Source organism: Pseudomonas sp. S3_G06 (assembly GCF_054667565.1).
In genome coordinates, this window is the sequence record NZ_CP162738.1 from 3,711,774 (window position 1) to 3,768,603 (window position 56,830).

General features: G+C 61.3%; 54 protein-coding genes (2 of these 54 only partly in view). 16 read left to right on the forward strand and 38 right to left on the reverse strand.

Annotated features, from left to right (window positions below):
* The 10 genes from AB4N47_RS16630 to AB4N47_RS16675 all read right to left on the reverse strand — a co-directional run.
* A protein-coding gene (locus AB4N47_RS16630; RefSeq protein ID WP_341638666.1) for a sensor domain-containing protein crosses the window boundary here: on the reverse strand, window positions 1-356 show its start. Its footprint begins 994 nt before the window's first position; only the first 356 of its 1,350 coding nucleotides appear in the window; it begins with the start codon at window positions 354-356; its stop codon lies off the left edge, out of view.
* Window positions 357-430: 74 nt separating this feature from the next.
* On the reverse strand, window positions 431-1,069 hold the full coding sequence (locus AB4N47_RS16635) for a LysE family translocator (protein WP_071174649.1): 639 nt from the start codon (window positions 1,067-1,069) through the stop codon (window positions 431-433).
* A 61-nt stretch (window positions 1,070-1,130) separates the two neighbouring features.
* Complete coding sequence (gene fos, locus AB4N47_RS16640; protein ID WP_129998874.1) at window positions 1,131-1,547, reverse strand: fosfomycin resistance glutathione transferase; 417 nt, start codon at window positions 1,545-1,547, stop codon at window positions 1,131-1,133.
* Window positions 1,548-1,551: 4 nt separating this feature from the next.
* On the reverse strand, window positions 1,552-2,271 hold the full coding sequence (locus AB4N47_RS16645; RefSeq protein WP_341638665.1) for a PA3715 family protein: 720 nt from the start codon (window positions 2,269-2,271) through the stop codon (window positions 1,552-1,554).
* 36 nt (window positions 2,272-2,307) lie between these two features.
* On the reverse strand, window positions 2,308-3,042 hold the full coding sequence (locus tag AB4N47_RS16650) for a PA3715 family protein (protein WP_341638664.1): 735 nt from the start codon (window positions 3,040-3,042) through the stop codon (window positions 2,308-2,310).
* 193 nt (window positions 3,043-3,235) lie between these two features.
* A complete protein-coding gene (locus tag AB4N47_RS16655) occupies window positions 3,236-4,567 on the reverse strand; it encodes an MFS transporter (RefSeq protein ID WP_341638663.1) in 1,332 nt (443 codons plus the stop codon).
* 187 nt (window positions 4,568-4,754) lie between these two features.
* On the reverse strand, window positions 4,755-5,681 hold the full coding sequence (locus tag AB4N47_RS16660) for a hydroxymethylglutaryl-CoA lyase (RefSeq protein ID WP_341638662.1): 927 nt from the start codon (window positions 5,679-5,681) through the stop codon (window positions 4,755-4,757).
* The gene (locus AB4N47_RS16665) at window positions 5,678-6,871 is read right to left on the reverse strand and encodes a CaiB/BaiF CoA transferase family protein (RefSeq protein WP_341638661.1); all 1,194 of its coding nucleotides are present in this window, start codon (window positions 6,869-6,871) and stop codon (window positions 5,678-5,680) included. Before AB4N47_RS16665 ends, AB4N47_RS16660 begins: the two co-directional genes overlap by 4 nt.
* Before the next feature lie 252 nt (window positions 6,872-7,123).
* Window positions 7,124-8,029, reverse strand: a complete 906-nt coding sequence (locus AB4N47_RS16670; RefSeq protein WP_341638660.1) for a LysR family transcriptional regulator — start codon at window positions 8,027-8,029, stop codon at window positions 7,124-7,126.
* Between the two features lie 62 nt (window positions 8,030-8,091).
* The gene (locus AB4N47_RS16675) at window positions 8,092-9,396 is read right to left on the reverse strand and encodes an NHL repeat-containing protein (protein WP_341638659.1); all 1,305 of its coding nucleotides are present in this window, start codon (window positions 9,394-9,396) and stop codon (window positions 8,092-8,094) included.
* Window positions 9,397-9,614: 218 nt separating this feature from the next.
* Between AB4N47_RS16675 and AB4N47_RS16680 the strand changes: the two genes are divergently transcribed.
* The gene (locus AB4N47_RS16680) at window positions 9,615-10,292 is read left to right on the forward strand and encodes a hypothetical protein (RefSeq protein ID WP_341638658.1); all 678 of its coding nucleotides are present in this window, start codon (window positions 9,615-9,617) and stop codon (window positions 10,290-10,292) included.
* On the opposite strand, the gene yiaY is transcribed toward AB4N47_RS16680, so the two are convergent.
* Window positions 10,253-11,401, reverse strand: a complete 1,149-nt coding sequence (gene yiaY / locus AB4N47_RS16685; protein ID WP_341638657.1) for an L-threonine dehydrogenase — start codon at window positions 11,399-11,401, stop codon at window positions 10,253-10,255. The genes AB4N47_RS16680 and yiaY overlap by 40 nt on opposite strands.
* Window positions 11,402-11,555: 154 nt before the next feature.
* Here yiaY and AB4N47_RS16690 point away from each other — a divergent pair, with 154 nt between their 5' ends.
* Window positions 11,556-12,575, forward strand: a complete 1,020-nt coding sequence (locus AB4N47_RS16690; protein WP_460154285.1) for a DUF4917 family protein — start codon at window positions 11,556-11,558, stop codon at window positions 12,573-12,575.
* Between the two features lie 111 nt (window positions 12,576-12,686).
* On the opposite strand, the gene AB4N47_RS16695 is transcribed toward AB4N47_RS16690, so the two are convergent.
* The 6 genes from AB4N47_RS16695 to AB4N47_RS16720 all read right to left on the reverse strand — a co-directional run bounded on the left by AB4N47_RS16695 (window position 12,687) and on the right by AB4N47_RS16720 (window position 17,365).
* On the reverse strand, window positions 12,687-13,031 hold the full coding sequence (locus AB4N47_RS16695; RefSeq protein ID WP_071174640.1) for a YegP family protein: 345 nt from the start codon (window positions 13,029-13,031) through the stop codon (window positions 12,687-12,689).
* An 80-nt stretch (window positions 13,032-13,111) separates the two neighbouring features.
* Entirely contained in the window at window positions 13,112-13,693 is a 582-nt protein-coding gene (locus AB4N47_RS16700) for a DJ-1/PfpI family protein (RefSeq protein WP_341638655.1), read from the reverse strand.
* A gap of 163 nt (window positions 13,694-13,856) precedes the next feature.
* Window positions 13,857-15,083, reverse strand: coding sequence for a class I SAM-dependent methyltransferase (locus tag AB4N47_RS16705; RefSeq protein WP_341638654.1), 1,227 nt, complete (start codon window positions 15,081-15,083; stop codon window positions 13,857-13,859).
* A 256-nt stretch (window positions 15,084-15,339) separates the two neighbouring features.
* Entirely contained in the window at window positions 15,340-15,957 is a 618-nt protein-coding gene (locus AB4N47_RS16710) for a TPM domain-containing protein (RefSeq protein ID WP_024011959.1), read from the reverse strand.
* 33 nt (window positions 15,958-15,990) lie between these two features.
* Window positions 15,991-16,743 (reverse strand): TPM domain-containing protein, encoded by a 753-nt coding sequence (locus tag AB4N47_RS16715; protein ID WP_460154286.1) that lies wholly within the window; start codon window positions 16,741-16,743, stop codon window positions 15,991-15,993.
* Between the two features lie 13 nt (window positions 16,744-16,756).
* Complete coding sequence (locus AB4N47_RS16720) at window positions 16,757-17,365, reverse strand: LemA family protein (protein ID WP_024011957.1); 609 nt, start codon at window positions 17,363-17,365, stop codon at window positions 16,757-16,759.
* Window positions 17,366-17,623: 258 nt separating this feature from the next.
* Between AB4N47_RS16720 and bglX the strand changes: the two genes are divergently transcribed.
* Window positions 17,624-19,915: a beta-glucosidase BglX gene (bglX, locus tag AB4N47_RS16725; RefSeq protein WP_341638653.1), complete on the forward strand. Its 2,292-nt coding sequence runs from the start codon at window positions 17,624-17,626 to the stop codon at window positions 19,913-19,915.
* 185 nt (window positions 19,916-20,100) lie between these two features.
* Here bglX and AB4N47_RS16730 read toward each other — a convergent pair whose 3' ends face one another.
* The 5 genes from AB4N47_RS16730 to AB4N47_RS16750 all read right to left on the reverse strand — a co-directional run bounded on the left by AB4N47_RS16730 (window position 20,101) and on the right by AB4N47_RS16750 (window position 24,452).
* A complete protein-coding gene (locus AB4N47_RS16730; RefSeq protein ID WP_341638652.1) occupies window positions 20,101-21,258 on the reverse strand; it encodes a phospholipase D-like domain-containing protein in 1,158 nt (385 codons plus the stop codon).
* Window position 21,259: 1 nt separating this feature from the next.
* Window positions 21,260-21,850 (reverse strand): YceI family protein, encoded by a 591-nt coding sequence (locus AB4N47_RS16735; protein ID WP_223630011.1) that lies wholly within the window; start codon window positions 21,848-21,850, stop codon window positions 21,260-21,262.
* A 170-nt stretch (window positions 21,851-22,020) separates the two neighbouring features.
* Complete coding sequence (locus AB4N47_RS16740; protein ID WP_125917729.1) at window positions 22,021-22,317, reverse strand: amidase; 297 nt, start codon at window positions 22,315-22,317, stop codon at window positions 22,021-22,023.
* Window positions 22,314-23,393 (reverse strand): serine hydrolase domain-containing protein, encoded by a 1,080-nt coding sequence (locus tag AB4N47_RS16745; protein ID WP_341638651.1) that lies wholly within the window; start codon window positions 23,391-23,393, stop codon window positions 22,314-22,316. Before AB4N47_RS16745 ends, AB4N47_RS16740 begins: the two co-directional genes overlap by 4 nt.
* A gap of 180 nt (window positions 23,394-23,573) precedes the next feature.
* Entirely contained in the window at window positions 23,574-24,452 is an 879-nt protein-coding gene (locus tag AB4N47_RS16750) for an acyl-CoA dehydrogenase middle domain-containing protein (protein WP_341638650.1), read from the reverse strand.
* A gap of 153 nt (window positions 24,453-24,605) precedes the next feature.
* Here AB4N47_RS16750 and olsB point away from each other — a divergent pair, with 153 nt between their 5' ends.
* Window positions 24,606-25,361: an L-ornithine N(alpha)-acyltransferase gene (olsB, locus tag AB4N47_RS16755; RefSeq protein WP_016771324.1), complete on the forward strand. Its 756-nt coding sequence runs from the start codon at window positions 24,606-24,608 to the stop codon at window positions 25,359-25,361.
* On the forward strand, window positions 25,361-26,155 hold the full coding sequence (locus tag AB4N47_RS16760; RefSeq protein WP_212615471.1) for a lysophospholipid acyltransferase family protein: 795 nt from the start codon (window positions 25,361-25,363) through the stop codon (window positions 26,153-26,155). The genes olsB and AB4N47_RS16760 overlap by 1 nt, the downstream gene beginning before the upstream one ends.
* Window positions 26,156-26,262: 107 nt before the next feature.
* Here the strand turns inward: AB4N47_RS16760 and AB4N47_RS16765 are convergent, their stop codons facing one another.
* Complete coding sequence (locus AB4N47_RS16765) at window positions 26,263-26,847, reverse strand: acyl carrier protein phosphodiesterase (RefSeq protein WP_125925269.1); 585 nt, start codon at window positions 26,845-26,847, stop codon at window positions 26,263-26,265.
* A 168-nt stretch (window positions 26,848-27,015) separates the two neighbouring features.
* Here AB4N47_RS16765 and AB4N47_RS16770 point away from each other — a divergent pair, with 168 nt between their 5' ends.
* The 3 genes from AB4N47_RS16770 to AB4N47_RS16780 are packed head-to-tail and all read left to right on the forward strand — an operon-like array spanning window position 27,016 to window position 29,602.
* Window positions 27,016-27,318, forward strand: a complete 303-nt coding sequence (locus AB4N47_RS16770) for an ArsR/SmtB family transcription factor (protein ID WP_016771327.1) — start codon at window positions 27,016-27,018, stop codon at window positions 27,316-27,318.
* A 34-nt stretch (window positions 27,319-27,352) separates the two neighbouring features.
* On the forward strand, window positions 27,353-28,519 hold the full coding sequence (locus AB4N47_RS16775) for an MFS transporter (protein ID WP_016771328.1): 1,167 nt from the start codon (window positions 27,353-27,355) through the stop codon (window positions 28,517-28,519).
* A gap of 33 nt (window positions 28,520-28,552) precedes the next feature.
* Window positions 28,553-29,602 carry an alkene reductase gene (locus tag AB4N47_RS16780; protein WP_016771329.1) on the forward strand — a complete coding sequence of 350 codons (1,050 nt, stop codon included), beginning with the start codon at window positions 28,553-28,555 and terminating at the stop codon, window positions 29,600-29,602.
* 497 nt (window positions 29,603-30,099) lie between these two features.
* Here AB4N47_RS16780 and emhR read toward each other — a convergent pair whose 3' ends face one another.
* Window positions 30,100-30,732, reverse strand: a complete 633-nt coding sequence (gene emhR, locus AB4N47_RS16785; RefSeq protein WP_341638649.1) for an efflux system transcriptional repressor EmhR — start codon at window positions 30,730-30,732, stop codon at window positions 30,100-30,102.
* A 266-nt stretch (window positions 30,733-30,998) separates the two neighbouring features.
* Between emhR and emhA the strand changes: the two genes are divergently transcribed.
* From emhA to AB4N47_RS16810, 5 genes are all read left to right on the forward strand, one after another.
* On the forward strand, window positions 30,999-32,156 hold the full coding sequence (gene emhA / locus AB4N47_RS16790; protein WP_016771331.1) for an efflux RND transporter periplasmic adaptor subunit EmhA: 1,158 nt from the start codon (window positions 30,999-31,001) through the stop codon (window positions 32,154-32,156).
* Window positions 32,157-32,159: 3 nt separating this feature from the next.
* The gene (gene emhB / locus AB4N47_RS16795; RefSeq protein WP_039762672.1) at window positions 32,160-35,324 is read left to right on the forward strand and encodes an efflux RND transporter permease subunit EmhB; all 3,165 of its coding nucleotides are present in this window, start codon (window positions 32,160-32,162) and stop codon (window positions 35,322-35,324) included.
* Window positions 35,321-36,781, forward strand: coding sequence for an efflux RND transporter outer membrane subunit EmhC (gene emhC / locus AB4N47_RS16800; protein WP_460154287.1), 1,461 nt, complete (start codon window positions 35,321-35,323; stop codon window positions 36,779-36,781). Before emhB ends, emhC begins: the two co-directional genes overlap by 4 nt.
* A gap of 377 nt (window positions 36,782-37,158) precedes the next feature.
* Window positions 37,159-38,418: an OprD family porin gene (locus tag AB4N47_RS16805; RefSeq protein ID WP_341638648.1), complete on the forward strand. Its 1,260-nt coding sequence runs from the start codon at window positions 37,159-37,161 to the stop codon at window positions 38,416-38,418.
* A gap of 292 nt (window positions 38,419-38,710) precedes the next feature.
* Window positions 38,711-39,517 (forward strand): methyltransferase domain-containing protein, encoded by an 807-nt coding sequence (locus AB4N47_RS16810; protein WP_341638647.1) that lies wholly within the window; start codon window positions 38,711-38,713, stop codon window positions 39,515-39,517.
* Window positions 39,518-39,621: 104 nt separating this feature from the next.
* On the opposite strand, the gene pcaC is transcribed toward AB4N47_RS16810, so the two are convergent.
* From pcaC to pcaR, 11 genes are all read right to left on the reverse strand, one after another.
* Window positions 39,622-40,014 carry a 4-carboxymuconolactone decarboxylase gene (gene pcaC, locus AB4N47_RS16815; RefSeq protein ID WP_024011942.1) on the reverse strand — a complete coding sequence of 131 codons (393 nt, stop codon included), beginning with the start codon at window positions 40,012-40,014 and terminating at the stop codon, window positions 39,622-39,624.
* A gap of 10 nt (window positions 40,015-40,024) precedes the next feature.
* Complete coding sequence (gene pcaD / locus AB4N47_RS16820) at window positions 40,025-40,816, reverse strand: 3-oxoadipate enol-lactonase (RefSeq protein WP_341638646.1); 792 nt, start codon at window positions 40,814-40,816, stop codon at window positions 40,025-40,027.
* 11 nt (window positions 40,817-40,827) lie between these two features.
* On the reverse strand, window positions 40,828-42,192 hold the full coding sequence (locus AB4N47_RS16825) for a 3-carboxy-cis,cis-muconate cycloisomerase (protein ID WP_460154288.1): 1,365 nt from the start codon (window positions 42,190-42,192) through the stop codon (window positions 40,828-40,830).
* A 45-nt stretch (window positions 42,193-42,237) separates the two neighbouring features.
* The gene (locus tag AB4N47_RS16830) at window positions 42,238-43,533 is read right to left on the reverse strand and encodes an MFS family transporter (protein ID WP_341638644.1); all 1,296 of its coding nucleotides are present in this window, start codon (window positions 43,531-43,533) and stop codon (window positions 42,238-42,240) included.
* Window positions 43,534-43,794: 261 nt separating this feature from the next.
* Window positions 43,795-44,361 carry a protocatechuate 3,4-dioxygenase subunit alpha gene (gene pcaG, locus AB4N47_RS16835; RefSeq protein ID WP_122505769.1) on the reverse strand — a complete coding sequence of 189 codons (567 nt, stop codon included), beginning with the start codon at window positions 44,359-44,361 and terminating at the stop codon, window positions 43,795-43,797.
* Window position 44,362: 1 nt separating this feature from the next.
* The gene (gene pcaH, locus AB4N47_RS16840; RefSeq protein WP_076566301.1) at window positions 44,363-45,067 is read right to left on the reverse strand and encodes a protocatechuate 3,4-dioxygenase subunit beta; all 705 of its coding nucleotides are present in this window, start codon (window positions 45,065-45,067) and stop codon (window positions 44,363-44,365) included.
* Window positions 45,068-45,103: 36 nt separating this feature from the next.
* Window positions 45,104-46,309: a 3-oxoadipyl-CoA thiolase gene (pcaF, locus tag AB4N47_RS16845; RefSeq protein WP_205970531.1), complete on the reverse strand. Its 1,206-nt coding sequence runs from the start codon at window positions 46,307-46,309 to the stop codon at window positions 45,104-45,106.
* Window positions 46,306-47,085, reverse strand: a complete 780-nt coding sequence (locus AB4N47_RS16850; RefSeq protein WP_016771341.1) for a CoA-transferase subunit beta — start codon at window positions 47,083-47,085, stop codon at window positions 46,306-46,308. The genes pcaF and AB4N47_RS16850 overlap by 4 nt, the downstream gene beginning before the upstream one ends.
* Window positions 47,085-47,942, reverse strand: a complete 858-nt coding sequence (locus AB4N47_RS16855; protein WP_024011937.1) for a CoA transferase subunit A — start codon at window positions 47,940-47,942, stop codon at window positions 47,085-47,087. The genes AB4N47_RS16850 and AB4N47_RS16855 overlap by 1 nt, the downstream gene beginning before the upstream one ends.
* A 274-nt stretch (window positions 47,943-48,216) precedes the next feature.
* The gene (locus AB4N47_RS16860) at window positions 48,217-49,563 is read right to left on the reverse strand and encodes a 4-hydroxybenzoate transporter PcaK (protein WP_341638643.1); all 1,347 of its coding nucleotides are present in this window, start codon (window positions 49,561-49,563) and stop codon (window positions 48,217-48,219) included.
* Window positions 49,564-49,856: 293 nt separating this feature from the next.
* On the reverse strand, window positions 49,857-50,699 hold the full coding sequence (gene pcaR / locus AB4N47_RS16865) for a pca regulon transcriptional regulator PcaR (RefSeq protein ID WP_341638642.1): 843 nt from the start codon (window positions 50,697-50,699) through the stop codon (window positions 49,857-49,859).
* A 631-nt stretch (window positions 50,700-51,330) separates the two neighbouring features.
* Here pcaR and AB4N47_RS16870 point away from each other — a divergent pair.
* Both AB4N47_RS16870 and AB4N47_RS16875 read left to right on the forward strand, forming a co-directional pair.
* Window positions 51,331-51,531 (forward strand): hypothetical protein, encoded by a 201-nt coding sequence (locus AB4N47_RS16870; RefSeq protein ID WP_008080067.1) that lies wholly within the window; start codon window positions 51,331-51,333, stop codon window positions 51,529-51,531.
* A gap of 371 nt (window positions 51,532-51,902) precedes the next feature.
* Window positions 51,903-53,378, forward strand: a complete 1,476-nt coding sequence (locus AB4N47_RS16875; protein ID WP_016771345.1) for an inorganic phosphate transporter — start codon at window positions 51,903-51,905, stop codon at window positions 53,376-53,378.
* Between the two features lie 947 nt (window positions 53,379-54,325).
* Here the strand turns inward: AB4N47_RS16875 and ccoM are convergent.
* The 3 genes from ccoM to AB4N47_RS16890 form a co-directional block, all read right to left on the reverse strand.
* A complete protein-coding gene (gene ccoM, locus AB4N47_RS16880) occupies window positions 54,326-54,439 on the reverse strand; it encodes a cytochrome c oxidase subunit CcoM (protein ID WP_016771346.1) in 114 nt (37 codons plus the stop codon).
* A 154-nt stretch (window positions 54,440-54,593) separates the two neighbouring features.
* Window positions 54,594-54,755 carry a hypothetical protein gene (locus tag AB4N47_RS16885; RefSeq protein ID WP_016771347.1) on the reverse strand — a complete coding sequence of 54 codons (162 nt, stop codon included), beginning with the start codon at window positions 54,753-54,755 and terminating at the stop codon, window positions 54,594-54,596.
* A 94-nt stretch (window positions 54,756-54,849) separates the two neighbouring features.
* Window positions 54,850-55,191 carry a hypothetical protein gene (locus tag AB4N47_RS16890; RefSeq protein WP_024011931.1) on the reverse strand — a complete coding sequence of 114 codons (342 nt, stop codon included), beginning with the start codon at window positions 55,189-55,191 and terminating at the stop codon, window positions 54,850-54,852.
* A gap of 251 nt (window positions 55,192-55,442) precedes the next feature.
* Between AB4N47_RS16890 and rapA the strand changes: the two genes are divergently transcribed.
* A protein-coding gene (gene rapA / locus AB4N47_RS16895) for an RNA polymerase-associated protein RapA (protein WP_041478023.1) crosses the window boundary here: on the forward strand, window positions 55,443-56,830 show its 5' portion. 1,459 nt of this gene lie beyond the right edge of the window; only the first 1,388 of its 2,847 coding nucleotides appear in the window; its start codon is at window positions 55,443-55,445; the stop codon falls past the right edge of the window.

The following is a 56,830-nucleotide window of genomic DNA, read 5'->3' on the forward strand; positions in this document are numbered from 1 at the left end:
TGCTTGCGCTCGGTGATATCGCGGGCGACGGCGATGCGCAGTTGGTCGACCTCCGACCAGCGCGCCGACCAGGAAATATGCGCGACGCTGCCGTCCTTGCGCAGGTAGCGGTTCTCGAAATTGTGCTTCGGGTCGCCGCCCATGATTTCGCCTGCGGCCGCGAGGGTGCGCTGGCGATCGGCCGGGTGCACCAGCTCGATCATCGAGCGGCCGATCAGTTCGTCAGGCGTGTAGCCGAAAATCCGCTCGCAGGCAGCGCTGACAAAAACGAAACGGCCCTGTTTGTCGACCGCGCAAACGGCGTCCAGCAACAGGTCCATGTAGCTCGCCAGCGGCGCAGGGTTAGGGCTTTCCATGGTTCTACGGGATGTCCGCACAGTGCAGCGATTTCAATCGTCCGTGATCGTGGTTGCGCGTCCCTGCCATTTCATCAAGTCTTGTTCGGCAGCAGCCCCGGCAGCGCGTGCATCAACGCATTGATGGCGAAGCCAATAAACATCACGCCGCATAAACGGGTGATGAGCAGTTCATGACGCTGATACACCGTGCGCACCCGCTGCGCGCCGACCACGCCGATGAGGATAGCGTAAGCCAGCGCACCGCCGATAAAGCTCAGGGCGATCAGCGCCGGCAGCATCGACCAATTGAGCAGTTCGGCGCGGCTCGACAGCAGCGCCGTGAAGGTCGCCACCGCCACCGGGTAGGCCTTGGGATTGGTCAGGCCGAAGACGATACCGTGCCAGAACGGCTGCCGCGCCGCCCCTTGCGCCTCGTCGCCATTGCGGCGTTGGGCACGCACCGCACGCCAGCCGAGCCAGAACAGGTACAACGCGCTGAGCACGCCGAGCACATCGAACGCGGTGCTGCCGATTTCCCGCGCACCGACAATCGCCACCAGCGCGGTGCTGCACCAGATCACATCGCCGAGCAGATGCCCGCAGAGAAAACCCGCCCCGGCGCGCCGGCCATGGGCCGCGCCAATCCCGAACACCGCCAGCACGCCCGGCCCGGGGGTGATCCCGTAGATGAAACCCGAAGCCAGAACGGCCAACAGCAATGATGGAGTCATGAGAAACCTGCAAGCGCCAGAACACGTGGCGCAGAGTCTATATCAACAAGATTGAAGCGGATCAGGGTTCGTCGCGGAAACGCATGCCGGGGTACGGTTTCTGCCGACACGCAGCCAGCCGCGACTGCAAATCGCCGACATGGGCTTCCAGCTTGTGGCCGTCGGGGTCGAGAAAGTAGAACGACGCGCCCTCGCTACGGTTGTCTCGCCACTGCGGCACCTGAGCCGATTTCAACGTCTCAACCAGTGAAGTGAAGTCTGCCGCGCTCACGCTCAAAGCGTAATGGGTATAGTCCGCGCCCGGCTCCCCACTGCGCTGAGGATCTTCTGACAAGCACAACCACAGTCCGGGCAGTGACAAATAGGCGCCGTTATCCCACGTCGCTTCGACGTCCAATTGCAGCACATCGCGATAGAACGCCAGACTGCGCTGCAGATCGCGGACGGCCAGGGTCAGGTGGTTAAGACCGGTAAGCATCGAATCAGTAACCTCTGAGGTCTTCGGGAACGACATATTGCTGGCCGTCGTAGATCAGGGTGACCTGGGTGTTCTTCAGGTTGGTGGTTTTCGAAGCGCATTGTTTGCCCGAAGTGAAAGACTTCATCAACGAACCGCTGGAACTGACGATCAGATCCGCAAACCCGTTGTGGCTGGATGAGCCGATTTCGACAGTCCTGCGAATGCGTGTGTCTCGCGTATCGCACTCCCCGGTACCCTCACCGAAATCCTTGCGCACCACCAAGCCTTCCAGCACTGGGCGTAAGCGATTGCCTTCGCGAACATACAAAGCCAGGTCGGTTTTGGAGTACGGATTCGCTCTGGAACCGTGGCTCATGAACGTCGATCGCAGCCCGAACGCACGGACATCCGCCGTTAAGCGGTAACGCGCCGTATCGATGATCAGATCATCGAAGCTGATCGCATCGGAGTTGTAAGCGCCGGGTTTGGCATAACTGGCGACTGTGTTGCCCGTCGTGGCGTTGATTACTGACAGTGCCAGATCGAACACGCCGTCTTGAGCACCCGCGGAATCGGGAACGAAGGTGGCCTTCGCTGCAATTGATTGAGTGTTGAACGCAGGCCAGATTTTGCAGCGCGAGAGAGTATGGCCGTCGAATTTTTTTACTTCGCAAGCGGCATGGACCTGGGCCGTAAGCGCGAACAAGCCGAGGGCGATATAGATTCGGAGATGCAGATTCATGATTCTTCCTTGAACTATTCGTATCAGTAACACCAGTCACATGCCCTTGAAACCTTGCGGCAAAACGTAGGTTTTGCCGTCATAGCGCAACGTGGTCAGCACCGGCTTTTCGTGGGTAGTTTTCGATTCGCAGGTGTCGGGTGGCCCCTCACCGACCAGCCCCGTGGTGACCGAGCGGACAATGATATCGGCGTAACCATGGGAACTGGTTTTGCCCATCTCAAGCGTACGCACCGTCTCCGAGCGCTCTCCTGCGCAATTGCCATCCCATTCGCCACTGAAGCTGTAGACGACCAAGCGATCCAGCACCGAGCGCAGTTTGTCGCCCTCTTTCACGTAGAGCGACAGCAGGGTTTCATCCAGCGGATTGACGCGCGACGAGCCTTTGAAATGGGCGCGGACGCCGAATGCACGAAGGTCGGGCGTGAGTTTATAACGCGCCGTGTCGAGTTCCAGACTCTCCAGCGCGATGGCATCGGAGAGAAACGCCGACCGCTGATGATAGGTCGCCAGCGGCTTGGGGCTGCCAGCGGTAGTGACGGCCAGAGCCAGATCGTATGAACCCACCCTGCCGTCCTGGTCATAGACGGGATCGGGCACAAACGTCGATAGCGCGGTAATCGTCAGCTGCGGATAAGCCGGCCAGTTCTTGCACAAAGAAAAGTCCGCTTCCCCACTGAGCGCAGGCGGTGTGCAATCGGCCCACGCCTGCCCAGCCATCAACCACCCGCAAAGCGCTACTGCGCTGATCCAAATGGACTTCATTGTCACTTCCCGCTCCTTGAAGATATTTCCAGGCGCGCACTATCCCTTTCTGCATCGGAGGATTCAACAGATCTGGCCAGCGAATCTTCTCATGTGTCTGAAGTCGGAATTCGCGAGCAGGCTCGCTCCCACAGGAAAGCCGCATTACAACGTGGGAGCGAGCCTGCTCGCGAAGGCGTCATCGCCGACGCCGCCGATCTCAATACTTGTCCAGCGTACGCAACTTCTGCGGCAAGCCCCACAGCAGCAACGCTGCGGCGATCAGCGCGGCGACGCCGATGACGTACAGCGCCGGGGTGGTGCTGCCGGTGAGGTCCTTGATGCGTCCGACCATGACCGGGCTGACGATCCCGCCAAATTGCCCCAGGGTATTGATCACCGCGATTCCGCCTGCCGCGCCAGCACCGGCGCCCGCCAGCAGTTTCGGTGGCAGGGTCCAGAAGCTCGGAATCGAAGCGATGATGCCGGCGCCAAGCAGGCCGAGCGCGACGATCAGAAAGGTCGTGTGGCTGGCGAAGATTCCTGCGCTGAAAAAACCGATCGCGCCGACGATCACCAGCCCGGCGACAAACTTGCGCCGCTCACCAGTGGCGTCTGACAAGCGCCCGATCACCACCATGCTGATCGCCCCGCAGATGTACGGAATGGCGGTCAGCAGGCCGATCATCACCGGGCTTTCAGTGCCGGCGCTGCGGATCAATTGCGGTGCCCAGAAATTCAACCCGTAGGACGCGACCTGAATCAGGAAGTAGATCAAACCCAACGTCAGGAACCCGGGAATTTTCAGCGCCGCGAGCAATGAGCCGCCGCTCTTGTGTGGCTCGTGATGGGCGATGCGGCTGGAGAGCAATTTCTTCTCGTCAGCGGTCAGCCAGTGCGCATCCTCGATGCGGTCCTTGAGCTGGGTCAGCACCAAGAAACCGAGGGCGATGCACGGCACGCCTCCGAGCAGGAACAACCAGTGCCAGCCACGCATCTGCAACACGCCGTCGAGGTGTTGCAACACCAACCCCGAAAACGGCGCGCCGACCAGCCCGGCGAATGCCGAGGCAAGAAACAGCATCGAGGTGATGCGGCCACGGAAGTGCTGCGGAAACCACAGGGTCAGGTAATACAGCACGCCCGGAGCAAACCCGGCTTCCATCGCGCCGATGACGAAGCGCAGCGCATAGAACTGCCATTCGCTGTTGACGAAGACCATCGCCGCCGTCGCCACGCCCCACGACATCATGATCCGCGCTATCCAACGTCGTGCGCCGACCTTGTACAGCATCATGTTGCTCGGCACTTCGAACAGCACGTAACCGACCACGAACAGCCCGGCGCCCAAGCCGTACGCGGTGTCGCTCAGGCTCAGGTCGGTCTGCAGCTGGAATTTGGCGAAGCTGATGTTGATGCGGTCGAAAAACGCGAACAGGTAGCAGACCATGATCAGCGGCATCAACCGCCAGGCGACTTTGCTGACCAGGGCTTTTTCGGCGTCGTGATCGACGGACGGATTCACGCCCGCGTCCATTACGTTGAGGCTCATAGATTTTCTCCAGGCGGACTGCCGATGGGCGTCCGATTGTTTTTGTTGTCTGGTGACGACGCTCACTGTGGAGCGGTTTTGTGTGGGAGCTGGCTTGCCAGCGATGGCGTCAGTTCAGCCAACGCTTTCGTTGAATTTGCTGCCCTCATCGCGGGCAAGCCCGCTCCCACAGGGGTGCTGGTGTGTCTCAGGTCGGGGTCGGATGCAGATCGCAATTGCGCCCGGCCTTGGCCAGTTGGCCGGGGACATCGTGGCCCAACAGCGCCGGCAAGCCGCGCGAAAGCTTCAGCAGCAGCGGCAAGTCGATCCCGGTGGGAATGCCGACTTCATCGCACAGGTTCACCAGGTCTTCGGTGCAGATATTGCCCGACGCACCCGGCGCAAACGGACAGCCACCGAGGCCACCCAGCGCCGCATCGAAGCGCCGCGCGCCGGCCTCGTAAGCGGCCAGCACATTGCACAGGCCGAGGCCGCGGGTGTTGTGGAAATGCAGGGTCAGATCGGCCGGCGAAACCCGTTGCAAAACGCGCCGCACCAAGCGATCCACCTGACGCGGGTTGGCCATGCCGGTGGTGTCGGCGAGGCTGATGCCCTGAATGCCGAACTCTTGATAAGCGTCGACGATCTGCAGTACGCGATCCTCATCGATCCGGCCTTCGAACGGACAACCGAAGGTAGTGGCGATGCTGCCGTTGAGGCGCACACCTGAGCCGCTGACAAACGCAACGATGTCAGCGAACGCCGTCAGCGACTCTTCGCAACGCATGCGCATATTGGCCAGGTTGTGGGTCTGGCTGGCGGACATCACCAGATTCAACTCATCGGCATTCGCCGCCAGTGCCCGTTGCGCACCTTTCAGATTGGGGATCAACGCCACGTAAATCACCCCTGGCTGACGCTGGATGCCCGTGAACACCTGCTCGCCGTCACGCAGCGCCGGAATGGCTTTGGGCGAGACGAACGAGCCGGCTTCGATGCGGCTGAATCCGGCCTGCGACAATTGATTGATCAGGGCGATCTTGTCAGCGGTTTCCACCCATGTCGGCTCGATCTGCAAACCGTCGCGGGGCGAGACTTCCTGGACGATCAGGGTTTGCGAATAGTCAGTGATCATTGCACCACCCCCTGGCCTTTCAGACGTTCGATGTCGAGTTCAGTCAGGCCAAGATTGGCGAGAATAGCGTCGGTGTGCTGGCCCAGTTTCGGCCCCGACCAGTTCACCCCGCCGGGGGTCTCCGAGAGTTTGGGGACAATGCCGGGCATCTTCACCGTTGCGCCACCGGGCAACTCGGCATCGAGCAGCATGTCCCGCGCCTGATAGTGCGGATCGGCGACGATGTCAGCCACCGAGTAGATGCGCCCGGCCGGCACTTCAGCGGCTTCGAGGGCGGCCAGTACCTCGTCGATCGGCAGGCTACTGGTCCAGTGTGTGATGGCCGCATCGAGCAAACCGCTCTGCGCCGCGCGGCCGTCGTTGTGGGCGAACTCTTCTGCGCCGGCCAGGTCTGCGCGGCCGATGGTATGCATCAGGCGCTTGTAGATCGGGTCGCTGTTGCCGGCAATCACCACGTAGGCGCCGTCGGCGGTGAGGTAGGTATTGGAGGGCGCGATACCCGGCAGGGCACCGCCGCTGCGTTCGCGGACATGGCCGAGCATGTCGTACTCCGGCACCAGACTTTCCATGACGTTGAACACGCTTTCGGCCAGCGACACATCGACGACCTGCCCACCGCCCTGCCCGGTCTTGACCCGCAACAGCGACATCAGCGCGCCGATCACCGCGTGCAGCGAGGCCAGCGAATCGCCGAGGCTGACGCCGACCCGCGCCGGTGGCGAATCGGGATTGCCGGTGGTGTAGCGGATGCCGCCCATGGCCTCGCCAATCGCACCGAAACCGGGCCGGTCACGGTAAGGGCCGGTCTGGCCGTAGCCGGAGATACGCACCAGGGTCAGGTTCGGATTCAAGGCATGCAGCACGTCCCAGCCCAGACCGAGTTTTTCCAGCGCACCGGGACGCAGGTTTTCGATGATCACGTCGGCGTCGCCGGCCAGTTGCTTGACCAGTTCGATGCCTTCAGCGGATTTCAGATTGAGCGCCAGGGATTTCTTGTTGCGCGATTGCAGGTACCACCACAGCGATGTGCCTTCGTGCAGCTTGCGCCATTTGCGCAGCGGGTCGCCCTGCCCCATGGCTTCGATCTTGATTACCTCGGCGCCGAACTCGGCAAGCATGCGCGCGGCAAACGGCGCGGCGATCAGGGTGCCGATCTCGATCACTTTGATTGCACTCAAAGGGGCAGTCATCGCGGGTACCTCTTGTTCTTGGAATATGTCGCCAAGGCTAGAGGAACGATGATCGGAGAATCCAGCCGTCTCTCGGCAATGAGCGTTCGCGAAACGCGAATGCTCCGCTGTGATTGCGTGGTGAATTCAGGGCCGCCTTCGCGAGCAGGCTCGCTCCCACAAGGATCTGTAGTGGTTTCAGATTCTGTGTTCACACAAGTTCAATGTGGGAGCGAGCCTGCTCGCGAAGAGGCCATCAGCCGCAATGAAGATCTACCGCCCGCGCAAATGCTCAAACAACATCCGGCTCACCGGCGACAACCCTGCCTCATCGCGCACCACCACAATCAGCGCGCGATCGGACCAGTCGTCGGTCAACGGCACCGCGCGCAAGCCCAGTGCCTGACCAAACAACTCATAGGCTCGCTGCGGCAGAATGCCGATGCCCATGTTCGCCTGGACCATCCGGCACACCGCATCAAACCCCGGCACATGAATGCGGATGCGCAGGACTTTGCCGGCCTGCCGCGCCGCCGCATGGGTACGCATGTTGATCGAACTGGCCGCGTGCAAACCAACGTAGTCGCTGTCGAGGGTTTCATCGAAGGCCACCGATTCACGCGCAGCCAAGGGATGTTCCGACAGCATGACCACCACCAGTTTGTCCTGGCGGTACAACACGCTGTGCAGGCCTTTGGTGTCACTGTCCTCAGAGCAGATGCCGAGATCCGCAACGCCGTCGAGCACGCCCTGAATCACCCCGGCGCTGGGCCGTTCTTCAAGGTCGGTCTTGACCTGCGGATGCCGCGCGGAGAAGTCGCGCAAGTCTTCGGGCAGAAACTGAATGATCGCCGAAAGATTGGCCAGCATGCGCACGTAACCACGCACACCGTGGCTGTGCTCGCCCAGTTCCAGGCCCATCTTTTCCACATTGAAGAGCATCTGCCGGGCATGGTGCAGCAGGGTTTCACCGGCAGGCGTAAGGATCATGCCTTTGGCCTGACGCACGAACAAAGCGATGCCCAGCGCCTCCTCCAATTCCATCAGGCGCTTGCTCGCCGCCGACACCGCGATGGCCTCGCGCGCAGCCGCACGGGTCAACGTGCCTTCCTCGTGGACGGCGACGAACAGTTGCAGAGTGATCAGGTCGAGACGGCGGATCAGGCTTTTTTGCAGCATGGTGGGCTCGAAGGCAGGGTTCATCCGAGTCGGCAGGATAGCCCGGTTTTACCGCTGACTGCTCAGTTGCCCATGCTGGCGCGCTGTTTTGTGACAGGCGCGGTCAGCAAGCGAACCAGCTGCGCGCTGTCGTCCTTGCGACCTAACACCAGGATCGAAGAGCCTTGCAGGCAGGCATCGATGGCTGGCCATGAAATGTCCTTCGCGCCCTCGACATCAAACGAATCATCCACTGCGCCATCGACCAGAAAGCCTGCCGTCAGCAAGCCTCGTGCGCTGCCCGAGGTCTGTCCGACCGCCACAATACGTTTACCAGCGATGTCATCCAGCGCAAACCCTGCTTGCCAACCTCTCAGGTCGAGTTCATGCGCCGTCGGGGTGAGGACAGGATTTTTGAACGCGTCATCCATTTGGCCGGCGTAGGTAATACCACTGATCAACGCGTATTGCAGTCTCGTGCCGTCCGTTGACTCGACCGCCGAACCGAGCAAAAGCAGGCGCTGCGCCGTTTGCACAGCGATGTTGGTCACGTGGCTTTCGAGCGTCTTGCCATTACGCTGAAGGTTCAGTAGCAGTACGCCCTTTTCGCCGAAGCCTTCTGCAACTTTCCCGTTGTGGTCGAACGCCATGACCAGTCCCTGGTTGGTTATTTCAGTTTTGCCATGCACGAGAATCAGCCCACCGTCGAGCTGGATGATCCCGGACAGCGAAATGGCCACGCCTGGCAGCGACAGGGGCAGCCAACCGTTGCTGGCGAACGATAAATCGTCCGAGCCATCGAGATTGAATCGCGTCAACAGGCCACTGCCCTTTTGCGCTGTCACAAACAGCAGCCTGTCCGGCTGCGCAAGCTGCGGATCGGATTTGGCCAGCAGCAGTTGCCCATGGGTGGCCCCAAAGAGTGCCGGAATCCGCATGGGCACAATCCGGTAGCCATTCCTGTCGCCGCCGAACTCGATATCCGGCGAACCGTCGGGCAGAAACCGCGCGATGACTTGCTGGTATTCAAGCGTCTGGTCTTTGACCACGCCAATCACACCGCACATCCAGATCCGTCCGAGCGCATCAACGATCAATGGCCCGCCTTGGGTGAGCGAGCCTGTGCCGAACCGGCCGCTGAGATATCCGTCGGTGCCGAAATCCGGGTCCGGATTGCCATCGGCATCCAGGCGCGCAAGGCCGTAGTACGAATGGCCCGATTGCTCGACGGTAACGCTGACCATGATCTGCCCCGAAGGCGTGATAGACACGCCTTCGGCAATGGTCTTGGCCGCTCCGGGAAATTTCAGCGTTCGCAGACCAAACAGAGCGTCCAGCTCCCCGGCTGACTGCGCGGTTGGGGGCAATGGCGCGGTGGATTCCGGCATGTTCGTATTCTCCTGCGGGATCGACATCGATCCCCTCGCTGAGAGCATTCGACCCGAAGAAGCCACGCCGGACAACTGACACAAATGACAGTTTTTTAGAAGAAAACGAAATTGATCACCGTGCAAAAAAGACTGGAGGACTGGTAGTTCTTACAGGTTCGAATTCAGGCACGTCATGCCAACCTCAGCGTTCAAATCAGCCATGGACGAGAAGAACGATGAGCACTCGCGACGAGCAAATGTCACAACCTGCCCCGGCCCCGACCATCACCTACCCCGAGGAGGCCAGCACGACGGGACCTGCGACATTGTTGCTCGGCAGCGGCATACCCGATGCGCTTGTACAGGTCTGGAACATTGAAAACACCCATTCGCTCGGTGCAGGGCTGGTCAGCGCAAAGGGACGATGGGCGTTCAGCATCAGCGGCGCCCAGGCTCCAGGCCAGCAGAAGATTCACGCCCACCAGACGTATGCAGGCATCACGTCTGAATGGAGTGACGAGCGCGGATATGAGGTGCGACTGCGGCCCGAAATCGACGTCCCGGGCGTCTTCGTACCGCTTGAGGGAGCGGAGGTAAATGCGCCTGTGATGTTGTCGGGAGATGTCACACGGGCCGAGGGTTTCGTCAGTATTTTCGATCTGGACACTGGCCTGGAGATTGCCAGTGCAGCGGTCGAAAGCGACCGGAAATGGCAAACACCGGCTGCACACTCATTGGCAGTCGGGCAGTACCGTATATCCGCCGTTCACAACATCGCCGGCCAGGTTTCAGATTGGGGCCGTGTGCGGACATTTGCCGTGGTCGCAGAAGCAAGCGAAGGACTGTTCGACTTCGCTCGCCTGCGCGCCTTCATTCAAAACGCGTTGCGGAAAATTTCCTCGATCTGGCGCTGATCTGCCGCCCGTGGATTGGTCACTCCGCACGCATCCTTCAAAGCATTGGCGGCGAGCACCGGGATGTCGCTAAGTTTCGCGCCCAGCTCACGCAGTCCGCCGGGAATCTCGACGTCTTTGGCAAGGTTGCGAATGGCATTGATCGCCGCCTGCGCGCCCTCCTCTGCGCTGAAACCACGAATATCCGCGCCCATGGCGTGGGCGACATCCCTGAGTCGGTCAGCGCAGACCAGCGCATTGAAGCTCTGCACATGCGGCAACAGCACGGCGTTACAGACGCCGTGGGGCAAGTCGTAGTAGCCGCCGAGCTGATGCGCCATGGCGTGGACAAATCCGAGCGAGGCGTTGTTGAACGCCATGCCTGCGAGGAACTGCGCGTAAGCCATGTTCTCCCGCGCCGCCAGGTCGCTGCCGTCGCGCACGGCCAGACGCAGGTTGCTGCTGATCAGGCTCATCGCTTTAAGCGCGCAAGCATCGGTGATCGGGTTGGCGGCGGTCGAGACATACGCTTCGATCGCGTGGGTCAGCGCGTCCATGCCGGTGGCGGCGGTCAGCCCTTTGGGCATCGCGACCATTAACTCCGGGTCGTTGACCGACAGCAGTGGCGTGACGTTGCGGTCGACGATGGCCATTTTCACGTGGCGCGATTCGTCGGTGATGATGCAGAAGCGGGTCATTTCGCTGGCAGTGCCGGCGGTGGTGTTGATGGCGATCAGCGGCAATTGCGGCTTGCTCGAGCGGTCGACGCCTTCGTAATCGCCGATCTGCCCGCCATTGGTTGCGCACAGCGCGATGCCCTTGGCGCAATCGTGTGGCGAGCCGCCACCCAGCGACACGACGAAATCGCAACGGCTTTCCTTCATCAGCCCCAACCCGGATTCGACATTGGCCGTGGTCGGGTTCGGTCTGGCGCCATCGAAGATCACCGAATCGATGTCCTGCATCGCCAGTTTCTCGGCGATCATCGCGGCCACGCCAGCCTTGGCCAGCCCGGCATCGGTGACAATCAGCGCCTTGCGAAAACCATAATTGCGGATCGCGACCATGGCTTCGTCGAGGCAGCCGCTGCCCATGATGTTGACCGCCGGAATGAAGAAGGTGCTGCTCATCGTGTGTCTCCTGACTGGAGCCGGATCGACTGCCTCGATTCGGCGGGTGCACACAGGATCGACCGATCAGTCACCAGCAATGTTGATCTGGCTCAATGTCCGCTCGTGATAAAGTCGCCGTCCATCTGCCCTTTGTTTTGAGACCGCCCACGCAATGACCGATTTTCTCAATGTCGACGCCACCCTCGAAGACTGGAACGCCTTGCGCGCCGCGAACGATTTCCAGGGTTTGCTGGTGGGCAATGGCGCCAGCCGTGCGGTTTGGGATGACTTCGGCTACGACTCGCTGTTCGAAAACGCCCGTACGGTCGAAGAGAAACCGCTGAGCCCATCGGAACTGGCGGTGTTCGACGCGCTGCAAACCCGCAGCTTCGAGCAAGTGCTGGGCGCCCTGAAAACCACCAGCCGGGTCAACAAGGCGCTGGCGGTCAGCTCGGCGGCGCCGCGCAATCGCTATTACGTGATCAAGGAAGCGCTGATCAACACGGTGCACGCGGTGCACATCCCGTGGCGGCTGGTGCAGCCTTCGACACTGACGGCGCTCAATGCAGAACTGGCGCGCTATCGCACGGTGTTCACCACCAACTACGACCTGCTCAATTACTGGGCGCTGCAACACCCGGGCGAGGCCATCGACGACCTGTTCAACGGCGCAGACGCAAGTTTTGATCTGAGCCAGAGCGCCACCGACAAACCGCGTCTGCTGTACCTGCACGGTGGGCTGCATCTGGTGCGTAATCAGGACGGCACCGCGCGCAAACTGACCTCGACCGAAGGCACCCTGCTCGGCAGTTTCGCCATCAACAATACGATCAAGACCCTGGACGACGTGCCCCTGTTCGTCACCGAAGGGCCGAGCGCCGACAAGCTCAAGACCATTCGCAGCTCCGATTATCTGTCGTTCTGCTACGAGCAATTACTGGCTCATGGCGACAGCCTGTGCATCTTCGGCCATGCGCTGGGCGAGCAGGATGCGCATCTGGTGCGGGCGCTGCGCCTGGCCAGACCGAAGTGCGTGGCGGTCTCGATTTATCCGCGCAGTGCCGCGTTCATCCAGCATCAGAAGCGTCACTACGCCAAGGTGTTTGAAGGTACCGGGGTTGAGTTGCGGTTCTTTGATGCCAAGAGTCATGCGCTGGGCGATCCGCAGTTGTCGGTACCGGTTGAGGTTTGAAGCAAGATCAAAAGATCGCAGCCTTCGGCAGCTCCTACATGGAAATGCATTCCAGGTGTAGGAGCTGCCGAAGGCTGCGATCTTTTGATTTCAAAGGCTCATGCCCTGAGCTCAGAGGACAGGCAGGGTCTTGTCCTTGATGGTTTTCGTCGGGCCGTTGGCCTTCACGCTGGCAATGCCCTTGTCGCACGCGCCATCCGATGAATACGACTCGCTGCTGCCGATGACCTGGTGATTGGCCGCCTTGAGATTGAAGTACGGGTGGCCGTCCTTGGTCGATTTTTTCTCGTAACGCTCGTCCAGCGGGCTGTTGGCCTGCACCGAGGCGATGCCGCCGTCGGCACCGGCGCGGGTGCTGTAGAGCTCGCTGGTCAGAATCGTTTCGGCGTTCGCTGCTTTCAACACGAACCTGAATTGGCCGTTGCTGCTTTTGCTCACTTCGTACCATCCGGACATGTCTGTTTCTCCTGGGGGCGATTGAGAGAATTCGCGCTTCAGAGTAAAGACCAGCAGCCGCGGTCTGTCGCCTGCCTCGACTACAAGGTGATTTTCGTACCGAGCAGACCGAGGAAACCGGCCAGCCATTTAGGATGCGCCGGCCACGCCGGAGCGCTGGCCAGATTGCCCTGAACATGGCCATCGGTCACCGGAATGTCGATGTAGGTGCCGCCCGCCAGACGTACTTCCGGGGCGCAGGCCGGATACGCGCTACACTCACGCCCCTCGAGCACACCCGCCGCCGCGAGCAGTTGCGCGCCATGGCAGACCGCTGCGATGGGCTTGCCGGCGTTGTCGAACGCGCGCACCAGTTCGAGGACTTTGTCGTTCAGCCGCAGGTACTCGGGAGCACGACCGCCGGGAATCAGCAGCGCGTCGTAATCGGCTTCGCTGGTCTTGGCGAAATCGAAATTGAGTGCGAACAAGTGACCGGGTTTTTCGCTGTAGGTCTGATCACCTTCAAAATCATGAATCGCGGTGCGCACGGTGCTGCCGGCGGACTTTTCCGGGCACACGGCGTGGACCGTGTGGCCGACCATCTGCAGGGCCTGGAACGGCACCATCACTTCGTAGTCTTCGACGTAATCGCCGACCAGCATCAGAATCTTTTTCGCGGCCATGGGAAAACTCCTCGGGGAAATGACTGGGAGTATTCAAGGTAGACCCAAATTGAGCTGCAAGCTGCAAGCTTCAAGCTTCAAGAAAAAGCAGGATCAACCAAATCAGGCACACCAGCGTCATGCTTCAACTTGCAGCTTGCCGCTTGAAGCTTGCGGCTGCCTGTTAAGGCATATAGCCGTCAGCGCGCAGCAGGGTTTCCAGGCAGTGTTCGCTGATGTGGTAGAACGCTTTCAGCTCTGCGATCTTCGCCAACAGTTGCGTCGAATCAACCGGCTCGGCGCGTTTCACCGCGAGAATCATCTTGTTCTTGTTGGTGTGTTCCAGCGAAATGAATTCGAAGACTTTGGTCTCGTAACCGCACGCTTCGAGGAACAGCGCGCGCAAGCTGTCGGTGACCATTTCCGCCTGCTGGCCGAGATGCAGGCCGTATTGCAGCATCGGTTTGAGCAGCGCCGGGCTCTGGATCTGCAGGCGGATCTGTTTGTGACAGCACGGTGAGCACATGATGATCGACGCACCCGAGCGGATGCCGGTGTGGATCGCGTAATCGGTGGCGATGTCGCAGGCATGCAGGGCGATCATCACGTCCAGCTCACTCGGCGCCACCGTGCGCACGTCACCGCATTTGAACACCAGCCCCGGATGCTCGAGCTTGGCCGCTGCGGCGTTACACAGGTTGACCATTTCTTCGCGCAGCTCGACGCCAGTGACTTCGCCCTCGGCCTTCAGCGTGTTGCGCAGGTAGTCGTGAATGGCGAACGTCAGGTAGCCCTTGCCCGAACCGAAATCGGCGACCCGCACCGGTTTGTCCAGCGCCAGCGGCGACGAGGTCAGGGCATGGCTGAACACTTCGATGAACTTGTTGATCTGCTTCCACTTGCGCGACATCGCCGGGATCAGCTCGTGTTGCGCATTGGTCACGCCCAAGTCCTTGAGGAACGGGCGGCTCAACTCAAGAAAGCGGTTTTTCTCGCGGTTGTGCTCGGCGGACGGCGCTTCACGCAATTGCTGAGGTTTGCTCTTGAACAGCGAACTCTTGCCCTTTTTGCTGTATTCCAGCTGCGCTTCGTCGGTCAGCGCCAGTAAATGCGCATTTTTGAACGAGGTCGGCAGCAGACCGGCAATCAGCGCCACGCCCTCGTCAAGCGGCAGGTTCTTGGTGATGTCGCGGGTCTTGTAGCGATAAACGAAAGACAGACACGGCTGCGCCTTGACCGTAACCGGTTTGATGATGACCCGTTGCAGATCCGCCTCTTCACCGACGTATTTGGCCAGCACCAGCTTGATGAAACCGCTGTCGCCGAGGCTGGTTTGCAGCAGCTCGATGAACTGGGCGTGGTGATCGGCGGCCGGTTTGGCGGACGGCGCGGAAGAAGCGGAAACGGACATGGACAAGCGGCCTCGGACGGGCGGAATCGGGAATGGCGGGTATTTTAGGGGGGATGGGGGTTGGGGACACCCTCTTATTTACCCAACGGCAAAATCCACGACACCGACCTTTGTGGCGAGGGGATTTATCCCCGATGGGGCGCGAAGCGGCCCTCTGTGTTCGGCCCGTCAAACCACGCGCGCAGGTGTTGCGACTGCTACGCAGCCGATCGGGGATAAATCCCCTCGCCACAGAGGCCAAATATGCGCGACTGCTTCAGCCCAACACCACTAACCGATTCGGCAATTCATTCCTCACCTGCGTCACCGGCACATGCACCTTCAACAACTCGCCACACGCCTCCACGCACGTGACAAACCCTTCCAGCGTGCGCCCCTGCCTGACCTGTTCGGTAAACGCTGCGACAATCGCGTCCCAGTTGCTGTTATCCAGCCGTTTGGAAATCCCCTCGTCCACCAGAATTTCCACATAGCGCTCAGCCTCGCAGACAAAAATCAGCACGCCGGTGCTGCCCACGGTGTGGTGCAGGTTCTGTTCGAGAAACTGCCGCCGCGCCAGGTTGGAAGCGCGCCAGTGGCGCACGCGGCGCGGGACCAGATGCGTGGTGATTTTCGGCAGACGGAACAACAGGCACAGGACGATGAACATGCCCCATTGCACCAACAGCAGGCTGCGCAGGGTCAGCCAGCCCGTGAGGTAGTGGACGATGCCCGGCAACACCAGCGCCAGCAGACTGGCCCAGAGCAGCGGGATGTACGCGTAATCATCGGCGCGGGCAGCGAGCACCGTGACCAGTTCGGCGTCGGTGTCGCGTTCGACCCGGGCGATGGCCTCGGCGACTTTGCGTTGTTCGTGTTCAGTCAGTAATGCCATGTCGAAAAGTGCCTGCTCATTATTCTTTTGATCTCACCAGCCGCCGGACGAACCGCCGCCGCCGAAACTGCCCCCGCCACCGCTGAAGCCGCCACCGCCTCCGCCGCCGAATCCGCCGCCTCCGCCAAAGCCGCCCCCTCCTCCGGAGCCGCCCCGGCCGGCAGGCAGGATACCGAGCATCTGGCAGACAAACACCGTCAGGATGAACAACATCACCAGAAACATGAACAGCGCCGGGTGCCGCGAGATGAAATCATCCGCCGGGTCGCCGCTGGATTCGTACACGGTTGAGGGTTCGTCCAGCGGATTGCCACCGAGCACTACCAGCATCGCCGCAACGCCGTCGCTGATGCCTTTGCTGAAGTTGCCGGCCTTGAACGCCGGCGTGATGACCTGATGAATGATCACCGACGACTGCGCATCGGTCAGGCGATCCTCCAGGCCATAGCCGACTTCGATGCGCAGTTTGCGCTCGTCACGGGCGACGATCAGCAAGGCGCCGTTGTTCTTGTCCTTCTGGCCGATGCCCCAGTGCCGACCCAGTTGGACGCCGAAATCCTCGATGGTGGTGCCCTGCAGATCCGGCAGCGTGACCACCACCAATTGCTCGCCGGTGGCCTGCTCGTGCGCCTGCAATTGCTGGCTCAGTTGCGCGCGAATCGATGGCTCGATCATCTGCGCCTGATCGACCACGCGCCCGCTCAGCGGCGGAAACGTCAATTCGGCCCGGGCGCTGACGGCGAACAGCCACAGCATCAGCACCAGGCCCAGTTTCAACACACGCATGGGCGACCTCGAGTCAGAATTTCACTTCCGGGGCTTTTTCCGCGCCGGGCGTGGTGGCTTCGAAGGTCTCGCGCATCGGCAGATCGCTGTACATCACGCTGTGCCACAGGCGACCGGGGAAGGTGCGGATCTCGGTGTTGTATTTCTGCACCGCCAGGATGAAATCGCGACGCGCCACGGCAATGCGGTTTTCCGTGCCTTCGAGTTGCGATTGCAGAGCGAGGAAGTTCTGGTTGGCCTTCAGATCCGGGTAGCGCTCGGAGACCACCATCAAGCGGCTCAATGCGCCGGTCAGTTGATCTTGCGCCTGCTGGAACTGCTTGAGCTTCTCGGGATTGTCGAGGGTGCTGGCATCGACCTGAATCGACGTCGCCTTGGCTCGCGCCTCAATCACTGCGGTCAGGGTTTCCTGTTCGTGGGCCGCGTAGCCCTTCACGGTTTCCACCAGATTGGGGATCAGGTCGGCACGGCGCTGGTACTGGTTCTGCACCTGGCCCCAGGCGGCTTTGGCCTGTTCGTCGAGGGTCGGGATATTGTTGATGCCGCACGCGGTCAACAGCGTGGCGAACACCAGCAACGTGGCGATCTGTAGCCGTGAACGGGAGGTTGAGCTGATATTCATTGCAGTGATGCTCCATGACACATTTGATTTAAAAACCGAGCGCTGGGCATTCCCGGCCAGCGGTTGGGGCATAATCGGCGCCGCCACTGGCATGCGACGGGTTAATCGGCTAAAAAGTGCCCTTCGCGTTCACGTTGCCGCTGTCGGCTGCGGTTTTCCGGCTCAGGATTTTGCGCCGGCACCCGAACAACAATAGTCGCTCCCTACATTTTGGCTGGCCGGTGTTGCATCACCGTTTGGGCTCTAGAGAAAAAATTCATGAAGAAGCTGTGTTTGCTGGGTCTGTTCGTCAGCCTGGCCAGTCATCAGGTACTGGCCGCCACGACCCCGGTACCTTTGGAAAACAAGGACGCTTTCATCAGCAACCTGATGAAACAAATGACCCTCGACGAGAAGATCGGCCAGTTGCGCCTGATCAGCATCGGCCCGGAAATGCCCCGCGAGCTGATCCGCAAGGAAATCGCCGGCGGCAACATCGGTGGCACGTTCAACTCGATCACCCGCGCGGAAAACCGTCCGATGCAGGACGCGGCCATGCGCAGTCGCCTGAAGATTCCGATGTTTTTCGCGTACGACGTGATCCACGGTCACCGTACGATTTTCCCGATTCCGCTGGCCCTCGCGTCGAGCTGGGACATGGACGCCATCGGCCAGTCCGGTCGCGTTGCGGCTAAAGAAGCCGCCGCCGACAGCCTCGACATCACCTTCGCGCCGATGGTGGATATCTCCCGCGATCCACGCTGGGGCCGCAGCTCCGAAGGTTTCGGCGAAGACACCTACCTGACCTCGCGCATCGCCAAAGTCATGGTCAAGGCCTATCAGGGCGAGACCCCAAGTGCCGCCGACAGCATCATGGCCAGCGTCAAGCACTTCGCCCTGTACGGCGCGGTCGAGGGCGGTCGCGACTACAACACCGTCGACATGAGCCCGGTGAAGATGTACCAGGATTACCTGCCACCGTACCGCGCCGCGATCGATGCCGGCGCTGGCGGTGTAATGGTGGCGTTGAACTCGATCAACGGCATTCCGGCCACGGCCAACACCTGGCTGATGAACGACCTGCTGCGCAAGGACTGGGGCTTCAAAGGCCTGGCGGTCAGCGATCACGGCGCGATCTTCGAACTGATCAAGCACGGCGTCGCTCGCGACGGTCGCGAAGCGGCGAAGCTGGCGATCAAGGCCGGCATCGACATGAGCATGAACGACACCCTTTACGGCAAAGAGTTGCCGGGGCTGCTCAAGTCCGGCGAGATCGAACAGAAAGACATCGACAACGCTGTGCGCGAAGTGCTCGCGGCCAAGTACGACATGGGCCTGTTCAAGGACCCGTACCTGCGGATCGGCAAGGCAGAGGATGACCCGGCCGACACCTACGCCGAGAGCCGCCTGCACCGCGCCGAGGCCCGCGAAGTGGCGCGGCGCAGTCTGGTGCTGCTGAAGAACCACAACGAAACTCTGCCGCTGAAGAAAGACGCGAAAATCGCGCTGGTCGGTCCATTGGCAAAAGCGCCGATCGACATGATGGGCAGCTGGGCCGCCGCCGGGCGCCCGGCACAATCGGTCACTTTGTTCGACGGTATGAGTTCGGTGATCGGCAACAAGGCCAACCTGATCTACGCCCGTGGCGCCAACATCACGGGCGACAAGAAAGTCCTCGACTACCTGAACTTCCTCAACTTCGATGCCCCGGAAGTGGTCGATGACCCGCGCCCGGCCAACGTGCTGATCGACGAAGCGGTGAAAGCGGCGAAGGATGCTGACGTGATCGTCGCCGCTGTCGGCGAGTCCCGTGGCATGTCCCACGAATCCTCGAGTCGCACTGACCTGAACATCCCGCAAACCCAGCGCGAATTGATCCGTGCGTTGAAAGCCACTGGCAAACCGCTGGTACTGGTGCTGATGAACGGCCGTCCGCTGACGATTCTCGAAGAGAACAAGTCGGCCGATGCGATTCTGGAAGCCTGGTTCAGCGGCACCGAGGGCGGCAACGCCATCGCCGACGTGCTGTTCGGCGACTACAACCCGTCGGGCAAACTGCCGGTGACTTTCCCGCGTTCCGTGGGCCAGATCCCGACCTACTACAACCACCTGAGCATCGGCCGGCCGTTCACTCCGGGCAAACCGGGCAACTACACCTCGCAGTATTTCGATGACACCACCGGCCCGCTGTTTCCGTTCGGTTATGGCCTGAGCTACACCACCTTCGCCCTGAGCGATATGGCGCTGTCATCGACCACCCTCAACGCCAGCGGCAAGCTCGACGCCAGCGTCATGGTCAAGAACACCGGCAAGCGTGACGGCGAAACCGTGGTGCAGTTGTACATCCAGGACGTCACCGGTTCAATGATCCGCCCGGTGAAAGAACTGAAGAACTTCCAGAAGATCATGCTCAAGGCCGGCGAACAGAAAGTCGTGCACTTCACCATCACCGAGGAAGACCTGAAGTTCTACAACGCCCAGCTCAAATACGCAGCCGAGCCTGGCAAGTTCAACGTGCAGATCGGCCTGGATTCGCAGGCGGTGACGCAGCAGAGCTTTGAATTGCTGTAACACCGATCCCACATTGATCGTTCCCACGCTCCGCGTGGGAATGCAGCCCGTGACGCTCCGCGTCACTGGACGCGGAGCGTCCCTAGAGGCATTCCCACGCGGAGCGTGGGAACGATCAAATGACACACCGCTTTCGCGAGCAGGCTAGCTCCCACATTGGATTCAGGGTGTATTCAAAATCGTGGTTATCCGCGACGGTCGAGAATATTCACTACCAACCGATCCACCCAGCCCCACACCCGCTGCTTGACCCGCCGCCACAACGGTCGGCGCTGCCATTCCTCCAGGCTCACCAGCTGACTCAAGCCGAAGTCCTTCACAAAACTCGCCTCCACCGCTGCCGTCAACGCCGGGTCCAGCGCTTCCAGATTCCCCTCCAGGTTGAAACGCAGATTCCAGTGATCGAAGTTGCACGAACCGATGCTTACCCATTCGTCGACCAGAACCATTTTCAGGTGCAGGAAGCACGGCTGGTATTCGAAGATCTGCACCCCGGCCTTGAGCAGGCGCGGGTAATAGCGGTGCCCGGCGTAGCGCACTGACGGGTGATCGGTGCGCGGCCCGGTCAGCAGCAAGCGCACATCGACGCCGCGCGCGGCAGCCTTGCGCAGGGAGCGGCGGATTTTCCAGGTCGGCAGGAAGTACGGCGTGGCCATCCAGATGCGTTTTTGCCCGCTGTTCAGCGCGCGAAACAGCGATTGCAGAATGTCGCGGTGCTGGCGGGCGTCGGCGTAGGCTACGCGGCCCATGCCTTCGCCCTTGTCCGGCACGCGCGGCAAACGTGGCAGACCAAAATGCGCGGCCGGGCGCCAGGCGCGGCGGTAACGGTTGGCGATCCACTGGCGATCAAACAACAATTGCCAATCGATCACCAATGGACCGCTGATCTCGACCATCACTTCGTGCCACTCGCTGACATCATGGCCCGGCGTCCAGAATTCATCGGTAACGCCGGTGCCGCCGACCACGGCCAGGCATTGGTCGACCAGCAGCAATTTGCGGTGGTCACGATAGAAGTTGCCGACCCAGCGCCGCCAGCTCAGGCGATTGTAGAAACGCAGCTCGACCCCGGCCTGAGTCAGGCGCTGGCGCAGGTGCAGCGTGAACGCGAGGCTGCCGTAATCATCGAACAGGCAACGCACGCGCACGCCGCGCTCGGCCGCCGCGACCAGCGCCTGGACGATGGCTTCGGCGCAGGCGCCTGCCTCGACCAGGTACAGCTCCAGTTCGACCTGTTCTGTAGCTCCAGCGATGTGCTCGAGCATGCGCGGAAAGAACTGCGGGCCGTCGATCAACAGTTCGAAACGGTTGCCGTCACGCCAGGGAAACACCGCACCGCGCATGTCAGCGCGCCGTGAAAATCAGCACCGCACCCACCGGCACCGACAGACTGATGGCCGACAGATCGGCGAGTTTGCGCAGGTTTTCCAGGCCCGGCGCCAGATCGAAATCCTCGGCGTTGATCACCAGCGGCTCTAGGGTCACCACCTGAAAGCGCCGATCATCCAGACGCGTGGCGAGCAACTCGGCCGGGTATTCGTGCTGCTTGCCGTGCAGGCTGACGGTCAGCGGCAGGCGCAACTCCAGCTGCGCGCCGGGGGCCAGATCGTTGATCGGGCGCAGGTCGATCTGGGTGGTGACGGTCGCTGCCGGAAATTGCTCGATCTGGAACAGCTCCTTGCGCATGCGCTCATCGCGCAGGGGAATGCCGCTGTTGATCGATTCGAGCTCGACTTCGACCTCGGCGCGACCGTTGGGGTCGACCTTGCCGTGCAGCACCAGAAAACGCTGCACTTCCGACACGCTGGCATTTTTGGTGCTGACGAACGACAGCCGCGACGACTCGCCGTCCAGGTACCAATTGGCCTGGGCCGGCAGTGCAGCGGCGGTCAACAGCAGACTGGCGAAGGTTGTATAGAGGGAGCGGTTGAACATTGAACACTCGTGGGGGCGATAAACCTGCACGAACCTTAACCGCCCGCCAAGTTATTGCAAGCCCTGTGGGAGCGAGCCTGCTCGCGAATGCAATGCTCCCCGCACAGCATGTATTGCGGCTTGCGACGATTTCGCGAGCAGGCTCGCTCCCACAGCGGAGACCAGATAATTCAAGGATTCAGGCGACAGCCCTGGCGTTCGCTCAGCCACTGCGCGCTGTTACTGCGGCCCATGCCGTTGACGGTGACGGTTTTGCTCGACGGGTCATCGGTAAAACCGCTGGTTGGCAGCCATTGCTTCACATAGCCACGGCAATATCCGGCGTCGTTGTTCATCACATAACGACACGAGCAATATTCCTTGGCGGTGTAGGCGCTGATGATGTCCGGGAAAGCCCAGAGGTTTTCCCGTTCATACCAACCCCAACCGAGCAGTACGATCAGCAGCAACAATAGAAAGCGCTTCATGGCCGCACCGCCTGCAACACGCGTTTGAGCAATTCGTTGTGCTGGTAGCTGCCATCGCGATCATCGCCGTAACGCACGATCACCAGTTTCTCGCTGGGCATCACGTACAGCGCCTGGCCCCAGTGGCCGAGGGCGGCGAAGGTGTCGGGTGGCGCGTCGGGCCATGGTGATGGTGCGCCATCGACAGGGCGATTCAGCCACCAATGTCCGCCGGGCACGGCTTCGTCCTGCTGCGCCCTGTAGCCGGCAAAGGGCTTGAGATTGAATGCCAGCCAATCCTCGGGCAGCAACTGCCGATCGTTCCAGCGCCCGCCGCGCGCCATCAGCAGACCGACCCGCGCCAGATCCCGCGCGGTGAGGTAGGCATAGGACGAGGCGACAAAGGTGCCGCTGGCATCGCTCTCCCACACGGCGTGACGAATGCCCAACGGCTCGAACAATGCTGTCCACGGATAGTCGGCATAACGTGCTGGGCCGACCATGGTTTTCAGGGCAGCGGCGAGTAGATTGCTGTCACCGCTGGAATAACGAAAAGCCTGACCCGCTGGGGCGTAGCTGTCGTGTGCGGCGGCGAACGCGGCCATGTCGCGATGGCCGCGGGTGTAGAGCATTGCCACCACCGAAGATTTCAGCGGCGCGTATTCGTAGTCCTCCTGCCAATCGAGACCGGAAGCCCAGTTCAGCAGATGGCCGAGAGTGATCGCCGGGTGTTTTTCCAGCGCCGGGTAGAACTTCAGCGCTGGATCGTCGAGTTTGAACCGGCCTTCGCCGTAGGCCACGCCGAGGACGGCGGCCAGCAGGCTTTTGCTGATCGACCAGGTCAGGTGCGGGGTCTGTGCAGTGGTCGGAGCGGCGTAGCGTTCGTAGATGATCTGGCCGTCGCGGATGATCAGCAAGGCGTCGGTGCGGATGCCGTCGCGGGTGGCGTCGTTGCGGGGCGGGAAGGCGTAGTTTTCCAGTGCCAGGGCAGCCGGGCCGGTGATCTGCGGGGCGATGGGCCATTGCTCGCCGGGCCATTTTTCGGCGTGGGCGGTGAGGCTGATCAGCAGCAGGAACAGGGACAGGCCTTTGAGCATGGTGGGCGCTCTGGGAATGAACCTGTCGAGACTAGTCGGGGTTTATGACAAATTTTAGATGTTGGTCGTCCATGAAATTGCCATCGCTGGCAAGCCAGCTCCCACAGGGGTCCCAAGTGAACACACATTTCATGAACACCTTGAAACCTGTGGGAGCGGGCTTGCCCGCGATGAGGCCAGTCAGGCCAACGCAAGAGCCTTGGCCAAGCGCTTGGCCCGGGCCCCTGCAGCCAATTGCATCACGCCTTGATCACGCTGCCACATCGCCGCCCACGCAGGATCACCCTGCACCAACGCCTGATCTACCTCGGTCTTGAGTGATTCAAACTGCGCAAACAACCCGCCCAGCACTACATGTCCGGCCGGATTGTTCGGCGCTTGCCGGCTGGCCTCGGCGCACCCGGCCAGCAGCGCCAGCAAACGCAATTGCAGGGCCTGCGGCCAGTCGTTGTCCTGGCCGACGCCGTACAGCCACGCGGTCATGGCGCTGAGCACGTAGACATCTTCAAGACTGCGAAACGGTTTGACGTAGGCGTCCCAGCCGTCGCCGGCGAGCAGTTCGCACAGGGCGCCGTCGAGGTGCAGGCGGCCGTGGCTGATGTCCGGCATCAACGGCAACGCCGGCAGTTTTTCCACCTTCACGCCGGGCTCGCCGGGATACACCACCGCCAGACTCAAGCGCGGTGTTGTGCCCGGCTCCTCACTGCGCGCGGCCACCAGCAACCAGTCGGCAGCATCGCCTGCGGTGACGAAATCCTTGCGCCCACTCAAGCGCAAATCGCGCAGCCGCGTTTGCATATCGGCCGGGCGCAGGCTGCGTTGTTCGGTCGCGCACAAGGCGCCGAGGCTCAGCGGCGCGCTCGGCCACAACATGCGCAGCGCCGCCTGATAACCGACCAGAAACGCCAGCCCCGGCGTGGCCATTCGCCGCCCGCCGGCCACCGCCAATTCGAACGGCGTGACATTGCCCAGCGCCTGCAACAACGTTGCAAAGCCCTCGGCCAGATCAGCAACGGCGGGCAAGCGTTCACGGCGGTGCAACAGATCTGTCCAGGGCATGGGCGCCTCCTTGTGGGCTGTCATATAAGCATCACCGAACGTTCATGGCGATGACACCGGGGCTACATAGCCTGACTTTGCACAACACGGCTGCATAAAGAAAGTCGATCGGCTGCAACCCACGACGGGTTAAAGGCCCGTACGGAGATTCACATGACGCAAATCGCCCGCATCAGCGACACCGGCAATGAACGCCGCCTGCAAGCCGAACGCCTGATCGGCGCCGAAGCCTTGCAGCAAGCCCAGGCCCTGCGCTTCGCCGTCTTCAGTGGCGAATTCAACGCCAAACTGAAAGGCGCCGAACTGGGTCTGGACATGGATGATTATGATGTTCACTGCAGCCACATCGGCGTGCGTGATCTGAACACCGGGCGCCTGGTGGCGACCACGCGTCTGCTCGATCACACCGCCGCCAGCAGCCTCGGCAAGTTCTATAGCGAAGAAGAATTCAGCCTGCATGGCCTGGCGCATCTGCAAGGCCCGATCCTGGAAATCGGCCGCACCTGCGTCGATCCGGCGTACCGCAACGGCGGCACCATCGCCGTGCTCTGGGGCGAATTGGCCGAAGTGCTCAATCAGGGCGGCTACAGCTACCTGATGGGGTGCGCGAGCATCCCGATGCAGGACGGCGGCATTCAGGCCCACGCGATCATGCAGCGTCTGCGTGAGCGTTATCTGTGCACTGAACACCTGCGCGCCGAGCCGAAAAATCCGCTGCCGACGCTGGATATCCCGTCCAACGTCATCGCCGAAATGCCGCCGCTGCTCAAGGCCTACATGCGCCTCGGCGCGAAGATCTGCGGCGAGCCGTGCTGGGACGAAGACTTCCAGGTGGCCGACGTGTTCATCCTGCTCAAGCGCGACGAACTCTGCCCGCGCTACGCCAAACACTTCAAGGCGGCGGTGTGATGAGCCGGTTGCGGGTGTACGCGCGAATCGCGCGAGTGTTGCTGGTGGTGACGCTGGGGCTGACAATGGCGAGCGTCTTCGGCGTGTTCGAACGCATCGGTCTGGCGCACTCGATGGAGCGGCGGCAGCGCTGGTCGCGTTTTTTCATGGCGCGTTTGAGCAATGCCCTGCCCTTTCGCGTGAGTGTGCATGGCGAGCTGCCAAAACAGCCGATGCTGTGGGTCAGCAATCACGTGTCGTGGACCGACATTCCGCTGCTGGGCATGCTCACGCCGCTGTCGTTTCTGTCCAAAGCCGAAGTGCGCACCTGGCCGGTGGCCGGCTGGCTCGCGGCCAAGGCCGGCAGCCTGTTCATCCGCCGTGGGTCGGGCGACAGCCAGTTGATCCGCAAGCAGATGACCCGCCATCTGCAAACCGAACATGCGCTGCTGATGTTTCCCGAAGGCACCACCACCGATGGCCGTTCGCTGCGCACCTTTCATGGTCGCCTGCTGTCGGCGGCGATCGATTCCGAGGTGATGCTGCAACCGGTGGCGATCCGTTATCTGCGTGACGGCGAAATCGACACGCTCGCACCGTTCATTGGTGACGATGACCTACTCTCGCACCTGATGCGCCTGTTCAGCCATGACTGTGGCGATGTCGAGGTGCATCTGCTCAAGCCAATAGAGTGTCAGGGCCGCGAGCGTGCGGCGCTGGCGTTCGAAGCGCAGCAGGCGGTGCAGAAGGTGTTGTTTGGCGAGGTCGCAAAACCTGCCGAACCGCGTCGCACAGGCAACCTGATAGCCGCCTGAGCCAATACAAATCCTCTGTGGGAGCGAGCCTGCTCGCGAAGGCGCAGTGACATTCAGCATCTATATTGGCTGAGACACCGCCTTCGCGAGCAGGCTCGCTCCCACATTCAGATCTTCAGCGGATCAGAGTTTTGCGCAAAATCCTGCAATTGCGGATAAAACAGGCTGAAGTCTTCACTCAGCGGCTCATACAACCGCCGCAACTCCGCCATGGCCCCGGCCAATTCCTCCGGCCTGGTCAGGCGTCGCGAGATCCCGCGCAGCACCTGTTCCAGGACCTCGAATTCGCGATACGAGCCCAGCCAGTCGTTGGCGACCATGTGCGGGGCGATCTTCGCCAGCCGTTCCGGCAATTGCCGTTCGCGGGACAGTACGTGATAGACGTCTGCGGTGAACTGCTCCAGCGGTCGGTCGGCATACAGCGTCCAGTCCCGCGCCAGGCAGTGATCGAAAAACACATCGAGGACGATTCCGGCATAGCGCCGCCGCGTTTCGCTGAAGCGCCCCAAAGCAATGTCGACCAGTGGATGTCGATCGGTGAAGACGTCGATGCGCCGATGCAGGGCGATCGCCGCCTCCACTTCCGGGTCGAACTGGCCTTGCAGCCGACCTTTGACGAAGTCGCCATACAGGCTGCCGAGTAACTGACCGGGGCGCTGGCCGCCGAGATGCAAATGCGCGAGATAGTTCATGGGCGCAGCTTAGCACTGCGTTCGGTCATCCGGCACGCTCATATCGTTATAACCCGATATAGCGATTTACAAGATCCTCAGACCATTTTCATATTGGTATATCGCGATCCAACGATTTAAAGTTCGCTCCATCGCGATATATCGCCACTGCCACCACGAGCCCAAGCCATGAACCTCGACCTCGACGAAATAATAAAAGCCCTGGCGCACCCAGTACGGCGAGACATCCTCAACTGGCTGAAAGACCCGAAAGGCGAATTCCCCGAGCAGTTGCACAACCACGAGTACGGCATCTGTGCCGGGCAGATCGATCAGCGTTGCGGCCTGTCGCAATCGACCGTGTCGGCCCACCTGGCAACGTTGCAACGGGCCGGGCTGATCAGCAGCCAGAAGGCCGGGCAGTGGCATTTTTTCAAACGTAACGAGGACGTCATCCAGGCGTTTCTCAGCACCCTCAGTAAAGAGCTCTGACCCTTAACGTCAGCCAGCCGACAAGGAAACCTGCATGCCCCTTTCGCTTCTCATCCTCGCCCTGAGCGCCTTCGCCATCGGCACCACCGAGTTCGTCATCATGGGCCTGCTGCCCGACGTGGCGGCGGACCTCGGCGTGTCGATTCCCGGCGCCGGCTGGCTGGTCACCGGTTACGCCCTGGGCGTGGCCATCGGTGCTCCGTTCATGGCGCTGGCCACCGCGAAGCTGCCGCGCAAGGCCGCGCTGGTGGCGTTGATGGGCATCTTTATTGTCGGCAACCTGCTCTGCGCCATCGCCAGCGACTACAACGTGCTGATGTTTGCCCGGGTCGTCACCGCTTTGTGCCACGGTGCGTTCTTCGGCATCGGCTCGGTGGTGGCGGCCAATCTGGTCGCGCCAAACAAACGTGCCTCGGCGGTAGCATTGATGTTCACCGGTCTGACCCTGGCCAACGTGCTCGGCGTACCGCTGGGCACCGCATTGGGTCAGGAAGCCGGCTGGCGTTCGACCTTCTGGGCAGTGACCGTCATCGGTGTGATCGCGCTGATTGGCCTGATCCGCTTTCTGCCGGCCAAGCGTGACGAAGAGAAACTCGACATGCGCGCTGAACTGGCCGCGCTCAAAGGTGCCGGCATCTGGCTGTCGCTGAGCATGACCGCGCTGTTCGCCGCTTCGGTGTTCACCCTGTTCACCTACGTCGCCCCACTGCTCGGTGAAGTCACCGGTGTGTCGCCGCGTGGCGTGACCTGGACACTGATGCTGATCGGTCTGGGCCTGACGGTCGGCAACATCATCGGCGGCAAACTCGCCGACAAAGGCATGGCCGCCACGCTGATCGGCGTGTTCATCGCCATGGCCGTGGTTTCCACGGTGTTGAGCTGGACCAGCGTCGCGCTGATCCCGACCGAGATCACTCTGTTCCTCTGGGCCACCGCGTGTTTCGCCGCTGTGCCGGCGCTGCAAGTCAACGTGGTGACCTTCGGCAAGGCTGCGCCGAACCTGGTTTCGACCCTGAACATCGGCGCCTTCAACGTCGGCAACGCCCTCGGCGCCTGGGTCGGCGGCAGCGTCATCGCCCACGGCTACGGACTGACCAGCGTGCCACTGGCTGCCGCCGCGCTGGCTGTACTGGCCCTGCTGGTGACCCTGATTACCTTCCGCCAGAACGGCAATGCCGAGCTGGCGCCTGCTTCCAACTGATCAACTTCCTTAATTAAAGCGAGGCTTTTAGACATGGCGACTATTTTCGACCCGATCAAACTCGGCGACATCGAGCTGAACAACCGCATCATCATGGCCCCGCTGACCCGTTGCCGCGCCGACGAAGGTCGTGTGCCGAACGCGCTGATGGCCGAATACTACGTACAACGCGCCTCGGCCGGCCTGATCCTCAGCGAAGCCACTTCGGTAACGCCGATGGGCGTCGGCTACCCGGACACCCCGGGCATCTGGTCCAACGATCAGGTGCGTGGCTGGGCCAACGTGACCAAGGCGATTCACGGCGCCGGCGGCAAGATCTTCCTGCAACTGTGGCACGTTGGCCGCATTTCTCACCCTTCGTACCTGAACGGTGAAGCACCGGTTGCGCCAAGCGCCATTCAGCCAAAGGGCCACGTCAGCCTGGTGCGCCCACTGGCCGACTATCCAACCCCGCGCGCCCTGGAAACCGCTGAAATCGCCGACATCGTCGACGCCTACCGCACCGGCGCCGAGAACGCCAAGGCCGCCGGTTTCGACGGCGTGGAAATCCACGGCGCCAACGGTTACCTGCTCGACCAGTTCCTGCAAAGCAGCACCAACCAGCGCACCGACCAGTACGGCGGCTCGCTGGAAAACCGTGCGCGCCTGCTGCTGGAAGTGACCGACGCCGCGATCGAAGTCTGGGGCGCTGGTCGCGTTGGTGTGCACCTGGCACCGCGTGCCGATTCCCACGACATGGGCGATGACAACCTCGCCGAAACCTTCACCTACGTCGCCCGTGAACTGGGCAAGCGTGGCATCGCGTTCATCTGCTCGCGCGAAAAAGAAGGCGCCGACAGCCTCGGCCCGCAACTGAAAGAAGCGTTCGGTGGCCCGTACATCGCCAACGAGAAGTTCACCAAGGAAAGCGCCAACGAGTGGCTGGCCAGCGGCAAGGCAGACGCGGTCGCTTTCGGCGTGCCGTTCATTGCCAACCCAGACCTGCCGGCACGTTTGCAGGCCGATGCGCCGTTGAACGAGCCGCATCCGGAGACTTTCTACGGTAAAGGTCCAGTGGGTTATATCGACTATCCGACCTTGTAATCAGGCTGTAGCGCAGAAATGAAAAAGCCCCGGACTTGTGAGAGTCCGGGGCTTTTCGTTGTTCGGCTTCAGACTTGTTGCGTGGCACCCGGCGTAGCCCCTCATCGGAACGCCGCCCGCCCAGCCCTCTCCCGAGGGAGAGGGAGCCGATTGGTGTGTTTTTCAAACTTTGAGTTCGGCGGGATATTTCAGGTCGGCACGGCTTGAGCAAATAACCCGGTCGGTCCCGCCATTGGGGAGAGGGAGCCGATTTGCAGATCCTTCAGAACCCGAGTTCGGCGGGATATTTCAGGTCAGCGTCACTCGAAAGATCAGCTCGGTCGGTCCCCTCTCCCTATGGGAGAGGGCTAGGGTGAGGGAAACGCGGCAAAACACGGATTCACAAGAGCTACACAATTTCCCTACAAAATCTGCGACTCGCTACGTTTAAACTCCCCGCCGCGATGATCAGCCATGGCGGCTGATTGACATCCTGCCGGGCAATTGCGCATTTTGTTTCATTTGCGCAGGCTTGGGCTCAGGCGCAGCATGTCCAGCCCGGTGTCGACCCAGCGTTCAGCCTCGGCGTGCAGTTCGAAGCTGTCCGGGGCCAGCAGCCAGCCGTACAGCAGGCCGTCGATGTAGGCATGAATGCTGATCGCCGCGCGGACAGTGTCGAGATCTTCCGGCAACTGGCCGCGATTCACCGCATTACGCAAGGTCAGGCCGATGCGCAGATTGCAATCGAGACTGGCCGTCCGGCGCTGCTGGCGCAGATCGCACATTTCATCGGTGAATTCGCACTTATGAAACAGAATTTCGTTGATGCGCCGGGTTTTCGGGTCCAGTGCAACTTGATGAAACAAATGAATCAGCAACTGCCGCATGCAGCCCAGCGGGTCAGGTTCGTCCTCGCTTTCGCTGGCCTTGGCCAGTTCATCCAGCGGTTCGTGCAGGCTGTCGAGCATGGCCTGGACCAGGTCGGCCTTGTTGCTGAAATGCCAGTAGATGGCGCCGCGCGTCACGCCGGCGAGGGTCGCGATGTCCGCCAGGGTGGTGCGGGCAACCCCCCTTTCATAGAAGGCTTTCTCGGCCGCTTCCAGGATCTGGCTGCGGGTTTCCTGAGCTTCCTCTTTGGTACGACGGACCATGGCAGTAAAACCTCAAACAGGATGTTTCAGGGATGGCTGAATATCCGCTGAATAAAGAGGGGGCGATCTCTCGTGAATCGGCTCCCCGGCGTACAATTTCAAACCTTGCGACGACTTTTGTATCGGGGTGGGTACGCGGCGCAGGTGTTTACAAACAACCATGAACGTAAGTATATTACTTAGCAAGCTACTTATCCACCCGGTGCCCGATTTTTACTCTTTCACACTTCTTGTGCGCTTCTTGCGCGCCTGACCCGAGGATCTTCATGCAATTCAAGCCAGCTGTTACCGCTCTGGTCACTGCCGTCGCCCTGGCATCGCTGCTCAGCGGATGTAAAAAGGAAGAAGCGGCCCCAGCCGCTCCGCCTCCTCAGGTCGGCGTCGTCACCCTGCAACCACAAGCCTTTACCCTGACCTCGGAGCTTCCGGGCCGCACCAGTGCGTTCCGCATCGCGGAAGTTCGCCCGCAGGTCAACGGCATCATCCTCAAGCGCCTGTTCAAGGAAGGTGCCGACGTCAAAGCCGGCCAGCAGCTGTATCAGATCGATCCGTCGGTCTATGAAGCTACGCTGAAAAGCGCCGAAGCCGAGCTGCGTTCGACCAAGTCGATTTCCGACCGCTACAAGCAACTGGTCGACGAACAAGCGGTGAGCCGTCAGGAATACGACACCGCACTGGCCAACCGCCTGCAATCGGAAGCATCGTTGCAGAGCGCGCAGATCAACGTGCGCTACACCAAGGTCTACGCGCCGATTTCCGGCCGTATCGGCCGCTCTTCGGTCACCGAAGGCGCACTGGTCAGCAATGGTCAGGCCGATGCGATGGCAGTGATTCAGCAGCTCGATCCGATCTACGTCGATGTGACCCAATCGTCGGTGGAACTGCTGGAACTGCGCCGCGAACTGGAAAGCGGCCGTCTGCAGAAGGCTGGCGACAACGCCGCTGCGGTCAAGCTGACCCTGGAAGACGGCAGCCAGTACAAGCTCGACGGCAAGCTGGAATTCTCCGAAGTCTCGGTTGACCAGACCACCGGCTCGGTAACCCTGCGCGCAGTGTTCCCCAACCCCGATCACACCCTGCTGCCAGGCATGTTCGTTCACGCCCAGCTGCAAGCCGGCGTCAACAGCGCAGCGATCCTCGCGCCGCAACAAGGCGTGACCCGCGACCTCAAAGGCACCCCGACCGCACTGGTCGTCGGCGCCGACAACAAGGTCGAGCTGCGTCAGCTCAAGGCCAGCCGCACTGTCGGCAGCCAGTGGCTGATCGAAGACGGCCTGAAAGCCGGCGATCGTCTGATCACCGAAGGGCTGCAGTACGTCAAACCGGGCGTCGAGGTCAAAGCGACCGAGGCGACTAACGTCGGCACCAAGAACCCGGCCCCCGCACAGGCAGCTGACAAAGCCGCCGGCGGCAAAGGGGAGTAACCCATGTCAAAATTCTTCATCGACCGTCCGATTTTCGCCTGGGTAATCGCCCTGGTGATCATGCTGGTCGGGGCACTTTCGATCCTGAAATTGCCGATCAACCAATACCCGAGCATTGCGCCACCGGCCATTGCGATTCAGGTGACCTACCCAGGCGCGTCCGCACAAACCGTGCAGGACACCGTGGTGCAGGTCATCGAGCAACAGCTCAACGGTATCGACAACCTGCGTTATGTGTCGTCGGAAAGTAACTCCGACGGCAGCATGACCATCACCGCGACCTTCGAGCAAGGCACCAACTCCGACACCGCGCAGGTCCAGGTTCAGAACAAGCTGAACCTGGCTACCCCGCTGCTGCCGCAGGAAGTGCAGCAACAGGGTATCCGCGTGACCAAGGCAGTGAAGAACTTCCTGCTGGTGATCGGCGTGGTGTCGCGTGACGGCAGCATGACCAAGGACGATCTGTCCAACTACATCGTGTCGAACATGCAGGACCCGATCTCGCGGACCGCCGGTGTCGGTGACTTCCAGGTCTTCGGTGCGCAGTATGCGATGCGTATCTGGCTCGACCCGGCCAAGTTGAACAACTTCAACCTGACCCCGGTCGACGTGAAGAACGCCATTGCTGCGCAGAACGTTCAGGTGTCGTCCGGTCAGCTCGGTGGCTTGCCTGCCGTGCAGGGCCAGCAACTGAACGCGACGATCATCGGCAAGACCCGTCTGCAGACCGCCGAGCAGTTCAAGGAAATCCTGCTCAAGGTCAACAAGGACGGTTCGCAGGTTCGCCTCAAAGACGTGGCTGAAGTCGGCCTCGGCGGCGAGAACTACGCGATCAGTGCCCAGTTCAACGGCAGCCCGGCGTCCGGTCTGGCGGTGAAACTGGCCAACGGCGCCAACGCCCTCGACACGGCCAAAGCGCTGCGCAACACCATCGACAGCCTCAAGCCGTTCTTCCCGCAAGGCATGGAAGTGGTGTTCCCGTACGACACCACTCCGGTGGTGACCGAGTCGATCAAAGGCGTGGTGCACACCCTGGTCGAAGCGATCGCGCTGGTGTTCCTGGTGATGTTCCTGTTCCTGCAGAACTTCCGCGCCACCGTCATCACCACGATGACTGTGCCAGTGGTACTGCTCGGTACATTCGGCATCCTCGCCGCCGCCGGTTTCAGCATCAACACCCTGACCATGTTCGGCATGGTGCTGGCCATCGGTCTGCTGGTGGACGACGCCATCGTCGTGGTGGAAAACGTCGAGCGGGTGATGAGCGAAGAAGGCTTGTCACCGAAGGAAGCGACGAAGAAGTCCATGGGCCAGATCCAGGGCGCACTGGTCGGTATCGCCCTCGTGCTCTCGGCGGTACTGCTGCCGATGGCGTTCTTCAGCGGCTCCACCGGTGTGATCTACAAGCAGTTCTCGATCACCATCGTGTCGGCCATGGCCCTGTCGGTACTGGTTGCCCTGATCTTCACCCCGGCGCTGTGCGCGACCATGCTCAAGCCGATTCCGAAAGGCGAGCACGGTACCCCGAAGAAAGGTTTCTTCGGCTGGTTCAACCGCAACTTCGACCGTGGCGTGCGCAGCTACGAGCGCGGCGTCGGCAACATGCTGACCCGCAAGGCGCCGTATCTGCTGGCGTATCTGCTGATCGTCGTGGGCATGATCTGGCTGTTCACCCGCATCCCGACCGCGTTCCTCCCGGAAGAAGACCAGGGCGTTCTGTTCGCTCAGGTGCAGACCCCGGCCGGTTCCAGTGCCCAGCGCACGCAGGTGGTGGTGGATGAAATGCGTGAGTACCTGCTGCGTCCGAACAAGGACGGCGGTGAGGCGGACGCGGTGGCTTCGGTGTTTACCGTGACCGGCTTCAATTTCGCCGGCCGTGGCCAGAGCTCGGGTATGGCGTTCATCATGCTCAAGCCGTGGGGCGAACGTAACGCCGACAACAGCGTGTTCAACCTCGCTGCGCGTGCCCAGCAACACTTCTTCAGCTTCCGCGACGCGATGGTGTTTGCCTTCGCCCCGCCAGCGGTTCTGGAATTGGGTAACGCCACCGGTTTCGACGTGTTCCTGCAAGACCGCGCCGGTATCGGTCACGAAAAACTGATGGAAGCGCGTAACCAGTTCCTCGGCATGGCGGCGCAAAGCAAGGTGCTGACCCAGGTGCGTCCGAACGGCCTGAACGATGAGCCGCAGTTCCAACTGGAAATCGATGACGAGAAGGCCAGTGCCCTCGGCATCACCATCAGCGACATCAACAACACTCTGTCGATCGCGCTGGGCAGTAGCTACGTCAACGACTTCATCGACCGTGGTCGGGTGAAGAAGGTATATGTGCAGGGCCAACCGGACTCGCGCATGAGCCCCGAAGACCTGAAGAAGTGGTACGTGCGTAACGCCGAAGGCACCATGGTTCCGTTCTCGGCGTTCGCCAAGGGTGAGTGGGTCTACGGTTCGCCGAAACTGGCGCGTTACAACGGTGTGGAAGCGGTCGAAGTCCTCGGGGCTCCGGCGCCGGGCTACTCCACCGGTGAAGCGATGGCTGAAGTCGAAGCGATTGCCAAGAAGCTGCCGTCCGGTGTCGGTATCTCCTGGACCGGTCTGTCCTACGAGGAACGTCTGTCCGGCTCGCAAGCGCCAGCGCTGTACGCCCTGTCGCTGCTGATGGTGTTCCTGTGTCTGGCGGCGCTGTATGAAAGCTGGTCGATTCCGATCGCGGTCATGCTCGTGGTACCACTGGGGATCATCGGTGCACTGATGGCCACCAGCCTGCGCGGTCTGTCCAACGACGTGTACTTCCAGGTGGGCTTGTTGACGACCATCGGTCTGGCGGCTAAAAACGCCATTCTGATCGTCGAATTCGCCAAGGAACTGCATGAACAGGGACGCACCCTGCGCGAGGCGGCAATCGAAGCCTGCCGCATGCGTCTGCGCCCGATCATCATGACCTCGCTGGCCTTCGTTCTCGGTGTTGTGCCGCTGGCGATCTCCACCGGCGCCGGTTCAGGCAGTCAGCACGCGATCGGTACCGGCGTGATTGGCGGTATGCTCACGGCCACGATCCTGGCGATCTTCTGGGTTCCACTGTTCTTCGTTACTGTGTCGTCCATCGGTCAGCGCAAAAAGACCGACGCGGATGAGACTACTGAAACTCCTAAAGAGGCTGGCCAATGAGCAAGTCGCTACTCTCCATCGCAGTCGCCGCCTTCGTGCTGAGCGGTTGCTCGCTGATACCTGACTATCAGCAGCCTGAGGCTCCGGTCGCAGGCCAGTACCCGCAGGGGCCGGCATATTCGCCGGCCCAGGCTCCGGCGCAAGCCGCTGCCGAACAGGGCTGGAAGCAGTTTTTCCATGACCCTGCCCTGCAACAGCTGATCCAGGTCGCCCTGGAAAACAACCGCGACCTGCGTGTCGCGGCGCTGAACATCGACGCTTACGCGGCGCAGTACCGCATCCAGCGCGCCGACCTGTTCCCGGCAGTGTCGGCCAATGCCGCCGGCAGCCGCCAGCGTCTGCCGGGCCGTGCCTCGCAGACCGGCGAGTCGATGATCAGCAGTTCTTATTCCGCCACCGTAGGCGTCAGCGCCTACGAACTCGACCTGTTCGGTCGGGTGCGCAGCCTGAGCGAGCAAGCGCTGCAACAGTACTTCGCTACTGAAGAAGCACGCCGCAGTACGCAGATCAGTCTGGTCGCCAACGTCGCCAATGCCTACCTGACCTGGCAGGCGGACAAGGAACTGCTCAAGCTGACGCAGGACACCCTCGGTGCCTTCGAAGAAAGCTACAAGCTGACCAGCCGCAGCAACGAAGTCGGTGTGGCTTCGGCGCTGGATCTGGCGCAGTCGCGCACTTCCGTGGAAAACGCCCGGGCACAATTGGCGCGCTATACCCGCCAGGTCGCGCAGGACGAAAACAGCCTGACCCTGCTGCTCGGCACCGGTATTCCGGCCAACCTGCAAACGGCCAAACCGCTGTCTGATGATCTGCTCAGCGATGTGCCGGCCGGTCTGCCTTCGGACCTGCTGCAACGTCGTCCGGACATCCTCCAGGCCGAGTACAACCTGAAGGCGGCCAACGCCAACATCGGCGCGGCGCGTGCAGCGTTCTTCCCGAGCATCAGCCTGACCGCCAACGCGGGCAGCCTGAGCCCGGATCTGTCCGGCCTGTTCAAGGGCGGTTCGGGGACGTGGCTGTTCCAGCCGCAGATCAACCTGCCGATCTTCAACGCCGGCAGCCTGCGCGCCAGCCTCGACTACGCCAAGATCCAGAAGGACATTGGCGTGGCGAACTACGAGAAGTCCATTCAAACGGCCTTCCAGGAAGTCGCCGACGGCCTCGCCGCTCGCCAGACCTACACCGAGCAGTTGCAAGCGCAGCGTGACTTCGTTCAGGCCAACCAGGATTACTATCGCCTGGCCGAACGTCGCTACCGCATCGGCGTCGACAGCAACCTGACCTTCCTCGATGCCCAGCGTCAGTTGTTCAGCGCGCAACAAGCGCTGATCACCGACCGCCTCGCGCAGCTGACCAGTGCGGTCAACCTGTACAAGGCACTGGGCGGTGGCTGGAATGCGCAGACCGCGCAGAACGAAGCGCTGAAAGAAGAAGCGCCGAAGATGAAGCTGTTCTGATCATCATCGGCTGAATACAAGGAGCCCACCGATTGGTGGGCTTTTTGTTGCCTGATAATCAAAAGATCGCAGCCTTCGGCAGCTCCTACATTTGAAATGCGTTGCCCTGTAGGAGCTGCCGAAGGCTGCGATCTTTTGATCTTCAATGCTGTTCGATAATCGCCCAAAACCCGCTTTTCCCAATTGAATCCAAACATCCGCCCCCCGCACCATTCGCTCCACAAAACCAATAACAACAGGTTCGACACCATGCTCCCGCGCCCTGCCCCGTCCGGCTGATTGCCATCGTTTCACCCCTGAATACTTTCCAAGTCTGCACCCGAAAACCGGCCGCAGCGCACCCGTTCGCCCTAAAAAAACAACAGAGACCCGAGCCCATGACAACCTCCCCTGCGCCTTACGCAATTCCCGGCCTGATCGCCCTGGCCCTGGCGGGCGCCGCCCTCCCCGTCGCGGCGCAAGAAGCCGGCTTCATCGAAGGCGCCAAGGTCAACCTCAACCTGCGCAACTTCTATATCAACCGCAACTTCACCAACCCGACCAAAACCCAGGGCAAGGCTGAAGAATGGACGCAGAGTTTCATTCTCGACGCCAAATCCGGCTTTACCCAAGGCACCGTCGGTTTCGGCATGGACGTACTCGGGCTGTATTCGATCAAGCTCGATGGCGGTAAAGGCACGGGCGGTACGCAGTTGTTGCCGCTGGACCATGACGGGCGCCCGGCGGACAACTTCGGCCGCACCAACGTCGCATTCAAGGCCAAGCTTTCGCAGACCGAAGTCAAGGTCGGTGAGTGGATGCCGGTGCTGCCGATCCTGCGTTCGGACGACGGTCGTTCGCTGCCGCAGACCTTCCGTGGCGGCCAGATCACCTCGAAGGAAATCGCCGGCCTGACCCTCTATGGCGGCCAGTTCCGCGCCAACAGCCCGCGCGACGACAGCAGCATGAGCGACATGTCGATGACCGGCAAAGCCGCGTTCACCTCTGATCGTTTCAACTTCCAGGGCGGCGAATACCTGTTCAACGACAAGCGCACGCAGATCGGCCTGTGGAACGCGCAGCTCAAGGACATCTACAGCCAGCAGTACCTCAACGTGCTGCACAGTCAGGCGCTCGGCGACTGGACGCTGGGCGCCAACCTCGGCTTTTTCTACGGCAAGGAAGATGGCAGCGCGCGTGCCGGCGATCTGGACAACAAGACCTGGTACGGGATGTTTTCGGCCAAGTACGGCGGCAGCACGTTCTACCTCGGCCTGCAGAAACTGACCGGCGACAGCGCGTGGATGCGGGTCAACGGCACCAGTGGCGGCACGCTGGCCAACGACAGCTACAACGCCAGTTATGACAACGCTCAGGAACGCTCCTGGCAGCTGCGCCACGACTACAACTTCGCCGCCATGGGCATCCCCGGCCTGACCCTGATGAACCGCTACATCAGCGGCGACAACGTGCACACCGGGACGATCACCGACGGCAAGGAATGGGGTCGCGAATCGGAACTCGGTTACACGGTGCAGAGCGGCACGTTGAAGGATCTGAACGTCAGATGGCGCAACTCGACCATGCGCCGCGACTTCAGCAACAACGAGTTCGATGAGAATCGTTTGATTGTCAGCTACCCGATCAGCCTTCTCTAACCACACATGCCCCACTGTGGGAGCGAGCCTGCTCGCGAAAGCGCTGCTTCAGTCGACATCTCTGTCGAATATGAAATGGCCTTCGCGAGCAGGCTCGCTCCCGCATTTGATTCCCATCACAGATGCATGCCATTGGTCAGGCCATGTAGCGCTTTTGCGGGCGACAGTTACAGTGAGCAAACCTGAAGGACTCAGGTGCGCCACCCCTTCACGCTTCCGTTTCGTAGTCGGTCTCCAGCTATGCACCAGGTTGTCATCGGAAGACACCATTTGATCACCGGAGGATCACCTCATGATCACGCGCCGCACCACCGCACCCGATTGGGACGCCAAGGCGTACCAACAGTTTTCCCGTCTCAGACAACGTCCGGTCAACGAATTGCTCGACCGTATCGAACTGCAAAATCCCCAACGCATTTACGATCTGGGCTGCGGCACCGGCATCGCTACGCAGTTGCTGGCCAAGCGTTGGCCGCGTGCGCGATTGCAGGGCATCGACAGCTCGGCGCAGATGCTCGACGAGGCCCGAGGCCTGCCGATCAAGGCCTTGTGGAAACAATCTGATCTGCTGGACTGGCAGCCTGAGCAACCGGCGGATCTGTTGTTCGCCGCCGCTGTGCTGCATTTTCTCGATGACCACGAAACCTTGCTGCCGCGCCTGCTCGGCTATTTGAATCCTGGCGGCTGCCTCGCAGCGCACATGCCGGATTGGCGCGATGCGTTGTGGTATCAGTTGATGCTGCAAACGTTGGAGGACGCCGGCCCCGGGGGCGCACCATTGGGCACGCCGGAACTGCGCCGGCGCATGGCTGCGCGGCCGCTACTGACGCTGGAGGACTATTACCGTCTGCTCGCGCCAATGACCGCGTCGCTGGACATTTGGGAGACCGAACAACTGCAAGTGGTCGACGGCAAATCGCCGGTGTATGACTGGATCAAGGTCTCGGCGTTAAGGCCAGTCATGCAGGCGCTGGATTCAGCGCAGCAGGCGCGATTCATCTATCACTACCTGATGCGAGTGCAGGCGCATTATCCGCAGGAGGCGGATGGGCATACGTTGTTTGCATTCAAGCGAATATTTATTGTCGCCAGGGTTTGATTCGTTACGGCCGCTACCGCTTTCGCGAGCAGGCTCGCTCCCACAGGGATATGCATTCCAATGTGGGAGCGAGCCTGCTCGCGAAGGCGATGGCTCAGGCAACATCAATCGCGGGATTCGACTCCTAGCTCATCCCACACCGATTCCGCCAGATGAAACGTCGCATTCGCCGCCGGAATTCCGCAGTAGATCGCGCTCTGCATGATCACTTCCTTGATCTCGCCGCGGCTGACGCCGTTGTTGGCCGCCGCGCGCAGGTGCAGTTTCAGTTCGCCCTCGCGGTTCATACCGATCAGCATGGCGATGGTGATCAGGCTACGGGTATGGCGGGGCAGGCCCGGGCGGGTCCAGATGTCGCCCCAGGCGTGGCGGGTGATCATCTCCTGGAATTCCGAGTTGAACTCGGTCAGCGTGGTCAGGCTGCGATCGACGTGGGCATCGCCCAGCACCGCGCGGCGTACTTGCATGCCTTCGTCGTAACGTTGTTTCTCGTCCACAAAATCTTCCTCACTGAGCCTGCAGAAACGCCAGCACCCGATCACTGAAATCAGCGCCGGCCTGCACGTTGGACAGATGCGCCGCATAGAACTCGGCGTACTCGGCGCCGCGCACATGGTCGCGAATGAAGTGCCCGCCGGACGGCGGCGTCACCGCATCTTCGCTGCCGGCAATCACCAGCAATGGCACATTGATCGAAGCCAGCTCTTCACGGAAATCGGCATCGCGCACGGCCGCGCAGTTGGCCGCATAGCCTTGGGGATTGGTCGCGGCGAGCATGTCGGTAATCTTCTTCGCCGCCTCGGGATGCGCCGCCGAAAAGTCCGGGGTAAACCAGCGCGCAATCGAGGCATCACGCAGTGCGACCATCGCCGCCGGGCCGTCGCGCAGTACGGTTTCGATGCGCGGATTCCACACCGACGGATCGCCGATCTTCGCTGCCGTGTTGCAGACGATCAGTTTGTGCAAGCGATGTCCGGCGTTGATGCCCAGCCACTGACCGATCAGCCCGCCCATCGACAGTCCGCAGAAATGCGCGCGCTCGATGTGCAGCGCATCGAGCAGACCGAGCACGTCACGACCGAGTTGTTCGATGCTGTACGGCCCTTCGGTAACCAACGATTGCCCATGGCCGCGCGTGTCGAAACGCAGCACGCGGAAATGCTCGGTGAACGCCGGCATTTGCGCATCCCACATGTGCAGGTCGGTGCCCAGCGAGTTGGACAGCACCAGCACCGGCGCAGCGTCCGGGCCCTCAATTTGATAGTGCAGTTCGCCATCGGCGAGTTGAACGAAAGCCACAGCCCTCTCCTTCAGACAGTCAAAGCGTTGTGTTCGGCCACCGCGCGCTCGACCCAGACTTGCGCCTGGCCAAGGTAATGCGCGGGGTTCAGAAGATCATCGAGTTCATCGCCACTGAGTTCGGCAGTGACTTGCGGCTCATCAGCGAGCACCGCACGCAGATGGCGTTGCTCGGCCACCGCGCGTTTGCAGCATTGCTCGAGCAGATGATGCGCGGTGTCGCGGCCGACGCGTTGGGCGAGGACGATGCTCACTGCTTCGGCCAGCACCAGGCCTTGGGTCAATTCGAGGTTGCGGGCCATGCGCGCCGCGTCGACTTCCAGACCGTCGGCCAGCAAGCGCGCCTGTTGCAGCGCACCGGACACCAGGCAGCAGATCTCCGGCAGGGTTTCCCATTCGGCGTGCCACAAACCGAGGCTGCGTTCGTGCTCCTGCGGCATCGCGCTGAACAGCGTCGACACCAGCCCCGGCACCCGCGTGGCCGCGCCGATCAGCACCGCCGCGCCGACCGGATTGCGTTTGTGCGGCATGGTCGACGAACCACCCTTGCCCGGTGCCGCAGGCTCGAATACTTCCGCTGCTTCGGTCTGCATCAACAGGCTGATGTCGCGGCCGAATTTGCCGAGGCTCCCGGCGATCAGGCCAAGCACCGCGCCGAATTCGACGATGCGATCACGCTGGGTGTGCCACGGTTGCTCGGGCAGGGTCAGTTGCAGCTCTTCGGCCAAGGCCTCAGCGATCGGCAACGCCTGTGCCCCCAGCGCCGCGAGGGTGCCGGAGGCGCCACCAAATTGCAGCACCAGCAGACGCGGTTTCAGCTCCTGTAGACGCTGACGGCTGCGCGTGACGGCGCCCAGCCATCCAGCGATTTTCATACCGAGGGTCACTGGCGTGGCATGTTGCAGCCAGGTGCGCCCGGCCAGTGGCGTGGTAGCGAAACGTTGTGCCTGAGCTGCGAGCGAGTCGGCCAGTTGCGCCAGTTGGTCTTCGATCAGCACCAGCGCCTGGCGCAATTGCAGGACCAGCCCGGAATCCATCACGTCCTGACTGGTCGCGCCCAGATGCACATAGCGCTCGGCTTCGGCATCGCTCGAGGCGATCTGCTTGCCCAAGGCCTTGACCAGTGGGATCGCCGAATTACCGGCCGTGGCAATCGCCTCGCCCAGCGCTGCGAAGTCATACAGACTGGCGTCGCACGCTGCGGCAATCGGCGCCACAGCGGATGAAGGAATCAGCCCGACCCGCGCCTCGGCCCGGGCCAGCGCCGCTTCGAAATCGAGCATCGCCTGCATCCGGCCCTGATCGCAGAACACTTCGCGCATATCGCGGGCGGTGAAGTAGGCATCGAACAATTGATTGCCCGGTCGCTGAGTCATAAACAGTCCTTGCCGGCGCGGGCCTTGCAGCCCGCGCACATGGGTTTACAGATCGTGGTGCAGATACTTCGCCTGCTTGGGCAGACGCAGACTGAACAGGAAAGCCACCGCCATCATCGCCGTGACGTACCAGTAGAAGGCGTTTTCCATGCCGCCGGCCTTGAGGCTCAGGGCAACGAATTCCGCCGAACCGCCGAAGATTGCATTGGCCACCGCGTAAGCCAGGCCGACACCGAGGGCACGCACTTCCGGCGGGAACATCTCGGCTTTCACCAGGCCGCTGATCGAGGTGTAGAAACTGACGATCGCCAGCGCCACGGTGATCAGCACAAAGGCGAGGAACGGGCTGCTGACGCTTTTCAGGCTGAGCAGAATCGGCACGGTGAACAGCGTACCGAGCGCGCCGAACCAGAGCATCGAGTTACGTCGGCCGATCTTGTCGGCAAGCATGCCGAACAGCGGCTGCATGCACATATACAGGAACAGCGCGCCGGTCATGATGTAGCTGGCGGTCTTGGCGTGCATGCCGGCGGTGTTCACCAGATATTTCTGCATGTAGGTGGTGAAGGTGTAGAAAATCAGCGAGCCGCCAGCGGTGTAACCGAGCACGGTGATGAACGCCGCTTTGTGATCGCGAAACAGTGCGGCGATGCTGCCGGCGTCTTTGTGCGCACGGGTTTCCTTATTGGTGGTTTCCTTCAGCGAACGACGCAGGAACAGCGAAATCAGCGCCGCCACCGCACCGACCACGAACGGAATCCGCCAGCCATAAGCACGCAGGTCTTCTTCGGTGAGGAACTGTTGCAGCACGACCACCAGCGATACCGCCAGCAGTTGCCCGCCAATCAGCGTCACGTACTGGAACGAGGCGAAAAAACCGCGCTGGCCCTTGAGCGCGACTTCGCTCATGTAGGTCGCGGTGGTGCCGTACTCGCCGCCGACCGACAAGCCTTGCAGCAAACGCGCGAACAGCAACAGCACCGGCGCCCAGACGCCGATGTCCTTGTAGGTCGGCAGGCAGGCGATCAGCAACGAGCCGAAGCACATCATCAGAATCGAGATGAGCATCGAGTTCTTGCGCCCGTGCTTGTCAGCGACCCGGCCGAAGATCCAGCCACCAATCGGCCGCATCAGGAACCCGGCAGCGAACACGCCAGCGGTGTTGACCAGTTGCACAGTCGGGTTATCGGAGGGGAAAAACGCCGGGGCGAAATAGATCGCGCAGAAGGCGTAGACGTAGAAGTCGAACCATTCGACGAGGTTGCCGGACGAAGCGCCGACGATGGCGAAGATACGCTTGCTGCGCTCTTCGCCGGTGTAGTGGGAGGTGGTGGTTGTCATTGTTTTTCACTCGATAGGGACAGTCACAGTCTAGACATACTTTGCAACAGTCCCGTTCCGCATCGGATCATCACCCACGTCTGGATCAGCCTTTGTGGCGAGGGGATTTATCCCCGCTCGAGTGCGAAGCACTCGCAAATCAGATACACGCGGTTCATCTGAATACCGCGCCGACTGGTTTTTGGGGCTGCTTCGCAGCCCAGCGGGGATAAATCCCCTCACCACAGGGACTCTGTCCTGCAGGGGATTTGGGGTGTTCTCTCAATAATCGAAGAACACCGTCTCGGCATCGGTGCCCTGCAGAACCACATTCCACTGGTACACACCCGACGCATCCGCCTTGGCCAGCAAGGTCTGGCGACGCTCCGCCGGCACACACTCGAGCAACGGGTCAGCAACGTTCGCCGATTCGCCCTCGAAATAGATCCGCGTCAGCAAATGCTTGACCAGACCACGGGCAAACACCAGCACCACCAGATGCGGCGCCTGGGTCGAGCCTTTCAGGCCGGGCACGGTGCCGGGTTTGATCGTGGTGAAACGGAAGCGCCCTTCGGCGTCCACCGGCACCCGACCGAAACCTTCAAAATTCGGGTCGAGTGGCTTGTCCTGCTGATCTTCCGGGTGGTCATACTTGCCGGCAGCGTTGGCCTGCCAGACTTCGAGCATGGCGTCGTTGACGACATCGCCATTGCCGTCCACCACTTGGCCGGTGATTGCCACGCGCTCGCCGAGGGTCAGCTCGTTGGCCAGGGTTTCGCGGTTCAGCCAGGTCAGGCCGATGTGGTAATACGGCCCGACGGTGTGGGACGTGGTCGCATAGAGCGTCATCTTATTTCTCCATCGGCGTGGCTTCACGGCCGCGCAGCACGATGTCCCAGCGGTAACCGAGGGCGTAGGACGGAATGGTTTTTTCCAGATCGAAAGCAGCGATCAGGCGTTCCTTGGCCGAAGTGTCCGGCACGCAGTTGTAGATCGGGTCATACGCCAGCAGCGGATCACCGGGGAAGTACATCTGCGTGACCAGACGCGTAAGAATGCTCGGCCCGAACAGGGAAAAGTGGATGTGCGCCGGGCGCCAGGCGTTGTGGTGGTTGCCCCACGGATAGGCGCCGGGCTTGATGGTCTGGAACTGGTACCAGCCATCGGCATCGGTGACGGTGCGGCCGGTGCCGGTAAAGTTCGGGTCCAGCGGCGCGTCGTGCAGGTCGCGGGCATGGTTGTAGCGGCCGGCGGCATTGGCCTGCCAGATCTCCACCAGAATCCCCGGCACCGGCAGGCCGTCTTCGTCGAGCACGCGGCCGTGAATGATGATGCGCTCGCCCAACGGCTCGCCGTCGTGCTGAGCGGTGAGGTCATTGTCCTTCTCGGCAACGTGTTCGGCGCCGATGGTCGGCCCGGTGATTTCCGACAGCGAGTGCGGCAGGTGCACCAACGGCTTGGACGGCGAGCGCAGGTTGGTGGATTGATACGTCGGGTGCAGGTAGTCAGGCTGAGTGCCTGCCTGTGGGCGACGGTAACCAGGCTTGTCAGTCATTTCGCTTTCCTCAGTTCTTGTAAGTGCCGCAGTGCGTCAGACACGTTCGATGGCCAGGGCCAGACCCTGGCCGACACCGACGCACATGGTCGCCAGACCTTTCTTGCCGCCAGTCTTTTCCAGATGATGCAGGGCGGTCAGCACCAGCCGCGCACCGCTCATGCCCAACGGGTGACCGAGGGCAATCGCGCCGCCATTCGGGTTGACCTGCGGCGCATCGTCGGCCAGGCCCAACTCGCGCAATACCGCGAGGCCCTGGCTGGCAAACGCTTCGTTGAGTTCGATCACGTCGAAATCGCTGACCGCGACGCCGAGGCGCTCGGTCAGTTTGCGCACCGCTGGCACCGGGCCGATGCCCATCACTCGCGGTGCGACACCGGCACTGGCCATGCCGAGCACTTTTGCGCGGGCGGTCAGGCCGTGTTTTTTCACCGCTTCGGCTGACGCCAGAATCAGCGCAGCAGCACCATCGTTTACGCCTGAGGCATTGCCGGCGGTGACGGTTTTGTCCGCGCCATTGACTGGCTTCAGTTTGGCCAGCGCTTCAATCGTAGTGTCGGCGCGCGGATGTTCGTCCTGGCTGACCACGGTTTCGCCCTTTTTGTGGGCGATGCGCACTTCGACGATTTCTTCAGCGAAGTATCCGGCGGCTTGAGCGGCGGCGGTACGTTGCTGACTGCGCAGAGCAAAGGCGTCCTGGTCTGCGCGCGAAACCTTGTAGTCGTCGGCAACGTTGTCAGCGGTCTGCGGCATGGCATCGACGCCGTACTGCGCTTTCATCAGCGGGTTGATGAAACGCCAGCCGATGGTGGTGTCTTCCAGCTTCATGTTGCGCGAGAACGCCGCGTCGGCCTTGCCCATCACGAACGGTGCGCGGGACATCGACTCGACGCCGCCGGCAATCGCCAGCTCCATTTCGCCACTGGCGATGGCGCGGAATGCGGTGCCAATCGCGTCCATGCCCGAAGCGCAGAGACGATTGAGCGTAACGCCCGGCACGCTGTCCGGCAGCCCCGCCAGCAGCAGCGCCATGCGCGCGACGTTGCGGTTGTCTTCGCCGGCCTGGTTGGCGCAGCCGAGAAACACTTCATCGACGGCATTCCAGTCCACCGAAGGATTGCGCTCCATCAGGGCTTTGATCGGCACGGCGGCGAGGTCATCGGCGCGCACGGCGGACAGTGCGCCGCCGAAACGGCCGATAGGGGTGCGAATCGCGTCGCAGATATACACGTCACGCATCATGCTTCTCCCGGTGCCTGACCGTGGGCGGCAGCGGTGCGCGCTTCAAGATCACGCAGTGCGGTCAACTCGACTTCGGTCGGCTCAGCGGTGGTTTCAACGGAGTCGGCAAAACGAATCGCCCAACCGGTGGCGGCGACCACTTGCTCGCGGGTCACGCCCGGATGCAGCGCGGTGACCACGAATTCGTGGGTGCCCTCCTCCGGTTCCATGATGCACAGGTCGGTGATGATCCCCACCGGCCCGGCGCCCGGCAGGCCGAGACGTTTACGCGAATCGCCACCTTCGCCGTGACCGACCGAGGTGATGAAGTCGAGCTTGTCGACAAACGACCGCGCCGACTGTTTAAGGATGATCAGCACGCTTTTCGCCGAACCGGCAATCTCCGGCGCGCCACCGGCCCCCGGCAGACGCACTTTCGGCGCGTGGTAGTCGCCGACCACGGTGGTGTTGATGTTGCCGAAACGGTCGACCTGCGCGGCGCCGAGGAAACCGACGTCGATGCGCCCGCCCTGCAGCCAGTAGCGAAAAATTTCACCGGTCGGCACCACCGTGTCGGCGGTCTCGGCCAGCTCACCGTCACCGATGGACAGCGGCAGTACGCTCGGCTTGGCGCCAATCGGGCCGGATTCGTAGATCAGCACCACGTCCGGCGATGAAGTCAGGCGCGCGAGGTTGGCGGCTTTCGAGGGCAGGCCGATGCCGACGAAGCATACCGAGCCGTTCTTCAGGCGCCGGGCCGCCGCGACGGTCATCATTTCATTGGTGGTGTAAGTCATTACTTGGCCTCCGAAGCAGCGGCCAATTTGGCCTGGAATTCGCTGAAGTCAGCGCAGCCATGGATGTATTCGTTGATCCACGCGGTAAACGTCTCACGGTCGCGAGCGATCGGGTCCCACGCCTGATAGAAACGATTGTCACGCTCGGTGTAACCGTGGGCGTAGGACGGGTGCGCGCCGCCCGGCACATGGCAGACCGCGCTCAAGGCCCAGGTCGGCAGTACGCAAGCGTTCATCGGTGCGTTGAGGTCGTCGACGATTTCTTCCACGGTGACGATGCAACGCTTGGCCGCCAGCGCGGCTTCTTTCTGCACACCGAGAATGCCCCAGAGCAACACGTTGCCTTTGCGGTCGGCCTTTTGTGCGTGAATCACGGTAACGTCAGGTCGCACCGATGGCACTGCCGCCAGCACTTCGCCGGTGAACGGACAGGTCACGGTTTTGATCAGCGGATTGACCTTCGGCAGGTCGGAGCCGGCGTAGGCACGCAGCACCGCGAACGGCAGGCCGGACGCGCCGGCGACGTAGGCGTTGGCGAGGTCGGCGTGGCTGTGTTCTTCGATTTCCAGCGCGTGCGGCCACTGCTTTTCGACCGCGTCACGCAAACGGTGCAGCGAGCCCACACCCGGGTTGCCGCCCCAGGAGAAAATCAGTTTGCGCGCGCAACCGGCGCCGATCAGTTGGTCGTAGATCAGGTCAGGCGTCATCCGCACCAGCGTCAGATCTTTCTTGCCTTGACGAATGATTTCATGACCCGCTGCCGTAGGGATCAGGTGAGTGAAGCCTTCGAGGGCGACGGTATCGCCGTCGTTGACGAATTGCTTCACCGCGTCGTGCAGCGAAAGGATCTCAGCCATGGAGCGGGCTCCTGTTCTTGTAAGGAATCGCCAGTGATAAAAAGGCGCGAGGTTCAGCGCCGGAGTCACTGAAGATTAAGCTCGGGAAATTCGCCAAACAATCCGATAATCGACTGAGTGTTCGTTTATCGAACGGATTGTTGCTTCCCTAATGATCGTTCCCACGCTTCGCGTGGGAATGCAGCCCGGGACGCTCCGCCTGCCTGTACAGCCGAACGCAGAGCGTCCGTTGAGCCATTCCCACGCGGAGCGTGGGAATGATCGTGGGTCTGCCTCAGGTCGCATCCGCATGACTGACCATGCCCTTGATCAGCACCGCCGCCGTCGCCAAACCGGCCGGGATCACCAGCGCGGTCAGCACTTGCTCGAAATTCCAGCCCAGGCCGAGCAAGGTTGCGCCCATCCACGCGCCGAGGATCGCGCCGAAGCGGCCGATGCCGAGCATCCACGACACACCGGTCGCGCGGCCTTGAGTCGGGTAGAAGCGCGCGGCCAATGACGGCATCGCTGATTGCGCGCCGTTTACGCACATGCCTGCCACCAGCACCAGCGTCGCCAGCAAGGTGATGTTGCCCAGACTCTGCCCCACGGCGTAGGCAAACACCCCGGCCAGCAGGTAGAAAATGCCGATGACCTTGTGCGGATTGAAGCGGTCCATCGCCCAGCCCACCCCGACCGCGCTCAACACGCCGCCAAACTGGAACAACGCACCGATGAACGCGGCCTGCTCCATGCTCGCGCCGCTGTCGCGCATCAGCGTCGGCAGCCAACTGGTCAGCAAGTACACAATCACCAGGCCCATGAAATAAGTCAGCCACAACAGCAGCGTGCCGGTGCTGAACGTACCAGAGAAAATCACCGCAAAGACGTTGCGCGCCTTGACGGTTTTCTGCTCCGGCACGCTGAAGCTCGCAGCCTGGGCGACGCTGACCGGGTCGATCGGCGCGAGGGTCTTGCGCACTTTGTCGGTGCCACGGTTGCGCACCACCAGATAGCGCGCCGATTCCGGCAGCCAGAACACCAATACCACGGCGAGGATCAGCGGCAGGATCCCGCCGATCAGCAGCAGCGCGTGCCAGCCGAAGGCCGGGATCAGTTTTGCCGAGATGAAACCGCCGCCGGCCATGCCGAGGTTGAAGCCGCAGAACATGCTGGTCACCAGCAGCGACTTCTTGCGCTCGGGTGTGTATTCCGAAAGCAGGGTCGTGGCGTTGGGCATGCCCGCGCCGAGACCGAGGCCGGTGAGGAAGCGCAACACCAGCAGTTGTTCGACGTTGGTGCTGTACGCCGAGGCCAGGCTGAAGCCGCCGAACAGAATCACCGCGCCGACGAGTACGACTTTGCGCCCGAAGCGGTCAGCCAAAGGGCCGGAGCCGAGCGCGCCGAAGACCATGCCGATCAGCGCAGCACTCATCACCGGGCCGAGGCTGGCACGGTCGATGCCCCAGTCTTGCGACAGCGCCGGGGCGATGAAGCCCATGGCGGCGGTGTCGAGGCCGTCGAGAAATACGATCAGGAAACACAGGATCACCACCCGCCACTGATAGCGCGAGATCGGTTGGGCGTTGATGAAGGTCTGCACATCGAGGCAGTTACCCACAGCGGACTGAGGCTGGTTCATTATTTTTATTCCACGCAAAAAACGCAGTCGAACGGCGGCCGGCCAAAGGAAGGCACGGTCACAAGAATAGAAGGTTGTAATCAGGCGTTGCGGTGAACCCGGCAACAACGGGTGGGATACAGACAGTCGGGGAGCGAGCGCATGGTGAGTTGCCTCTTGTCATTATTATGGGGTCGACAGTCCGGCGAGCTCATTCACATCAGCGCCGGATGACGCTGCCGCGACATTAATGATCCGAGGGTTTTAGCGTCAATTCGATAAACGCAACACTGTGCGTTTATCGAACAGCTTCCTCAGGCGAACAACTGCGCACTGAGGTCGCGACTGGCGCTGAGCAGGCCGGGCAGGAAGCGCTGCTCCAGCTCGGCACGGCTGACCCGGCCGGCATGGGTGCTGACATTCAGCGCGGCGACCACTTGCCCGGAGGCGTCGTACACCGGCACGGCGATCGAGCGCAGGCCCTGTTCCAGTTCCTGATCGACAATGCACCAGCCCTGTTGACGCACCTGCTGCAAACATTCGAGCAAAGCGTCGGGGTTATGAATGGTGCGGCTGGTTTTGGCCACCAGTTCGGCGTGGTCCAGGTATTCGCCCAGGGATGTATCGTCCAGCGCGGCCAACAGAATGCGCCCCATCGACGTGCAATAGGCAGGGAGACGCCCGCCGACCGAAAGGTCGACCGAGATCAATCGCTGAGTGGTCGCCGAACGCGCGATATAGAGAATGTCATCGCCCTCCAGCGTCGCCATGTTGCAGGCTTCGTGCAGTTGCTCGCTCATGCGGTCCAGATACGGTTGGGCGGAAACGGCCAGCGGTGTCGAGGACAGATAGGCATGGCCGAGGGTCAGCACTTTCGGCAGCAGCGAATAGGTGCGCCCGTCGGTGGTGGCGTAGCCGAGCTTGATCAGCGTGTGCAGGCAACGGCGCACGGCGGCGCGAGGGATTTCCGTGCGATGACTGATCTGCGCGATGGTCAGGTGGCGTTTGCGTTCCTGAAACGCTTGCACCACCGCCAGACCGCGGGCCAGGGAAGTCATGAAATCCGGATCACCGGTCAGCGCCTGAATGCGCTTGGCCGGCGAGGCGACGATGGGCGGCGCCACCGAGGTGAAGGAGTTGCGCATTTGATCGTTCATTTCTTGTCCTTGTCCGGCACGCATCGATGCCTAGTCAAACGGCTCGCCGCGCGATGCACAAGCACCGCGGCGCCAACATTGGGCGATTATCGAACCGCCGACCGATAATCGCAATCCAGCCCCCCGCCCTCCTCTCCACCCTAGAGGCAGCTTTAGCGATTCTGCCCGCAACTTAGTTGTTCCAGTTAATGGCGCCAAAAACAGAACGCCGGTTCTATAACGCTGTCTTTACACTTAACTAGCGGCAAAAGTTGCCAGCAACAAAACCATCACACATTCAGAACCGTTTTTAACTTGGCAAAGATAGTCATTCCCGAATCGGCCGCTATAATGCACCCTAGTCGCGGCGCTTTAATCAAAAGCCCGCGACTTGCTGAAACGAGGTCCTTCGTCTCAGCTCCGGCCAGCGCCCGGCGCCCATCACACATGCAACGCCAGCGCTCGCTGAAACAGGAAACTGATGCTGCGTCAGTTTTTATCTGGTGCCGTAGCCGCCTGTAACACGGAAGTCTTGATCGCCTCTCCAATGCCACCCGGCCTGATCGGGCTGTGGATAACTGGCGGGCTCGCTCAATTGACTCGTTGCAGTGTGTTTCACCGGATATTCAATTCAACTCATACAGGTAGCACCGTGACAAAAGACGAACTGCGCGCGGAACTAGAGCGCCAGGAACAACGTTACAAGGAAGTTTACGGCGGGGAAGTCACCACCTACGCCGCTCAGCCGGAACCGGAACGCAAGGCATGGCGCAAGCGCCCTACCGTCCAGGATCAGGTGTTCAAGCAGGAAATCGAAAAGATCGAAAAGGAACTCAAAGCCGAAGAGCCATGAGCCACGGCGGTTGAGCATTCGAAAGTCGACGTCCGCCTGAGCCACAGCGCGGTGGAAGACGACACCTCGCGCGCCCGCTAACCGCGGGCAGCGGCTGCATCGCTGTTCTGCGGCTTATGAACGAGCGTCCCACAGGTTTCAGAGATATTTCAGACAAGCGTTTGAGCCTTTGAGATATCAGAAAAAATTGGCTTAAAAATCTTCTTTATTCAATAAAATCAAAGAGTTGAAAAACCCTGCGTGCTGCTTGGTTTTCACGCCCTGCAACAAATTAAATCGAAGAAGGGTGTGACCAGTGAGCAGACGGGGCATCGATTTCCTGTCTTTTCTGGCATAATCGCGCCCCCTTACGACCGGGTCAGAAAACCTTCATGATCGATTTATTCAGCGGACTGGATGCTTGGGTGCTTGTGAGCCTCTTGCTCGCCCTGACGTTTGTCCTCGCCTTCGAGTTCATCAATGGATTTCATGACACCGCTAACGCGGTAGCCACTGTTATCTACACCAAAGCCATGCCGCCGCACCTGGCGGTGTTCTTTTCCGGTGTGTTCAATTTCCTCGGCGTGCTGCTGGGCGGCGTTGGCGTGGCGTATGCCATCGTCCACTTGCTGCCGGTTGAACTGCTGATCAATGTGAACACCGGCCATGGCCTGGCGATGGTGTTCTCGTTGCTCGCCGCGGCAATCGCCTGGAACCTGGGCACCTGGTACTTCGGTATCCCGGCTTCCAGCTCGCACACCCTGATCGGCTCGATCCTCGGTGTCGGCCTGGCCAACGCGCTGATCAACGACATCCCGTTGAGAGATGGCGTGAACTGGCAGAAAGCGATCGACATCGGCGCCTCGCTGGTGTTCTCGCCGATGGCCGGCTTCCTCATCGCCGCGCTGGTGCTGATCGGCCTGAAATGGTGGCGCCCGCTGTCGAAGATGCACAAGACACCGGAACAGCGCCGCAAGATCGACGACAAAAAGCACCCACCGTTCTGGAACCGTCTGGTCCTGGTGATCTCGGCCATGGCCGTGAGCTTCGTGCACGGTTCCAACGACGGCCAGAAAGGCATCGGCCTGATCATGCTGGTGCTGATCGGTATCGTCCCGGCGCAGTTCGTACTCGATCTGAACAGCACCACCTACCAGATCGAACGCACCCGCGACGCGACCCTGCACCTGAGCCAGTTCTACCAGCGCAACGCCGATTCGCTGGGTGAGTTCCTGGCCCTGGGCAAGAGCGTGGAAGGCGACCTGCCGGAGAAATTCCGCTGCAACCCGCAGCAGACCGAACCGACCATCACCGCCCTGCTGCACACCCTTAAAGGTGTAGCGGACTACCATTCGCTGTCGTCGGACAGCCGCATCGAAGTGCGTCGCTACCTGCTCTGCCTGGACGACACGGCGAAGAAAGTCGGCAAATTGCCTGGCCTTGAAGCCCGTGAAAAGGCTGACCTCGACAAGCTGCGCAAAGACCTGACCACCACCACTGAATACGCGCCATTCTGGGTGATTCTGGCGGTCGCCCTGGCACTGGGCCTGGGCACCATGGTCGGCTGGAAGCGTGTGGTGCTGACCATTGGCGAGAAGATCGGCAAGCAAGGCATGACCTATTCGCAGGGCATGTCGGCACAGATCACCACAGCCAGCCTGATCGGCATGGCCAACATTTTCAGCCTGCCGGTGTCGACCACTCACGTGTTGTCTTCGGGTGTTGCCGGGACCATGGTTGCCAACAAAAGCGGCCTGCAGGGTGGCACGGTGAAGACTATTCTGCTGGCCTGGGTACTGACCTTGCCAGCGACCGTGGCGCTGTCGGCCGGGTTGTTCTGGTTGGCTTCGAAGGCTTTGGGTAGTTGATCGATTGTTGCTTGTGAAGGAGGCGCGATTCTTTGGAATCGCGCCTTTTTTTGGTTTTGAGTTTGTGTGTATATCCGTTGCTGCGGTAACGGCCTCTTATGGTTTCGCTCTTACAGCGAGTCACCTTTTCCAAACGCCGAAAAGGTAACCCAAAAGGCTTTGCCCCGGCGTACGGCCCGCTCGCTGGGGCTCGGGGTACCTTCGTTACGGGACCGATCCGGGCGCAGCGGCTCCGGTTGGCTTCGCTGCACCTACACTCGCTGTGTACGACTGCGTCGTACGGTCGCTACGCTCCCACCCCCGGATCGATCCCGTAACGAAGCCTGCCGAAGGGGCAAAAGATCAAACGCCAGAGCAGAAGCAGAAGCAGAAGCAGAAGCCAGATCAAAAGATCGCAGCCTTCGGCAGCTCCTACAGTTGGATCGAGTGTTACCTCAAGACCAGGTCGGCTGTCAGGCCGCCTTCGCGAGCAGGCTCGCTCCCACCGAAAGGCAAAGCAGCGCAGCTGCCCGCGGCGAAGCCGCCCCACTCAACAATGAGCGCAAGCTCGAGTAACGCTTTTGATCTTGATCCACCGGCGACGTCGGAAGGCTGAGTGGAGGGATTGAACCGGGCGTGGGAGCGCAGCGACCGTACGACGCAGTCGTACACAGCGGAAGGAGGTGCAGCGAAGCAAACCGGAGCCGCTGCGCCCGGATCAGTCCCGGAGCGAAGGAACCCGAGCCTGCGAGGGCCGAACGTAGGAGCAAGCCTTTTTGGGTACTTTTTCGGCGTCTGGAAAAAGTGCCTCGCCGTAAGGGCGAAACCGCCAGCCGCAGCACCGCAAAAACTGGATATTCACCCAAACCAACCAGAGGCTGGTCGGCCCACAGGCCGCCAAGGCACAAAAAAAGGGGCAACCGAAGTCGCCCCAAAATGCCTTGCGTGCCCATCAAATCCAGAAGAACTCACTTGCGCCGCTTATGCGCATCCTTCCAGATAAAAAATCCAAACCCTGCAAAAAACAGCACCATGAGCCCCACCGTGAGAACCCCGGCAAACACCACGTTATCGAAAAACATGACTGACCTCCCGGCCCTGCTTTGCTTTGCTTTGCTGCGATGGACTCAAATTAGCAAACACACAGGCGCACATATTGACCAGGATCAATATCCGCAACGAAGGGAAATAAAGGAGGGGAAATAACTGACCTGCATCAACGAATGCAGCGGGAGATCAACGCTTTTTCGGCTTGTTCTTTGACTTTTTCTTGGCTTTTCCCAACGGCATCGCCTGTTCGAAGGCTTGGCGCACTTCGTTCAGCCGCTTCTCGTTGAGGTCATGCACACGCTTGGCGCGTTCAGTGCTGAGGTCGATCAGTTTGTCGTCTTGGCTCATGGCGTCCGGAACATCGCAAAAGAGATCACAGCTGCCGTCACCGGCAGGATTGCGCCAATCATGCCGCTTGGCGCAGGCGCTGACCAGTCACCGCTCAAATCTCGATATCAACCCACAAACCCTGACGCGGCTGATCGTCTATCAACGGCACCACCGGTACGGTGTTATCGGCGTTCAGCTCAGTGCCCGGCACGGCCAGATGCTCTTCCGGATCCTCATCCGCCTCGCGGCGCCGACGGTCTCGTTCCTGCTGGCGGCGCTGTTCTTCGCGCGCCAGCAACCGATCCTCTTCAGGATCGCGCTTTTGCAGATCGATCGTGCTTTCGTTGGAGCTTTCCTGCACCGGCACCACCGGCGGAATGTCCGGCCGCTGGCGGATCGGATCCTGCTGGGAAGTGATCGGCACGGCGCTCAAGGGGAGCATCGGTGGCAACATATAAAGGTCTCCTGTCTGCAGGCTATCGGCTGGGGTGCAGGCGCCTTGAGCCGCCTGTCGCAATTGTGTGATGCACCTCGCACCTGTAGGAGCTGCCGCAGGCTGCGATCCTTATCAGACAGCTCAAACCTGAAGGGTTCTCAAAGATCAAAAGATCGCAGCCTTCGGCAGCTCCTACGCCAGTAATCTTTGGCCCTGAAGCCGTCATTCCGTTAAGATAGCCCGCTTTTTCAAGGTGGGAGTCAGGCAGCATGGCGCAGCAGTATCAACCGGGGCAACGCTGGATCAGTGACAGCGAAGCAGAGCTTGGTTTAGGCACCGTTCTGGCACAGGACGGCCGCTTGTTGACCGTGCTTTACCCGGCCACTGGCGAAACCCGCCAGTACGCGCTACGGAATGCGCCCCTGACCCGCGTGCGGTTTTCGCCCGGCGACTCCATCACCCACTTCGAAGGCTGGAAGATGACCGTGCAGCAGGTCGACGATGTCGACGGGCTGATGGTCTATCACGGCCTCAACGGGCAGAACGAAGTCGTCACCCTGCCGGAAACCCAGCTGTCGAACTTCATTCAGTTCCGCCTGGCCAGCGACCGCCTGTTCGCCGGGCAGATCGACCCGCTGCCGTGGTTCTCCCTGCGCTACAACACCCTTGAACACACCAGCCGTCAGTTGCAGTCCTCGCTGTGGGGTCTGGGCGGCGTGCGTGCGCAACCGATCGCGCACCAGTTGCACATCGCCCGCGAAGTCGCCGACCGTATCGCCCCGCGCGTACTGCTGGCGGACGAAGTGGGTCTGGGTAAAACCATCGAAGCCGGTCTTGTCATCCATCGCCAACTGCTTTCGGGGCGCGCCAACCGCGTGCTGATCCTGGTCCCGGAAAACCTCCAGCATCAGTGGCTGGTGGAGATGCGCCGCCGCTTCAATCTGCAGGTCGCGCTGTTCGACGAAGAACGCTTTATCGAAAGCGATGCCACCAACCCGTTCGAAGACACGCAACTGGCGCTGGTCGCGCTGGAGTGGCTGGTCGACGACGAGAAGGCACAGGACGCCTTGTTCGCTGCCGGTTGGGACCTGATGGTGGTCGACGAAGCGCACCACCTGGTCTGGCATGAAGACAAGGCCAGCGCGGAATACTCGCTGGTCGAGCAACTGGCCGAAGTGATTCCCGGCGTGCTGCTGCTCACCGCCACCCCGGAACAACTCGGTCAGGACAGCCACTTCGCCCGTCTGCGCCTGCTCGACCCGAACCGTTTCCACGACCTGGCCGCGTTCCGCGCCGAGAGCGACAACTATCGCCCGGTCGCCGAAGCGGTGCAGGAACTGCTCGACAAGGGCCGTCTCTCCGCCGAGGCGCACAAGACCATTCACGGTTTCCTCGGCAACGAAGGCGAAGCCCTGCTCACCGCCGTCAACGATGGTGATACTGAAGCCAGCGCCCGCCTCGTGCGTGAGCTGCTCGATCGCCACGGCACCGGCCGCGTGCTGTTCCGCAACACCCGCGCCGCCGTGCAGGGTTTCCCGGAGCGCAAACTGCATCCGTATCCACTGCCGTGCCCCGACGAATACCTCGAACTGCCGCTGGGCGAACACGCCGAGCTGTACCCGGAAGTCAGCTTCCAGGCGCAGCCGGAAGCCAGTGA

Coding starts and splice junctions, on each gene's coding strand:
- AB4N47_RS16635 (WP_071174649.1), bottom strand. CDS start 1,069: ATGACTCCATCATTGCTGTTGGCCGTTCTGGCTTCGGGTTTCATCTAC.
- fos (WP_129998874.1), bottom strand. CDS start 1,547: ATGCTTACCGGTCTTAACCACCTGACCCTGGCCGTCCGCGATCTGCAG.
- AB4N47_RS16645 (WP_341638665.1), bottom strand. CDS start 2,271: ATGAATCTGCATCTCCGAATCTATATCGCCCTCGGCTTGTTCGCGCTT.
- AB4N47_RS16655 (WP_341638663.1), bottom strand. CDS start 4,567: ATGAGCCTCAACGTAATGGACGCGGGCGTGAATCCGTCCGTCGATCAC.
- AB4N47_RS16660 (WP_341638662.1), bottom strand. CDS start 5,681: ATGATCACTGACTATTCGCAAACCCTGATCGTCCAGGAAGTCTCGCCC.
- AB4N47_RS16665 (WP_341638661.1), bottom strand. CDS start 6,871: ATGACTGCCCCTTTGAGTGCAATCAAAGTGATCGAGATCGGCACCCTG.
- AB4N47_RS16670 (WP_341638660.1), bottom strand. CDS start 8,029: ATGCTGCAAAAAAGCCTGATCCGCCGTCTCGACCTGATCACTCTGCAA.
- AB4N47_RS16675 (WP_341638659.1), bottom strand. CDS start 9,396: ATGCCGGAATCCACCGCGCCATTGCCCCCAACCGCGCAGTCAGCCGGG.
- AB4N47_RS16680 (WP_341638658.1), top strand. CDS start 9,615: ATGAGCACTCGCGACGAGCAAATGTCACAACCTGCCCCGGCCCCGACC.
- yiaY (WP_341638657.1), bottom strand. CDS start 11,401: ATGAGCAGCACCTTCTTCATTCCGGCGGTCAACATCATGGGCAGCGGC.
- AB4N47_RS16690 (WP_460154285.1), top strand. CDS start 11,556: ATGACCGATTTTCTCAATGTCGACGCCACCCTCGAAGACTGGAACGCC.
- AB4N47_RS16695 (WP_071174640.1), bottom strand. CDS start 13,031: ATGTCCGGATGGTACGAAGTGAGCAAAAGCAGCAACGGCCAATTCAGG.
- AB4N47_RS16700 (WP_341638655.1), bottom strand. CDS start 13,693: ATGGCCGCGAAAAAGATTCTGATGCTGGTCGGCGATTACGTCGAAGAC.
- AB4N47_RS16705 (WP_341638654.1), bottom strand. CDS start 15,083: ATGTCCGTTTCCGCTTCTTCCGCGCCGTCCGCCAAACCGGCCGCCGAT.
- AB4N47_RS16710 (WP_024011959.1), bottom strand. CDS start 15,957: ATGGCATTACTGACTGAACACGAACAACGCAAAGTCGCCGAGGCCATC.
- AB4N47_RS16715 (WP_460154286.1), bottom strand. CDS start 16,743: ATGCGTGTGTTGAAACTGGGCCTGGTGCTGATGCTGTGGCTGTTCGCC.
- AB4N47_RS16720 (WP_024011957.1), bottom strand. CDS start 17,365: ATGAATATCAGCTCAACCTCCCGTTCACGGCTACAGATCGCCACGTTG.
- bglX (WP_341638653.1), top strand. CDS start 17,624: ATGAAGAAGCTGTGTTTGCTGGGTCTGTTCGTCAGCCTGGCCAGTCAT.
- AB4N47_RS16730 (WP_341638652.1), bottom strand. CDS start 21,258: ATGCGCGGTGCGGTGTTTCCCTGGCGTGACGGCAACCGTTTCGAACTG.
- AB4N47_RS16735 (WP_223630011.1), bottom strand. CDS start 21,850: ATGTTCAACCGCTCCCTCTATACAACCTTCGCCAGTCTGCTGTTGACC.
- AB4N47_RS16740 (WP_125917729.1), bottom strand. CDS start 22,317: ATGAAGCGCTTTCTATTGTTGCTGCTGATCGTACTGCTCGGTTGGGGT.
- AB4N47_RS16745 (WP_341638651.1), bottom strand. CDS start 23,393: ATGCTCAAAGGCCTGTCCCTGTTCCTGCTGCTGATCAGCCTCACCGCC.
- AB4N47_RS16750 (WP_341638650.1), bottom strand. CDS start 24,452: ATGCCCTGGACAGATCTGTTGCACCGCCGTGAACGCTTGCCCGCCGTT.
- olsB (WP_016771324.1), top strand. CDS start 24,606: ATGACGCAAATCGCCCGCATCAGCGACACCGGCAATGAACGCCGCCTG.
- AB4N47_RS16760 (WP_212615471.1), top strand. CDS start 25,361: ATGAGCCGGTTGCGGGTGTACGCGCGAATCGCGCGAGTGTTGCTGGTG.
- AB4N47_RS16765 (WP_125925269.1), bottom strand. CDS start 26,847: ATGAACTATCTCGCGCATTTGCATCTCGGCGGCCAGCGCCCCGGTCAG.
- AB4N47_RS16770 (WP_016771327.1), top strand. CDS start 27,016: ATGAACCTCGACCTCGACGAAATAATAAAAGCCCTGGCGCACCCAGTA.
- AB4N47_RS16775 (WP_016771328.1), top strand. CDS start 27,353: ATGCCCCTTTCGCTTCTCATCCTCGCCCTGAGCGCCTTCGCCATCGGC.
- AB4N47_RS16780 (WP_016771329.1), top strand. CDS start 28,553: ATGGCGACTATTTTCGACCCGATCAAACTCGGCGACATCGAGCTGAAC.
- emhR (WP_341638649.1), bottom strand. CDS start 30,732: ATGGTCCGTCGTACCAAAGAGGAAGCTCAGGAAACCCGCAGCCAGATC.
- emhA (WP_016771331.1), top strand. CDS start 30,999: ATGCAATTCAAGCCAGCTGTTACCGCTCTGGTCACTGCCGTCGCCCTG.
- emhB (WP_039762672.1), top strand. CDS start 32,160: ATGTCAAAATTCTTCATCGACCGTCCGATTTTCGCCTGGGTAATCGCC.
- emhC (WP_460154287.1), top strand. CDS start 35,321: ATGAGCAAGTCGCTACTCTCCATCGCAGTCGCCGCCTTCGTGCTGAGC.
- AB4N47_RS16805 (WP_341638648.1), top strand. CDS start 37,159: ATGACAACCTCCCCTGCGCCTTACGCAATTCCCGGCCTGATCGCCCTG.
- AB4N47_RS16810 (WP_341638647.1), top strand. CDS start 38,711: ATGATCACGCGCCGCACCACCGCACCCGATTGGGACGCCAAGGCGTAC.
- AB4N47_RS16825 (WP_460154288.1), bottom strand. CDS start 42,192: ATGACTCAGCGACCGGGCAATCAATTGTTCGATGCCTACTTCACCGCC.
- AB4N47_RS16830 (WP_341638644.1), bottom strand. CDS start 43,533: ATGACAACCACCACCTCCCACTACACCGGCGAAGAGCGCAGCAAGCGT.
- pcaG (WP_122505769.1), bottom strand. CDS start 44,361: ATGACGCTCTATGCGACCACGTCCCACACCGTCGGGCCGTATTACCAC.
- pcaH (WP_076566301.1), bottom strand. CDS start 45,067: ATGACTGACAAGCCTGGTTACCGTCGCCCACAGGCAGGCACTCAGCCT.
- pcaF (WP_205970531.1), bottom strand. CDS start 46,309: ATGATGCGTGACGTGTATATCTGCGACGCGATTCGCACCCCTATCGGC.
- AB4N47_RS16850 (WP_016771341.1), bottom strand. CDS start 47,085: ATGACTTACACCACCAATGAAATGATGACCGTCGCGGCGGCCCGGCGC.
- AB4N47_RS16855 (WP_024011937.1), bottom strand. CDS start 47,942: ATGGCTGAGATCCTTTCGCTGCACGACGCGGTGAAGCAATTCGTCAAC.
- AB4N47_RS16860 (WP_341638643.1), bottom strand. CDS start 49,563: ATGAACCAGCCTCAGTCCGCTGTGGGTAACTGCCTCGATGTGCAGACC.
- pcaR (WP_341638642.1), bottom strand. CDS start 50,699: ATGAACGATCAAATGCGCAACTCCTTCACCTCGGTGGCGCCGCCCATC.
- AB4N47_RS16875 (WP_016771345.1), top strand. CDS start 51,903: ATGATCGATTTATTCAGCGGACTGGATGCTTGGGTGCTTGTGAGCCTC.
- ccoM (WP_016771346.1), bottom strand. CDS start 54,439: ATGTTTTTCGATAACGTGGTGTTTGCCGGGGTTCTCACGGTGGGGCTC.
- AB4N47_RS16885 (WP_016771347.1), bottom strand. CDS start 54,755: ATGAGCCAAGACGACAAACTGATCGACCTCAGCACTGAACGCGCCAAG.
- AB4N47_RS16890 (WP_024011931.1), bottom strand. CDS start 55,191: ATGTTGCCACCGATGCTCCCCTTGAGCGCCGTGCCGATCACTTCCCAG.